General features: G+C 43.0%; 43 protein-coding genes, 3 tRNA genes and 1 pseudogene (2 of these 47 running past the window's edge). 29 read left to right on the forward strand and 18 right to left on the reverse strand.

Annotated features, from left to right (window positions below; all coding sequences use genetic code 11):
• Positions 1 to 812, reverse strand: partial view of a thiazole synthase gene (locus U1P77_RS12835; RefSeq protein WP_321156704.1) — the 5' portion only. 13 nt of this gene lie to the left of the window's left edge; only the first 812 of its 825 coding nucleotides appear in the window; it begins with the start codon at positions 810 to 812; the stop codon falls past the left edge of the window.
• A gap of 302 nt (positions 813 to 1,114) precedes the next feature.
• Here U1P77_RS12835 and gspE point away from each other — a divergent pair, with 302 nt between their 5' ends.
• On the forward strand, positions 1,115 to 2,656 hold the full coding sequence (gene gspE / locus U1P77_RS12840; RefSeq protein ID WP_321155348.1) for a type II secretion system ATPase GspE: 1,542 nt from the start codon (positions 1,115 to 1,117) through the stop codon (positions 2,654 to 2,656).
• Between the two features lie 215 nt (positions 2,657 to 2,871).
• Here the strand turns inward: gspE and U1P77_RS12845 are convergent, their stop codons facing one another.
• Both U1P77_RS12845 and U1P77_RS12850 read right to left on the reverse strand, forming a co-directional pair.
• Positions 2,872 to 3,360: a RidA family protein gene (locus U1P77_RS12845; RefSeq protein ID WP_321155349.1), complete on the reverse strand. Its 489-nt coding sequence runs from the start codon at positions 3,358 to 3,360 to the stop codon at positions 2,872 to 2,874.
• Between the two features lie 87 nt (positions 3,361 to 3,447).
• On the reverse strand, positions 3,448 to 4,128 hold the full coding sequence (locus tag U1P77_RS12850) for a DUF4442 domain-containing protein (protein ID WP_321155350.1): 681 nt from the start codon (positions 4,126 to 4,128) through the stop codon (positions 3,448 to 3,450).
• Between the two features lie 207 nt (positions 4,129 to 4,335).
• Here U1P77_RS12850 and U1P77_RS12855 point away from each other — a divergent pair, with 207 nt between their 5' ends.
• From U1P77_RS12855 to U1P77_RS12905, 11 genes are all read left to right on the forward strand, one after another.
• Positions 4,336 to 5,772, forward strand: a complete 1,437-nt coding sequence (locus U1P77_RS12855; protein WP_321155351.1) for an McrB family protein — start codon at positions 4,336 to 4,338, stop codon at positions 5,770 to 5,772.
• 59 nt (positions 5,773 to 5,831) lie between these two features.
• The gene (locus U1P77_RS12860; protein WP_321155352.1) at positions 5,832 to 7,367 is read left to right on the forward strand and encodes an McrC family protein; all 1,536 of its coding nucleotides are present in this window, start codon (positions 5,832 to 5,834) and stop codon (positions 7,365 to 7,367) included.
• A gap of 409 nt (positions 7,368 to 7,776) precedes the next feature.
• A tRNA-Pro gene (locus U1P77_RS12865) sits at positions 7,777 to 7,853 on the forward strand.
• Between the two features lie 108 nt (positions 7,854 to 7,961).
• Positions 7,962 to 8,038, forward strand: a tRNA-Arg gene (locus tag U1P77_RS12870).
• Positions 8,039 to 8,078: 40 nt separating this feature from the next.
• Positions 8,079 to 8,154: transfer RNA gene (locus U1P77_RS12875), tRNA-His, on the forward strand.
• A gap of 557 nt (positions 8,155 to 8,711) precedes the next feature.
• Positions 8,712 to 9,839, forward strand: coding sequence for a hypothetical protein (locus tag U1P77_RS12880; RefSeq protein ID WP_321155353.1), 1,128 nt, complete (start codon positions 8,712 to 8,714; stop codon positions 9,837 to 9,839).
• A 96-nt stretch (positions 9,840 to 9,935) separates the two neighbouring features.
• Positions 9,936 to 11,138 (forward strand): type II secretion system inner membrane protein GspF, encoded by a 1,203-nt coding sequence (gene gspF, locus U1P77_RS12885; RefSeq protein WP_321155354.1) that lies wholly within the window; start codon positions 9,936 to 9,938, stop codon positions 11,136 to 11,138.
• Positions 11,139 to 11,858: 720 nt separating this feature from the next.
• Positions 11,859 to 12,341 carry a type II secretion system major pseudopilin GspG gene (gspG, locus tag U1P77_RS12890; RefSeq protein WP_321155355.1) on the forward strand — a complete coding sequence of 161 codons (483 nt, stop codon included), beginning with the start codon at positions 11,859 to 11,861 and terminating at the stop codon, positions 12,339 to 12,341.
• Between the two features lie 334 nt (positions 12,342 to 12,675).
• Positions 12,676 to 13,245: a protein-disulfide reductase DsbD domain-containing protein gene (locus U1P77_RS12895; RefSeq protein ID WP_321155356.1), complete on the forward strand. Its 570-nt coding sequence runs from the start codon at positions 12,676 to 12,678 to the stop codon at positions 13,243 to 13,245.
• 59 nt (positions 13,246 to 13,304) lie between these two features.
• The gene (locus tag U1P77_RS12900; RefSeq protein WP_321155357.1) at positions 13,305 to 15,527 is read left to right on the forward strand and encodes a cytochrome c biogenesis protein CcdA; all 2,223 of its coding nucleotides are present in this window, start codon (positions 13,305 to 13,307) and stop codon (positions 15,525 to 15,527) included.
• Between the two features lie 93 nt (positions 15,528 to 15,620).
• Positions 15,621 to 16,139: a DUF3465 domain-containing protein gene (locus tag U1P77_RS12905; protein ID WP_321155358.1), complete on the forward strand. Its 519-nt coding sequence runs from the start codon at positions 15,621 to 15,623 to the stop codon at positions 16,137 to 16,139.
• Between the two features lie 122 nt (positions 16,140 to 16,261).
• On the opposite strand, the gene U1P77_RS12910 is transcribed toward U1P77_RS12905, so the two are convergent.
• From U1P77_RS12910 to U1P77_RS12920, 3 genes are read right to left on the reverse strand one after another with little or no spacing between them, the layout of a single operon-like run.
• Positions 16,262 to 17,416, reverse strand: coding sequence for an RNA-guided endonuclease InsQ/TnpB family protein (locus U1P77_RS12910; protein WP_321154353.1), 1,155 nt, complete (start codon positions 17,414 to 17,416; stop codon positions 16,262 to 16,264).
• Positions 17,413 to 18,024, reverse strand: a complete 612-nt coding sequence (locus U1P77_RS12915; protein ID WP_321155359.1) for an IS607 family transposase — start codon at positions 18,022 to 18,024, stop codon at positions 17,413 to 17,415. The genes U1P77_RS12910 and U1P77_RS12915 overlap by 4 nt, the downstream gene beginning before the upstream one ends.
• Before the next feature lie 60 nt (positions 18,025 to 18,084).
• Positions 18,085 to 18,255, reverse strand: a complete 171-nt coding sequence (locus U1P77_RS12920) for a hypothetical protein (RefSeq protein ID WP_321155360.1) — start codon at positions 18,253 to 18,255, stop codon at positions 18,085 to 18,087.
• A 223-nt stretch (positions 18,256 to 18,478) separates the two neighbouring features.
• Between U1P77_RS12920 and U1P77_RS12925 the strand changes: the two genes are divergently transcribed.
• The 13 genes from U1P77_RS12925 to U1P77_RS12985 all read left to right on the forward strand — a co-directional run bounded on the left by U1P77_RS12925 (position 18,479) and on the right by U1P77_RS12985 (position 33,906).
• On the forward strand, positions 18,479 to 19,909 hold the full coding sequence (locus U1P77_RS12925; protein ID WP_321155361.1) for a phospholipase A: 1,431 nt from the start codon (positions 18,479 to 18,481) through the stop codon (positions 19,907 to 19,909).
• A 30-nt stretch (positions 19,910 to 19,939) separates the two neighbouring features.
• Positions 19,940 to 20,791 carry a ComF family protein gene (locus tag U1P77_RS12930; protein WP_321155362.1) on the forward strand — a complete coding sequence of 284 codons (852 nt, stop codon included), beginning with the start codon at positions 19,940 to 19,942 and terminating at the stop codon, positions 20,789 to 20,791.
• Between the two features lie 297 nt (positions 20,792 to 21,088).
• Positions 21,089 to 21,592 (forward strand): pilus assembly FimT family protein, encoded by a 504-nt coding sequence (locus U1P77_RS12935; protein WP_321155363.1) that lies wholly within the window; start codon positions 21,089 to 21,091, stop codon positions 21,590 to 21,592.
• Positions 21,589 to 22,152, forward strand: a complete 564-nt coding sequence (gene pilV, locus U1P77_RS12940) for a type IV pilus modification protein PilV (RefSeq protein ID WP_321155364.1) — start codon at positions 21,589 to 21,591, stop codon at positions 22,150 to 22,152. Before U1P77_RS12935 ends, pilV begins: the two co-directional genes overlap by 4 nt.
• On the forward strand, positions 22,152 to 23,288 hold the full coding sequence (locus U1P77_RS12945; RefSeq protein ID WP_321155365.1) for a prepilin-type N-terminal cleavage/methylation domain-containing protein: 1,137 nt from the start codon (positions 22,152 to 22,154) through the stop codon (positions 23,286 to 23,288). Before pilV ends, U1P77_RS12945 begins: the two co-directional genes overlap by 1 nt.
• Before the next feature lie 45 nt (positions 23,289 to 23,333).
• A complete protein-coding gene (locus U1P77_RS12950) occupies positions 23,334 to 24,257 on the forward strand; it encodes a pilus assembly PilX family protein (RefSeq protein ID WP_321155366.1) in 924 nt (307 codons plus the stop codon).
• Between the two features lie 80 nt (positions 24,258 to 24,337).
• Positions 24,338 to 28,336, forward strand: a complete 3,999-nt coding sequence (locus U1P77_RS12955) for a PilC/PilY family type IV pilus protein (protein WP_321155367.1) — start codon at positions 24,338 to 24,340, stop codon at positions 28,334 to 28,336.
• Positions 28,329 to 28,958, forward strand: coding sequence for a type IV pilin protein (locus tag U1P77_RS12960; protein ID WP_321155368.1), 630 nt, complete (start codon positions 28,329 to 28,331; stop codon positions 28,956 to 28,958). Before U1P77_RS12955 ends, U1P77_RS12960 begins: the two co-directional genes overlap by 8 nt.
• A gap of 2 nt (positions 28,959 to 28,960) precedes the next feature.
• Positions 28,961 to 29,404: a type IV pilin protein gene (locus U1P77_RS12965; protein WP_321155369.1), complete on the forward strand. Its 444-nt coding sequence runs from the start codon at positions 28,961 to 28,963 to the stop codon at positions 29,402 to 29,404.
• Between the two features lie 441 nt (positions 29,405 to 29,845).
• The gene (locus U1P77_RS12970; RefSeq protein ID WP_321155370.1) at positions 29,846 to 30,295 is read left to right on the forward strand and encodes a pilin; all 450 of its coding nucleotides are present in this window, start codon (positions 29,846 to 29,848) and stop codon (positions 30,293 to 30,295) included.
• 85 nt (positions 30,296 to 30,380) lie between these two features.
• On the forward strand, positions 30,381 to 31,709 hold the full coding sequence (locus U1P77_RS12975) for an O-linking oligosaccharyltransferase TfpM (protein ID WP_321155371.1): 1,329 nt from the start codon (positions 30,381 to 30,383) through the stop codon (positions 31,707 to 31,709).
• 345 nt (positions 31,710 to 32,054) lie between these two features.
• Positions 32,055 to 32,588, forward strand: coding sequence for a pilin (locus U1P77_RS12980; RefSeq protein WP_321155372.1), 534 nt, complete (start codon positions 32,055 to 32,057; stop codon positions 32,586 to 32,588).
• Between the two features lie 118 nt (positions 32,589 to 32,706).
• The gene (locus U1P77_RS12985) at positions 32,707 to 33,906 is read left to right on the forward strand and encodes a serine hydrolase domain-containing protein (RefSeq protein WP_321155373.1); all 1,200 of its coding nucleotides are present in this window, start codon (positions 32,707 to 32,709) and stop codon (positions 33,904 to 33,906) included.
• Between the two features lie 233 nt (positions 33,907 to 34,139).
• On the opposite strand, the gene U1P77_RS12990 is transcribed toward U1P77_RS12985, so the two are convergent.
• The 3 genes and pseudogenes from U1P77_RS12990 to U1P77_RS13000 form a co-directional block, all read right to left on the reverse strand.
• Positions 34,140 to 35,885 carry a hypothetical protein gene (locus tag U1P77_RS12990; RefSeq protein WP_321155374.1) on the reverse strand — a complete coding sequence of 582 codons (1,746 nt, stop codon included), beginning with the start codon at positions 35,883 to 35,885 and terminating at the stop codon, positions 34,140 to 34,142.
• Positions 35,886 to 36,003: 118 nt separating this feature from the next.
• Positions 36,004 to 36,435: pseudogene (locus U1P77_RS12995) on the reverse strand (transposase family protein); the annotation flags it as partial.
• Between the two features lie 229 nt (positions 36,436 to 36,664).
• A complete protein-coding gene (locus U1P77_RS13000) occupies positions 36,665 to 36,877 on the reverse strand; it encodes a hypothetical protein (protein WP_321155375.1) in 213 nt (70 codons plus the stop codon).
• A gap of 586 nt (positions 36,878 to 37,463) precedes the next feature.
• Here U1P77_RS13000 and U1P77_RS13005 point away from each other — a divergent pair.
• The gene (locus tag U1P77_RS13005) at positions 37,464 to 37,880 is read left to right on the forward strand and encodes a hypothetical protein (RefSeq protein ID WP_321155376.1); all 417 of its coding nucleotides are present in this window, start codon (positions 37,464 to 37,466) and stop codon (positions 37,878 to 37,880) included.
• A gap of 405 nt (positions 37,881 to 38,285) precedes the next feature.
• Here U1P77_RS13005 and U1P77_RS13010 read toward each other — a convergent pair whose 3' ends face one another.
• The 3 genes from U1P77_RS13010 to mutS form a co-directional block, all read right to left on the reverse strand.
• Positions 38,286 to 38,987, reverse strand: a complete 702-nt coding sequence (locus tag U1P77_RS13010) for a hypothetical protein (RefSeq protein WP_321155377.1) — start codon at positions 38,985 to 38,987, stop codon at positions 38,286 to 38,288.
• 337 nt (positions 38,988 to 39,324) lie between these two features.
• Positions 39,325 to 39,648, reverse strand: coding sequence for a ferredoxin FdxA (fdxA, locus tag U1P77_RS13015; RefSeq protein ID WP_321155378.1), 324 nt, complete (start codon positions 39,646 to 39,648; stop codon positions 39,325 to 39,327).
• A 94-nt stretch (positions 39,649 to 39,742) separates the two neighbouring features.
• A complete protein-coding gene (gene mutS / locus U1P77_RS13020; RefSeq protein ID WP_321155379.1) occupies positions 39,743 to 42,952 on the reverse strand; it encodes a DNA mismatch repair protein MutS in 3,210 nt (1,069 codons plus the stop codon).
• Positions 42,953 to 43,626: 674 nt separating this feature from the next.
• Between mutS and secA the strand changes: the two genes are divergently transcribed.
• A complete protein-coding gene (secA, locus tag U1P77_RS13025) occupies positions 43,627 to 46,428 on the forward strand; it encodes a preprotein translocase subunit SecA (protein WP_321155380.1) in 2,802 nt (933 codons plus the stop codon).
• 143 nt (positions 46,429 to 46,571) lie between these two features.
• The gene (locus U1P77_RS13030) at positions 46,572 to 47,102 is read left to right on the forward strand and encodes a hypothetical protein (RefSeq protein WP_321155381.1); all 531 of its coding nucleotides are present in this window, start codon (positions 46,572 to 46,574) and stop codon (positions 47,100 to 47,102) included.
• A 59-nt stretch (positions 47,103 to 47,161) separates the two neighbouring features.
• Here the strand turns inward: U1P77_RS13030 and U1P77_RS13035 are convergent, their stop codons facing one another.
• The 5 genes from U1P77_RS13035 to U1P77_RS13055 all read right to left on the reverse strand — a co-directional run bounded on the left by U1P77_RS13035 (position 47,162) and on the right by U1P77_RS13055 (position 53,361).
• Complete coding sequence (locus U1P77_RS13035; RefSeq protein ID WP_321155382.1) at positions 47,162 to 47,809, reverse strand: YsnF/AvaK domain-containing protein; 648 nt, start codon at positions 47,807 to 47,809, stop codon at positions 47,162 to 47,164.
• Between the two features lie 254 nt (positions 47,810 to 48,063).
• Positions 48,064 to 48,912, reverse strand: coding sequence for a DUF2382 domain-containing protein (locus U1P77_RS13040; RefSeq protein WP_321155383.1), 849 nt, complete (start codon positions 48,910 to 48,912; stop codon positions 48,064 to 48,066).
• A gap of 717 nt (positions 48,913 to 49,629) precedes the next feature.
• Positions 49,630 to 50,811: a thiolase family protein gene (locus tag U1P77_RS13045; RefSeq protein WP_321155384.1), complete on the reverse strand. Its 1,182-nt coding sequence runs from the start codon at positions 50,809 to 50,811 to the stop codon at positions 49,630 to 49,632.
• Between the two features lie 135 nt (positions 50,812 to 50,946).
• The gene (locus tag U1P77_RS13050; protein WP_321155385.1) at positions 50,947 to 52,293 is read right to left on the reverse strand and encodes a homoserine dehydrogenase; all 1,347 of its coding nucleotides are present in this window, start codon (positions 52,291 to 52,293) and stop codon (positions 50,947 to 50,949) included.
• 177 nt (positions 52,294 to 52,470) lie between these two features.
• On the reverse strand, positions 52,471 to 53,361 hold the full coding sequence (locus U1P77_RS13055) for a DsbC family protein (protein WP_414479018.1): 891 nt from the start codon (positions 53,359 to 53,361) through the stop codon (positions 52,471 to 52,473).
• 430 nt (positions 53,362 to 53,791) lie between these two features.
• On the opposite strand from U1P77_RS13055, the gene U1P77_RS13060 reads away from it, so the two are divergent.
• Positions 53,792 to 54,733 (forward strand): DUF808 domain-containing protein, encoded by a 942-nt coding sequence (locus tag U1P77_RS13060; protein WP_321155386.1) that lies wholly within the window; start codon positions 53,792 to 53,794, stop codon positions 54,731 to 54,733.
• Positions 54,734 to 54,847: 114 nt separating this feature from the next.
• Here the strand turns inward: U1P77_RS13060 and U1P77_RS13065 are convergent, their stop codons facing one another.
• Positions 54,848 to 57,671, reverse strand: partial view of an Rne/Rng family ribonuclease gene (locus U1P77_RS13065; protein ID WP_321155387.1) — the 3' portion only. The gene runs 1,703 nt beyond the window's last position; only the last 2,824 of its 4,527 coding nucleotides appear in the window; the start codon falls outside the window, past its right edge; the stop codon is at positions 54,848 to 54,850.

Here is a 57,671-nt window from a genome sequence, read left to right on the forward strand (position 1 = left end):
TATCCAGTTTGCGGTGAGCTAGCCTGCGCTATCTGACGCATCGGCATACGTCCGGCTAAGAAGGCTTCACGTCCGGCCCAAATCGCGTGTTTCATCGCCTGCGCCATCAGTACTGGATTTTGAGCATTGGCAATCGCTGAGTTCATTAGCACACCATCACAACCAAGCTCCATAGCAATCGAGGCATCTGATGCGGTACCGACACCGGCATCGACCAGCACGGGTACTTTAGCGTTTTCGACAATCAAACTTAACGTATGGCGATTCAGCAAACCAAGACCAGAACCAATCAAGCTACCTAGCGGCATAATCGCCACGCAGCCCATACTCTCTAATTCTTGCGCGACAATAGGGTCGTCTGAGGTATAAACCATCACTTCAAAGCCATCATCAACCAGCACTTTTGCCGCTTTGAGGGTTTCTATGATATTGGGATAAAGGCTTTTTTCATCGCCTAATACTTCAAGCTTGACCAAATTATGCCCGCCAAGTAGCTCACGAGCAAGCTTACAAGTACGCACTGCGCTTTCAGCATCGTAGCAGCCAGCAGTATTGGGCAAAATCGTATATTTATCCGGCGAAATCACATCAAGTAAATTAGGCTCATCCTTATTCTGACCAATATTAGTACGACGAATGGCAACGGTCACGATTTCAGCTGCTGATGCCGCGATAGCTGTGCCAGTTTCGGTCATGTCTTTATATTTGCCCGTACCTACGAGCAGTCGCGACGAAAACGTACGACTACCAACGGTAAAAGTATCTTGGGCAAGAGAGGTTTGGTCGGTAGCAGTGGTGGTAGCTTGGTTCATGGCTTGTGACATATACGGAATCCTAATAACTAATAGTTATAAAATCAGTTATAAAATATAAAAAAATGAATAAAATATCAAATTAAAAGTTAATGTAAGATACCAACGATATCATGCAAATGACAATTCTATTTAACAAATAAATAAGCGTTGTGAATGCCTTGCTAATCGAACAAAACAAAATGTTATTATAACAAACTCATGCATGCTTACTTTAATATTTACCCCGCTCAACCATTTAAGCACGCAACGCTTTTTATGTCTTTAATTCTTTAGTTATCTTTATTTATCAGGTCGTCTTTATGATGCAATTGCCGTACAGTTTTGCGAAACGCCATCAGCTTTTGGCTATTCTTGCGATTGATCCTGAGCTGCCACCGACATTGGTACTCACTACCGTCACGCCATTATCTGCTATCAATGAAGCGGTGCGGTTTTTACAGCAACAAGGCGTGCGCGGCGTGCCAACCTATGACAGTGTTAGTGTGGACGATTTTGAAAAACGTATGAATGCTGCCTATGCGGGTAACACTGGCGAGTCTCAGCATATTGCCGCTGGCCTTGAAGACCATCCTGATCTTGATAGTTTAGCGGATAGCGTTCCTGAGACTGAAGATTTGATGGATCAGCAGGATGACGCGCCCATTATTCGCCTGATCAATGCGCTATTGTCCGAAGCCATTCGTCTTAATGCTTCAGATATTCATATTGAGACTTTTGAGAAGCGGCTGGTAGTGCGTTTCCGAGTTGATGGCGAACTTAAAGAAATCATCACCCCTAAACGTCAGTTGGCGCCGCTACTGGTTTCGCGTATCAAGGTTATGGCCAAGCTCGATATCGCTGAGAAGCGGGTACCGCAAGATGGTCGTATCAGCTTACGGCTGGCAGGGCGCGAAGTCGATGTGCGGGTGTCAACCTTGCCGTCGAGCTTTGGTGAGCGAGTGGTAATGCGTTTATTAGACAAACAAGCCGGTCATCTTAATATGACTTATTTGGGATTGTCCGATAACGACTATAGTGAGCTTAAGCGCTTAATTCATCGTCCGCATGGCATCATTTTAGTCACTGGTCCTACGGGCTCAGGGAAAACCACCACTTTATATGCTGCCTTGACTGATCTGAATGACCAAACGCGCAATATATTGACCGCTGAAGATCCGATTGAGTTTCAGCTCGACGGTATTGGCCAGACGCAAGTCAATAATAAGGTCGATATGACCTTTGCTAAGAGTCTGCGGGCGATGTTACGGCAAGATCCTGACGTGGTGATGGTTGGTGAAATTCGTGATATTGAGACCGCTGAGATTGCGGTGCAAGCGTCGCTAACAGGACATTTGGTATTATCAACCTTGCATACTAATAGTGCAATTGGTGCCGTGACTCGCCTACAAGATATGGGCGTCGAGCCGTTCTTATTGTCGTCGTCACTGATTGGGGTAATCGCGCAGCGGCTAGTTCGCACACTCTGTACACATTGTCATACTTGGCAATCCGCCGATCCTGAACAGGCAAAGTTATTTACTGAAATTGGTATTGATATAGAATCTACGCATTCAGTAGAGACAGTCATTAATTTACCCAGGCCGGTCGGCTGCGATAAGTGTAATCAGTCTGGCTTTAAGGGCAGGACAGCCATATATGAAGTGGTTCCCGTTGATGATGCTCTGCGGCGTATGATTCATAGTAATACTGCAGAATATGAGCTGGAAACCTATGCTCGGCAACAGACACCCTCGATTCGTGCCGATGGTCTACGTAAAGTTATAGCGGGACGGACGACGTTAGAGGAAGTGTTACGGGTAACTAAAGAAAGCGCCCTGACGGATGACGCTTTGATTGACTAGAAAGGGTTGATAAAGTGATTGACTAGAAAGGGTCGATAAAATGATTGGCTATATTATAAATACAATATACAAACTCGCGTAACTGGTAAAATTTTTCTTGCTTGCTGTGCGGCTGTGCCACTCCAGAGGCTGCAAAAATTTCTCCCAGTCACGCTGTATCCATTTCCAAGTAGATTAACTATATTATGCTTTTGCATAAAGGTTAGAGTGGTTAATTATTTCGCCGCCATACATTCAATCTCAACGCTAGCACCGGCCGCTAATTCTGTTACCCCAAAGGCTGAGCGGACAGGGTAGGGCTTAGCGAGTTCGCTTTGATAGACTTTATTAAAGTCACTAAAGTCGTCCATATTGGTGAGCATGGCGCTACATTTGATGATGTTTGACTTTTGATAACCATATTGTAATAAGACCGCCTGAATATTATCCAATGTTTGCTTGGTTTCGGCTTTAATACCGCCTTTAACTAATTTGCCGTCTTTAAAGCCAATTTGGCCAGACATATATAAAGTATCACCCACCCGAACGGCTGATGAAAACGGATATTCACCGCCATCACCAAGAAATATCGGTGAAGATTTACTAATAGTTGTGTTTGTCGCAACCGGAGCCGCTGTAGCGCTTATAGCAAGCCCCAATGAGCAAACACCCATGAGTAAAGCTTTTGATAAATTTATGGTCAGTTTATTGGTAACATTAGACATTGCTGTCTCCTTATTATTGATGTGTTTTATATAGTGTTTGAGATTGCGCTTTATTAATTCTTATCAACCGTTGATGTTCAACACGCCCTAATTACTTTGCTCAGTTTCAGTTTCAGTTTCAGTTTTTTTACGACTTTTACCTTGACGACGTGCTTCTAATTCAGATTTGGGTATCCAAGCCCAGGTCATTTCAACGACAATAGGATCACGCTCACTATCAGACTCGCGGTCATTGATGACGCATGGGATGACCATCTCACCTTTGGGCGTATTCAAAATATTTAAGCGCTGCTCATCCGATAAAGTAGCAACCGCGGCCACTTGACCTTTTTTAAGCGGTCGATAAAAATTGACTGAGTAGGATTTAATCAGCAGTACACGATCGGCAGGTAAGTTTAATCCTAAGATAAATCCAGTGGCGGTCTCAGCAAGCAAAGTCACCGCCACCGCATGAATAGAGCCGATATGGTTCTGTACACTTTTGCTATTATTTAAGCTAACCACCACTTGATTGGGATCGACTGTTTCATAACAAATACCGGTGGTGCCTACATACGGCACGACTTTGCCAAAAGCTTTGGATAAAATCGTTGAACGTGCACTGGCAGGTAAATATTTAGTAATAGACAACAGTTTGGTAAATTGGTTGCTAATAGGCTTAAGAGTAATGCTGCTTGGTTTCTCCGTTTGCGGACTGAGGGCGTCAGAGATTTTGGCTGGCAATTTCGTAGACAGTTTAGTAGGTAGTTTTTTTAATAATCCTGACATATAAAATTCCTCAATTTAGGGTAGTGGGATAATGGTACATTAACCTGCACATACCTGCCATTATTAGCATAAACTGCCACGCTCATAAAAGACTCATAAAGTATGAGTAAGGTAACGAAAACTCGACTTCACTGTTTGTTAGCGCGCAGTCCGCTCATTTATTTTACTGCTTTATTCTTACCTGTTTTCTAGACGCTGAGTTCAACTATGCATGATATGTCCACTACTGAGCCTACCAATATTATTTATACTGGCGTCGCTGGTACCGGTAAAACCTACCACTTGCTACAAATTGCTAAGCAATACACAGACCATCTGCCTAGAGCAGACGATGACCAGTTGCTCATACAGTTGCTACACGGCTTAAGCTGGCGTGAAGTGACTTGCTTGATATTTTTAGATTTCCAAGCCCAACGGCAAGATTTGTTGAAAGTTCCTGAAATTGTTGCGCATGAGTTTTATATTGCCAAAGCGTCACACAATGAACGCGATAAAAACTTAAGCAGCACTGCATGGTCAGTGTTACAAATGCACAGCCCGGCAGCGTCTCAAACGGTCAGTTGTGAACACCGGGCTAGCCAAGCTTACTTCGATAAAGATAAGAGCGGAGCGTGGTATTTATTGCCTGAGAGCATAGAATTGTTAGCAGAACTATCGCAGCAGCTAACAGAGTTTAAGCAGGCGCAACTTGATAATACCACGCAGCAGCAGGGTTTTAACAAGCAGCGCTTTAGCATGGTTAGCTTTCACCAAGCCTATGGTTATGAAGAGTTTGTAGAAGGTATTCGACCGGTTATGGGCAGCAATAAACACGCACAAATGAGCTACGATATCCAAGATGGCGCGTTTCTGACGCTATGCCGTCGTGCGGCGGCTGATCCTGAGCAGCGCTATGCCATGCTAATCGATGAAATCAACCGGGCCAACGTTTCACGGGTATTCGGTGAGCTGCTCAGTTTGATTGAGCCCGACAAGCGCGCTGGGCTACCAAATGCTATGCAAGTCAATCTAGCCTATTCTGGTCGCACGTTTAGCGTCCCTGCCAATATTGACATCTACGCCACCATGAATACTCAAGATCATTCACTAGCGCCGCTTGATATGGCATTGCGTCGACGTTTTCGCTTTATTGGTTGCCCACCGCAGCCGGAGCTATTACCAGTTATCAATGCTGCCAAAAACTCAGAAGAGCATAAGCCATTAGAAACGATAGATTTGGCACAGCTGTTAAAAGGTCTCAATTCTCGTATCCTGCAAACCTTAGGGCAAGAAGCGCAATTGGGTCACGCGTTTTTGTTCTCAGTACAGAATTTAACCCAGCTACAAACAGCGTTGATTGAACAAATTATTCCCCAATTAGCGCAAGCGGCTGGCGGGCAAGTTGCTGTCTTGCAATATCTGTTTAAAGACGAGCAGCAACCCTATAGCGCGCAGTTTATTCATGATAGCCAAGCCATGATAAATAATACTCTAAACAAGGCTCTAAATGACCAGCCCAATATTATGGCTCAAGATCAAATATTTGCCGATCAAAACGCCTTTTTGGGGCAATCGATGAGCGCTGGCGGTTATCTGATTAATCCAGACCTTATCGCCAAGACAGGCGAGTTTGTGCTGCCATCTGTGTATCAGCGTTTATATTAATGCAAATGATGATGAGCAATCAAAACCATACCGCAAGTAATCCTAGGTTAGGTGCAGCTATGTCAGCAAAGCCTGATAGTTCAATCATCACCGTATTTGAGCATCAGCGTTTAACGGCTCATGACTTTGTGCCAGCATCTGATTTTACTTGGTTGCTGGCGCAAGAGTTCGCGCTATTTACTATTAAACGTCGGCGCGGGCAGTGGCAACTCAAAGTTGGCCATTATATTGGCATTATTTTACTGCCTAGTGGTATGACCCTAGAGATATTACCAAAGCCTATCGCAGAAGAGCAGTCAAGTCGTACACAGCAACCACGCCAGCATAGCGATGTTATACAAACGCGTCAGTGGGTACAGCGCATGCTGTCTGATTTGACGAATGCCAGTAATAACACCAACAGCAAGCTGCCCAGCGCTAAAAACTTAGGTCAATTGAGTGATGATTTAGCGCCCTTACCGATACCAGCACCGCCATTGTCAGAGTGGTTAGTCACGCAGTTTTTACAGCGTCTGTCCGGTTATCAGCCTACTAAGCATTATCAAGAGCAAATTCATAACCAATCATCGCTACAAGGTAAGCTACTCATTAAAGAGCAATTGCGGCGTAATAGCACGCAACCGCATAAGTTTGTGTGTGAGACCAGTCAGTTGAGCCAAGACATGCTAAGCAATCGATTGATTAGAAGCGCCTTGCTGCTAGTCGAATCAATGGTGAATAGTCAGCTAAAGTATGGACAAGTCAGTCGTGCTGATCGAGCCAACAATAAAAATGGCTATGATAGCCATCATATACAAGCAGCTACCTTATTCTCTATAGCCTTATCACCGTGGCGACAGATTGCAGCTCTAAGTCATCATGAACGGCGTAAATTAGAGTTGCTATATGGTCAAGCAAAGCGTCAGCTCAATGTCCAGCCGTTAAGTCAGCAGCAATTACAGGCAGCACAGCGATTATTAGACTTGGCTTATTGGTTATTGCGGCAATCAAGCGCAGACACAGGTAGCGCTCTCAGACCTCAAACGTTACCTATACAGACCACAACTCAGCCGCGTTTGTGCTTATTGATTGATATGAATCAAGCTTTTGAACAGTGGGCAAGCCAGTGTATAGCAAGGATGTTTAATCAAATTGATCCTAGTTATCAGCCATTATACCAACCGCAAAAAGTGTGGCTAAGCGATAACGCCGGGCAAGCTTGCTTGTCTGTTCGGCCCGATTTATTAATTTATCGGCCTGCTGCTCACAATGCTACAGCCGATAGCGCGCGTATTCATGATCGCGTTTATAGCCATGTTATTGATATTAAATGGAAGCATTTGTCTCATTCAGGTGCTATTAGCGCCAGTGATGCTTATCAGTTGACCAGCTATGCGCAGGCTTATCAGGCAGAACACAGCTGGCTGGTCTATCCAGTAATAGATGATACTCGGCAACCGCTAGCGCTAAGCCAACAAGTTCTTTTCGATAACGATGCTGCTGCTGGTGACGATGACAGCGATGGTCCAAGTCACGCTAAGCTATGGCTCATGCCGTTTAATGTCTTGACCGGAATGCTCAACGGTTGGCCGCCACAAGGTTTAGATAGTGAATAACGATTATCGCTAAATAAAATTTTTCGTTGAATGAAAGCTATAGTTGAGCCACTTTAAACCGAACACAGTATGGCTGGGAGAAATTTTCGAAGCCTCGAAAAGTGACGCAGTCACACAGCAAGCTAGAAAAATTTCTGCCAGTTATACGAAACCATGTGTGTCTCTACTTTATTTAGTACTGACTATATCATTAAATGAAACTAGTTTTGAATGAGAACTCTCCTGCTAAAACAGCCATTCACGAGGTTAGATAAAAATTAGGCAAGTTCATTAAATTAATTGAAAATAGGTGTTGACACAAGAGGCGTTACCCTTTAATATATGCACCTCGATAGCGAGGAACATTAACCAGTTAGCGGCATTGCCAACAACCAGTTAATCAACACCTTATCGTGATAATAGAGTACATCGGAGTGTGGCGCAGTTTGGTAGCGCATCTGGTTTGGGACCAGAGGGTCGTAGGTTCGAATCCTATCACTCCGACCATCTATTTTAAGAGCCTTACAGGCTTTTTTTTATGTATAATGGTTTAGTTTGTGATACTTTAGACTTTGTATTATAAATACTGCTTGAATATGTAAAAAGCCCTTAAGAGCGCCTGTAGCTCAGCTGGATAGAGCATCTCCCTTCTAAGGAGGTGGCCGCAGGTTCGAATCCTGCCAGGCGCACCATTTAGCCTGCAAATCTTGCCTGTTCTTGGCAATAGTTATGGCGGTTGTAGCTCAGTTGGTAGAGCCCCGGGTTGTGATCTCGGTGGTCGTGGGTTCGAGTCCCATCAGTCGCCCCATATTTTATTCCGCATTATCCTTTATCTGTAATATCTCCTAATACCTACTAATCGCTGCCTTTTAATTAAAAAATTATTATAAACAATAGCGCTTGCCATTTTTGGCATTTTTTTGTGTCTGCGTTTTAGTAACTGCCTAATAAAAAAATGAAGCTTCCTTTGAGTAACAATCTGTTAGGATGTGTCCAGCGTATCTTTAATCTTGATTTCTTCATCACTCTTGTTAATAACCACTTTCTAATACAGTTAATCCAATCTGTAAACGGCACAACGTTACTGGGCTACTGGTATGAATTTTTTGCAGCATCGAAACACGCTGGCGAACCGCACGCCAGAAAAATTTATACCAGTAGTACGTTGCTATAAATGACTCTCTTTTATTTTGCATCGACTATAGTATTTTGTTGCCAACCAACTTTTGACTCTTGCAAAGCTGACAATGTGCTTGGGTTCAGGTACTATATAACAGTGAGTTACCTAGGCATGGTAGTTGTTTGTTTTTACCGCAATACCGTGTCATTTGAGTGACGTTTATTTTTTGCTGGTGATGGTACGTTATGACTCAACCAACCTTTGAACCAACCAATCCAACTGCAAAGCCGAGTGGCCAACAAGGCCATTCTGCGTCTGCCGTAGATAAAAGCGATTTTGAAAAAAATCAGCTCAGTCCAAAAAATAAGCATGATGACCAGCAACTGAACCGTTTACCTATGATGCCTGACAAAGCGGCGTTGTTAGCGCTATTCACTTTGCCGTCTTTAGAGAAGCGGTCTTCTGAAATGGCGTTGATTGAGCAGCCATCTACGAATAATCCTTCTGCTCAAACATCTGCTAACCCTCAATTACCTGCCAATCCTCCATTATCTGCTAATAAAAGTCTGGATACTGATACCAGCGAGACTAATGTCGCAACCCAGCGGGTGGCACTTTACCGCGCTCAGCATCAGCGTACTCGGCTATTATATCTAGCGTCTGCCAATACACGCCCGACTTATTTGGTGCAAACGCTTAAAACCCAGTTCGTGGAATATCAGCACTATCTGCTAGCGCAGCAGCTCGATAAGCGTGGACTGCTCGATACCGAACCGTTAGAGCGGCTATGGCAACAGCTGCATGTGGTTGATGATATTATCGCTGACATTGTGAGTCATATGCCCGCCCAGCAGCCAGCAGGTTGGCAGCTAACCACTCAAGATGGCCATAATCCGCTACGCTTTCCTACTATTGGCAAGCTTAAACATCCTAAACCTATCCAAGATCAAGCCAGTCTCAATAGCTATGTGCTCGGTCATTTTGGCGTCAGTAGCTTTACTTATGACCGTGGTTATTATATCGGTCATGTGGTCGGCTATTTATTCAGCTGTTATTTTTGTGCGCATCTGTCTATCAGCTATGGCGTCACCGCGCTTGGTGAGCAAGTAGTTGGCGATTATGATTATGCCAGTCTTGAGACTCCGCATATGGTCAGGCTGCTACAGGGTCTTGACGGTTATTGTAAAAAACGTATCTATCAGCTGGCCGTCATTTGTGCCCGTCTCAGTGTCTATGCGAGTGATAAGCGTATCGAAAAAATGTTGATCGCTGAGGTCAATGACTTCGATAAAAAATTGCAACAACAGCATTTAGATGTGTTGTTATTACAAGGCATGATGCCCGATAGTAGCGATTCTACCCCGCTTTTCTAAGCGCACCATTCTATTTATTCTTACTACACTTAGTACCACTATACTTAATAATACCCATACTCTTTACTGTTTGACCGCCTTAGGAAATCTGCTGCTATGCCCGCTTATCATTATAAAGCGCTCGATGACCATGGCAGTGTCCAAAAAGGCCTACTTGAAGGGGATTCTGCGCGGCAAGTGCGCCAGCAGTTGCGTGATAAGGACTGGACGCCAGTCGAGGTCAACCCGGTCAGTGATAAGAACGGCCGACAGCGTAGCCGCTATAAAAAACCTTCTGCTTATGAGCTAGCACTATTAACCCGTCAGCTTTCAGTATTGCTGGCTGCCGGTATTCCTCTTGAGGAAACCCTAGCGGCAGTGGCCAAACAATCGCCAAAAACCCATATCAAGTCCCTCATGCTTGCCGTGCGCTCGCATGTCCTAGAAGGCCTAAGCTTGGCGCGCGCCTTACAGCAAGCCACCAGTTTTCCGCCGTTATATATCGCCACTATTGCGGCTGGCGAAAAGTCTGGTCATCTCGATCTGATTTTAAATCAGCTGGCCGATTACACCGAAAATCGCTTTGCCTTACAAAAGAAAATCCAAGGTGCGATGGTTTATCCTATCGTGTTGATGGTAATGGCGATAAGCGTCATTATGGGACTGATGAGCTTTGTGGTGCCCAAAATCGTCAAAGTATTTGAGCAATCTGAACAAGCGCTACCGCTGATTACTCAAATAGTACTGTCGTTATCAAATATAATTACCCAGTGGTGGTGGCTAATGCTATTGGTATTAGCAGGCACAGCACTTTTATTTTACCGCTTTGCGCAAACGCAGGCGGGCAAGCTGACCATAGACAGTATCGTGCTTAAGTTGCCGATATTGGCACGGTTATCGAAAGGTCTCAATGCTGCGCGCTTTGCCAGTACCCTTGCGATATTGGTACGCTCAGGCGTGCCGCTGATTGAGGCGCTACATATCGGCGCTGCGGTCACCACTAACTTGCATATCCAAAAAACCATCATTCATGCTGCTGATAGGGTCACTGAAGGGGGAAGTCTATCGAGCCAGTTAGAGAAGTCACCATACTTTCCACCAATGATGGTACAAATGATCAAAAGTGGGGAAAACTCAGGCGAGCTTGAAAATATGCTAAGCCGCGCGGCCAACATGCAAGAAGCAGAAGCGACCAACTTTATCAGCACTTTGCTATCGTTACTGGAACCTTTGATGTTGGTTTTGATGGGCGTGGTAGTTATGATTATCGTGATGGCGGTTATGCTGCCGATTGTTAATATGAACGATTTGGCAGGCTAGCGCTGTTTTACCAACGCATGCTTTTTCACCAAGGTATGCTTTGAATTTTTGCTAGTATAGTCAGTTCAAAATAAAACGGATACACACATGGTTTTGGGTAACTGGCAAAAATTTTTCTAGCTTGCTGTGTGACTACGTCACTCCAGAGGCTTCGAAAATTTCTTCCAGCTATCCTGTGTCTGTTTTAAAGCGGCTTAGCTATAGTCTCTTATCTTGTTATGTAGGCCGTTCGCTTGCGTTCCCACAAAAGCCCACTCATCTTTCCTTGTTTTACCTGCTGTTGTATATTGTTGTCAAACCGCTAATTTTACTACGGGTCACTTAACAGTTGGGTTATAGTAGCCGTCGTTGGAAGTACCTGTTATTAAAAGCAATAGGTATTAAAAGCAGTCAGTATCGGGAATAGTGTTTGCTTAACGTCCTTGCTCTTTAATAATCAATTATCGCAAGTTAATAACCAATGAGTAATACAGTAACAACAATAGGGTAGCGCGCGGCTATTAAACTATAGCGCTAGGATTTTGTTTGAGATTATTTAAAGACAGTTTAGACGGTAATAATTAGATAGCAATAATCTGTTTGCAATGGTAGATAAATGCAAAATCATGGTCTATAGTGATAATCATTTAAGCGCTAGTATTTGCCTTTGAGCGCTAGCATCTAACAGTGACGACAGCCCTTATGACTATGAACATTCAAACTAAATTAAATGTTATAAAAATGTGCAATGTAAACAGGACGACGCTAAACGCTTCTACCAGCAGTCGCCAAACGCCAATATATGGACGTCAAAATCAATCCGGATTTACCCTTATTGAAATTATGGTAGTGATTGTGATTTTAGCTATCCTTGCCGGTTTAGTAGTGCCAAAAGTGGTCGGACAAAGTGACAAAGCACGGGTAAAAACCACGGAGACCGCGCTGGCTACGGTATCCAATACGCTTGATATGTATAAAATAGATAACTCGCGTTATCCCACGACCGCGCAAGGTTTAGAGGCGCTTACTACACCTCCCGCCGATGCCAGAAATTATCCTGAAGGCGGTTATATTAAAGGCGGCTATCCGACCGATGGTTGGGAAAACGAGATGCAATATGTGGCACCTGGTAGTGAAAGTCGTCCTTATGATTTATTTTCTCTCGGGGCTGATAATCAGCAAGGCGGCGAAGGTCAAGATGCCGATATTTATGCTCAGTTGTAACGATGACAACTGATAGCCAGAACATATAGTAAGAACTTATAGCAAGGTAATGGTATCACCATAAAAATGGATGACATGCCTCGGTAACGGACCACTATCAACCAATAAGATTTTATTGGTTGATATTTTTTTATCAGTATCTCGCCGGCATAAGCCTATATGTTGAGTCAATTTTTTAGACAGTATACTTGTGTGGTAAATATAAAACCTTACCCAGACAAATTCGCGATATCAGTAGTAACAGGGTCATTTATAGCAATAAGCCTGCTCGTAACAATTAGATTATCAGTAGCAAGGCTTGGTTTTAAATATTAGCAATTAAAGGTAGTTATCTATGTCAGTTAAGACGCCAACATCGAAATCAGTCGCAATAACAAAACGCGCCTCTAAAAAATCTTATGCGCTGGCGTTTGTTATCGGCAGTACCTCGTTGATGATGGGATTAGCAGTAACTTCTGTGACTGCTCAGGCAGCCAGTCTAGGTGATTTGTTTGGTAACAATAATGCGGCGAAATCTAAATTCTTGCCCGTCGATGAAGCCTTTCAAGTTAGCAGCAGTACTAAAGCTACGGCTAAGGGCACGCGTTTATCGATCGCTTTCGATATCACGCCCGGTCATTACGTCTATAAAGATCAGCTTACTTTAAGTTTCCCTAAGGGAGTGAGCGCAACCCCGTTTACTTTTAATCAGTCGCCGGTCTCAATTAATGATCCAACTTTTGGTCAGGTACCTGTATTTACGCAAAAAAGCATAGTAGCAACCACGACTTTGACTACCAATAATGGTAAAGGAGCGAAGAATGCACCGATTGTTATTGATTGGCAAGGCTGTGCAAAAGCAGGATTATGCTATCCACCAGAGAAGAGCAAAACCACAGTTGATATTTCTGTGAAACGCAAATAAATATTGAATAGATCGATTTCGAATATCAGTAATAAGTAGTAATAAATAGGTAGCCCTTCATGTCCATTCAGACAGCAGAAAGCATCCCATCACTAAAAACGCCATCGTCAACCGCAAATAGTCCTGCAAAAAAGTCTTATTTATTGGCTTTTGCTATTGCTGGTAGCTCGTTGCTTACAGGACTGACAGCTACGTCAATGACGGCGCAAGCGGCAGGATTGGGCGATCTATTTAGTAATGATCAAAGCGCTGCGCAGTCGAAGTTTTTGCCAGTGGATAAAGCTTTTCAAGTCAGTAGTAGCAGCAAACCTGTTACTGCCGGTACGCGCTTATCAATTAACTTCGACATCACGCCTGAGCACTATGTCTATAGAGATCAAATTAAGCTGACCTTGCCTACTGGCGTGACCGCTGGGCCTTTTAGCTTTAGTCAGTCGCCTAAGTCAATTGATGATCCAACATATGGAAAGGTAGCCGTCTTTGATCAAGTCAATATGGTAGCGACCACCACGCTGACCAATAGTCGCGGCAAAGGTGTAGATAATGCGGCTATTGTTATTGGTTGGCAAGGTTGTGCGTATGCAGGCCTATGCTATCCACCTGAAAAGATTAAAACCACCGTCAATATTGCTGCGGCATCGCAACAGTCTACGGTAAGTAGCGCCAGTACTGCTGCCAAAGAGTCCGCAACTAAAGATAATCTTGCGAATAATGCCCAAGAAAATCTCGATACTATGAATGGAGCTGTAGCTGCAAGTGCTACAACGATATCAGAAAATTTAAATGCAACTGATGCTAATAGCCTTACGCCTGAAGTAGGGGAGGCGTTGATAGATGACGATGTTATTGATTATGCCTTAATAGAGGACAGTTCTTTAGAGGGTAGTGCCACCAATACGATTTCTGGGGCAGATGGAAGGGTATTAGGCGACTCTACAAACAGTGCCAGTGCCAATACCAATGACAGTGCTATTGCTAATAACTTAGTAGAAAGTGACCCATTTGGCTTGGCCTCTCATCCTTGGTTGGCGTTAGGCTTGTTGTTTTTAGCCGGTCTGGGCTTAGCGCTGACCCCGTGCGTACTACCGATGTTGCCTATTGTTGCTAACATTGTCGCTCGTGAAAAAAACCCAACCGTCAAAAGAGGGGTTATCTTAACCACTAGTTATGCGATAGGTGTCGCTACTGCTTATGGTATTTTGGGGGCATTGATTGCGGTATTTGGTGAATCGCTAGGTATCATCGGCTGGCTACAAAATCCGATTATTTTAATCAGCTTTGCCATCGTGTTTGTGCTGTTGGCGCTCTATATGCTGGGTGTGTTTAGTATCCGCTTGCCGCGAGCGATCAGTAGTAAAATGCAAGGTTTGAGTCAAGCAGGCGACAGCAAGCTTGGTAGTACGGGCGGCAGCTTAGTGGCTGGGTTTTTATCTGCGCTAGTGGTGTCACCTTGTGTGTCCGCGCCATTATTTGGCGCCTTGCTTGCGGTCTCGACTATCGGTAGTCCGCTGCTGGGCTTTGTCGCTTTATTTATGCTCGGCTTTGGCTTATCCGCGCCGCTTATTTTAATTGGTGCGACCCAAGGCAAGATTATTCCGAAAGCGGGCGAGTGGATGAACTGGGTCAAGCAAGGTTTTGCCTTACTATTATTTGCAGTCGCTTTATTACTCATTGAGCGTGTGTTTATCTCACCGGTGATACTGCTAGTATGGGCGCTATGGTTTATGGTCGTTGCGACATGGGCGTGGAGCTGGCTAGGCAAAGGCCGGATGCTGACTCAAGCGCTTGGTCTGGTGGCTGGTATTTGGGCGGCTTGTTTGATCATTGGCGCGGCATTGGGTAATGATGACAGTCTACACCCGCTAGCGTCATTAAGCGCGACACCGATGTCTATCCAATCTATAGGTGGTCAATCTATGGGTGGTCAGCTGGCAGGTAATAATAATGCAACAGAGAAGACCGTCACGACGTTAGCAGAGTTGGATGCTATTACTGCCGCCAACCCTAAAGTCATCGTTGATGTCACCGCCGAGTGGTGTATTGAGTGCCGTATTATGGATAAAAACTTATTCCACAGTCGTCCGGCGCAAATGCAAGGGTGGCAGTTGGTCAAGCTTGATATCACAGAAACCACGGCGGACTCTAAAGCGATCTTATCGCGCTATAAACTATTTGGCCCGCCAGCGCTACTATATTATCAAGACGGTCAACTGGTCAGTCAACAGGTTGGTGAAATCGGTCGCCAAGAGTTTGAGCAAACGTTGACTGCACTTAATAAATAACCCAAAATCAATCGTTGTTAATTTTAAATACCAGTCAGCGCTGCTAAGCAACAGTCGCTGGCTTGTTTGCTTTTACCACCCTGACTCTATGATATGTATAGAAAAACCGACTCTATTGCTATGAACATTCCTAAACTCTCCAATACGGTTATAAATCAAACTCAGCACTTAGCCATAAGCTTACTTGCGGGTATAGTCTTACTCAGCGGCTGCCAACCTAGCGATTCTTTATATATTGACGAGCAGAATAACAGTCAATTCAATAGTGATACTAATGCATGCCAGAATGATACGATAATAAGCGCTTTTAAAGCCAAACAATCGGACCGTCAGGTCAAAGGCTGCGCGACTGTCATTAAAGTCTTGCCTGACGATGATAAAGGCAGCCGCCACCAAAAAATACTGGTCGAGCTTGATGGTGTCAGCCCCAAGCAGACCTTACTATTGGTACACAATATTGACTTAGCGCCGCGCGTGGCTGACGTGTCGAGAGGCACAGCACTGAGTTTTTATGGGGAGTACGTTTATAATGATAAAGGAGGACTGGTCCACTGGACACATCATGACCGTTCCAAAAATATTACTCAAATCTCACTAACTATATCTAACTAGCTAGATTTAAAATTTTCTTTCTGCTTCAATGCCATGCGCTACCTCTCGTTTGAGACTTAGACTGACTACGACTCCACAGACTTTTTTAATTGGCGATGGAACTCACCGACCAATGAGCGGGGTTATGCGACTGTTAAAATAACAGTCGCGTTATTTAAAATATTGATACTGGCGTTGAGATCGCGGTCATGTTTGGACTGACACTCAGGACACGTCCATTCGCGCATCTTTAGTGTTAATTCATCTTTGCCAAGGATGTGATTGCAGTTTGAGCAAGTCTTTGAGCTTGGGTAAAAACGACCGACTGACTTCACAACCTTGCCTTGCTCATTGGCTTTATAGATAAGCTGACGCTTAAATTCAAAGAAACCCAAATCACTAATGGCGCGTGACAGCTTTCTATTTTTAACCATGCCTTTGACATTAAGACTTTCAATCGCAATCACATCAAACTCTCTGACCAAGCTAGAGGTTATTTTGTGCAACGAATCCTGCCTGATACCTCTGATCTTATAATGCAAACGAGAGAGCTTGGTTTTCGCCTTTTCTCTGTTTTTACTGCCTTTTTTAGTGCGACTCAGGTTTTTATTGAGTGTTCTTAATTTGCTTAAATATTTAGCTAAGGGCTTAGGTGCTTTAATTTTGGTGCCGTCTGATAAAACTAATAAATCGGTAATACCAAGGTCGATACCAACGCTTTTACCTGTCTTGATAATCTTTTTAACCCTGTGGTCTAAATCAACTGCAACGCTGACAAACCATTTCCCGCCGCGCTTAGAGATGGTGGCCGCCATTATTTTACCGTCAAACCGTAAAGCCTCTTTCATGCGCACCCAGCCTAAATTAGGGATGCGAATGGATTTACCTTTAATGGCAAATTGGTCGTTAGAGAGACTGAATCTATCGTCTTTACCACGCTTGCGCGTGACGGGGTATTCAGCCAGCCCTTTAAAGAAGTTGTTATAAGCATCGCCCAGTTGCATGATTGCGGCTTGCGGGGCACATTTTGTCACTTCCGTCATCCACGGGAATAGCTCACGTTTAATGGCGTTCAATTCGCGTCTGAGCTTGGCTTGTGAGGGTCTGTTTAGATTTTTGGAATCAATCTCAATACCAGCCAATAAACAGGCGTCACGGTAGGCCTTGTCCTCTCTATATTGACGTTGCCACTCATGCAAGGCCCAGTTGTAAGCTTTCCGCGCCACACCGCAAGCACGGGCAAAATGGTTCGCCTGTACGTTGTTTGGTTTGAGTTCGATGATATGACCACGGATCATAATACTTGTTTAACCGCCTCTATTAGTTTTTGATTTTTCTTGCTGCGAGAACCGTAGAGCCTCGCTGAAAATACAGTGATAATCTCTAATACATCTTGGGCTAATTCTTGCTCAAAACTAAGTTCCTCGCCTTGATTGATAATGACCACCTTAACATCACGCGCCTCACATAGCATAAACACCAATTCAGCACCAAAGCGTAAAAGTCTGTCTTTGTGGGTGATTACCAGTCGCTCGACTTTGTTGTCAAGAATGTCGTCAAGCAGGGTTTTTAAGCCTTTCTTCTTATAGTTCATACCACTACCAAAATCGGTGATTGTCTCGAAACACCAACCTTGTTTGGCACAATAAAGTTCCAAAACCTGCGCTTGGCGCTGCAAGTCATCTTTTTGGTCACGACTTGAAACACGAGCATAAGCAATGGTTTTTCGGTCTAATTTTGGTGGTGTATTTAAAGGGTGTGGTCTTACTTCATTTAACTCATAACGTCTGTGACCATTTTCGGTTCTTTTGGCGACTAACGTACCATCTTCATCCCAACGTCTTAATGTCGATTGAGCAACCCCAAAATGCTTGGCCGCCTCCCCAATACTAACCAGTTTTCCCATAACCCTATCTCTTTATTGTTTTTTAATTTACTTATTATAGATATAAATGATTAGAATTGGTTATATTTTAGGTAACTGTTCGTAACCCTGCGGCGCGCCATCAAGGCGGCTGGATTGATAGCAATGGCGTGCGCTATCAATAGCGACCCTGATACTAATACTGATATAAACACCTACACTGATATAAACACCCACACCAAGCATTTGGTTTAACAGTACCTTTATGCTCATTTGTACTTGCATTAAGCACCGATAACGCTAGTATAATGCGTATGTTTTCATTACAATAAACTAACACTACTAGAGCGGCTATACTAACCAGTCATCGCCGCTTTCAATATCTTTATTTCTGTTATTTTGTAGCTTAGCGGTTATTTTAGCGGTTACGTCAATTATCAACTCAGTTACTTCAGATACTCTGCCGGCTACAATGCCAGTAAGATAAAGGACCTCTATGTTTGACCCCCTTATTTCTCAGCGTCAGGTACAGCGTAACAGCGAATCATATCAACGCCATAGCCCTAAACAAACCTGTCGCCAAACCATGCCGACTCACTTGAGTATTGCTGTGGGTATCGCCTTGAGTTGTACGGCGCTACAAGTACAAGCTGCCAACGAAGGTCAGATTTACAATGAGCTGCCTGTGACAGATGCGGCAATTGAGTATAAAGGTGATGAATCTCCGCAGGTTGTTTATGAACGTTCAAGCAACCCTAGCGTAGACCTTGATCGTAGTAAGTTACCCAGTAAAGCCTTTATCGCCCAGGAAACGCGACTGTTTTTTGAATGTACACAGGTGCAAACCAGTGCGGCGCGTTTGGCCTGCTTTGATAAAGTGGCAGAACAAGGCGAAATACCAAGTTATACCACCACCAAGCAACCTTTAGATCTAGCAAAAACCTTTCAAAAAACCATCTCAGGTAACCCACAAGTGGTACTCGCAGAGAATGTGACCGCTTTTGATGCGAATACGGTTGAAAAAGAGGCTCTACTGGTAAACAACAATGACGCGCAGATATTAAACGAAGTAGGCGTCACTCAAAATGATATCGAAAAATACTCGTCGCTCAGTCTTGCCTACGATCTGGATCAAAACAGTGAGCGTGGTACATGGACCATCAGACCTCATAATCCAAACTACGTATTGCCATTATTCTATACCGCTGATCCCAATCTAAGTCCAAGTACACCGTCACAAGACCAAGACCAAGACCAAGTCAATTTTACGTCTAATGATATACGTCAAGCTGAACTAAAATTTCAGCTGTCGCTAAAGAGTAAAGTTGCTGAGGATCTCTTTGATACCAATGCTGATTTGTGGTTTGGCTATACTCAGCAATCGCACTGGCAGGTCTATAACGAAGACAATTCAAGACCATTTCGCGCCACTGACTATCAGCCGGAGGTCTTTTTGACCCAACCGGTTACCGCCAATCTGCCTTTTGGTGGACGTTTGCGGATGTTAGGGGTAGGGGCAGTGCATCATTCCAATGGCCGGTCTGAGTCGCTGTCACGCTCATGGAACCGTGTTTATTTGATGGGCGGTGCTGAATGGGGTAAGTTCTCGATTGTACCGCGCGTGTGGGCACGAGTAGATGGTGGCGGCAGTAACGACGATAACCCAGATATTGAAGATTTTATGGGTTATGGTGATATCAAGTTCTTGTATGACTTGCCTGATCAAAAAAGCATTAGCGGTACCTTGCGCTATAATGCCAAAACTAACAAAGGCGCAGCGCAAATTGACTACGTCTTTCCGTTAACAGAGAGCGTTAATGGCTATGTACAGCTGTTTCAAGGTTATGGCGAGTCTCTCATTGATTATAACTATGAGAACACAGCGGTTGGTGTTGGTATCGTGCTGAACGATTGGAAAGGGTTTTAGTTTGCGATTGGTCAATACTTATAACGCTTTATGCGTGCTTTAGCACCTTATCAAAGCGGACTATGGCTGGCAGAGTATCTTAGTGTACGCTGTCAGCTATGCCGCGTTTATCGTAGCGAGCCTTTACTAAAGCCGTTACCCCATTCGTCAAACCCTGATTCTTTACGTACCGATTCATCACGTCTTAATTCTTTGCGTACCAATCATTCAATTATTGCCAAATTGCGCCGTAGTTTTAGCAACCGTTTTAATAGCGGTCTGCTTTGTTCACGCTGTCATAACAGCATAATGTGGTTACCCGAACCTTTTCAGGTTCATATTGCTGCTGGTACCACGCTGCCTATGCAAGCGGCTAGCTATTATGACTATCCTATACGTCAAGCCATCCGTGCCTTTAAACAACATGAAGATATGACCAAGCTACCGGTATTGCTGCACGTCTTACGTCAACTGCCGCGCCCTTCTGGTTGTCATCACGATAACAGTGTGATTGTTGCCATGCCAACCACCAACCAGCGATTGATCAAACGCGGATTTGATCCTGTCAGCATCTTATCAGCGCAATTGTCTAAACATTGGCAAATACCGCTATGGCAAGGAGTACAGCGCATTGATAATACCAGCAGTCAGCAAGGCTTGAGCCGTGCCGAACGCTTGAGTAACTTAGATAATGCCTTTGCGCTCACCGAGCCACCGCCTGTTAAGCGGTTGTTGCTGTTTGATGACGTCGCCACGACAGGGGCAAGTCTGCAAGCACTGGCGCGCACGATACTCACGCAGCCTGTTATGGAAAGCCCTTCTATTAACCAAACAGCCGCCGCCACTCCTGCCAATCCTTATCATCTCAGCGCTTACGCGCTTGCCCATGGCAGTCACTCATAAATAGCCGTAACCCCATCCGTAATATTTCTATCTGACCACAAAACGTGTAATCTGACTTTACACGCTGTTTTTCTGTATACTAAACACTACCCTATTGTTTCTAACTTGCGCTTGTAAGTACCATAGAATAGGTATGCATAGCAATATAGTGAAATGAAAATTGCATAATGAAAATTGCATGTAGTATAGTTATAAAACCCTTAAATATAAACAACTTAACGCCCATATATGATTAATAATTTGATTAATCTCATCATATTTTAATTAATTGGCAGTAGTTAGCAGTAGGATATTGATTTGAACGTATCTGTTAATAGATTAATACACCAACGCACAACCAGCTCAGGGTTTACCCTGATTGAGCTGATGGTGACTATTGCCGTAATGGCTATTATTGTTAGTATTGCTGCGCCTAGTATTAGCAACCAGCTTGCCAATCAGCGGGTTAAGTCAACAACTGCTACGCTAAGTAATGCTCTAAAAGAGGCCAAAATCGAAAGTATCATTCGTCGGCAGCCTATTACCGTGACTTTCGCTAATAACAATAGTGATGGAGGTACAATCAGTCTTACAGATACAGCTAATATTGCCAGTCATGGCTATGATGCAAAAAGTAAGATAGGGGCGACAAATACGCTAACTGGCACTGTAGCTACCACAATAATTTTTAGATCCAGTAAACACGTTGACGCAGGATTGACCTATACTATTTGTGATAGCAATAGCGCCGCCAGCCCTCGGCAAGTGGTGGTCAGTACGGTCGCGATCATTACCAGTCGGCTTGGCGGGACGTGCCCATGAGCAGGTTATCTTATCAGCGCGGTGTTGGCTTGGTTGAAGTGCTGGTAGCTGTACTATTATTGGCCGTTGCGGTATTGGGTTTTAGTGCATTACAGATAAACGCCTTAAAGGCCACTAATGAAAGCTTGGACCGTAGTCGGGCAATGAGTATCTCGAAGCAGCTATTAGAAAATATGCGCTTGAATAGTTTGGCTGCGGGTGAGTTTACTGAAGAATTAAATGAGCTAAATGAAAGTACCAATAATATTACTGAATACTGTACTAAAGTGGATCAGGCAGGCGGTAGCTTTGATAAAGACAGCTGTAAATCGGCGTCTTGTACCCCATCAGAGACAGCAGCCTTAAATTCATGGAAAGCCGCGAGTTTGGCATGTGAACAAGACATCATGCTAAACATGACAGCATGTCCAGAGATGGCTAATATTAACGCGAGACAATGTATCATTACCTCTTGGGGTGACACTTTACCTATCCTCAGTAATGCTGATAAGAATGCTTGTGGTACTAGTACTGGCACATATAAGCGTGGATCAAGCTGCTTAATAATGGAGGCTTATTAGTGAAAATATCATATCACTATGATTATAATAAATCTCAGCATGGATTTACACTAATAGAGTTAATGGTGTCACTGGTATTAGGGTTACTAGTATCAGCTGCTGTGATGCAAGTCTATATTATCAATATAAAGACAGCAGGTATCCAAGCCGGTGCCTCTGAATTGGTTGAGGATGCCACTTTTAATGTACCAGTGCTTGAAAAGAAAGTCCGTCTCGCAAACTTAGGCTTAGCTAATAAAGTGAAAGATAATCAGCCTGGTGCTGGTATTGTATTAACCAGTGCTAATAATGCGCCAGAAGATAAAGAGGGCAACAAGCAACTTGATAATCTAAAAAACCGAGAAGATATTGATGCTTCAGGCTTACCTAAGAATATTACAATGGGCGGCCAGCCAGTAGCTGTAGCACTACTTACTCATACCGGCGATCAGGTCAGTAGTGGGACAAAAAATGAATGGACAGGCGCCAGTAATTTTGATTTAAAAAGTGGGCAGCTGACTATCCAGTATCGCGCCCCACAAAACATGTATGACTGTGAAGGAAAATTAGCTTTAGGGCCGCGGCGAGTCAAGGTAGGTGGCGTTTTAGAAGCCATTGACGGACAGATTGTTATAGAACGTTTTTACCTAAGAGCACCAAATTCTAAGAAGCCTACAGAGCTTTCTCTATATTGCGATGCCGGTAAATATATCACTGAAATAATGGATGATTATGCTGAACAAAGTATACCAGAAAAAGAATTACCTACCTCCGTTGAGTTTGCAGCTAACAATACAATTAAAGACTTTGGTGACGCCGGTGCAGAAATTATAACCAATGTAGACTACTTCGACATATTACTCACGACTATGAAGGATCAAGCATTACCAACGACTGTGGAGGGTGATAACACCCTAAGATATTATACTGTTAAGGATTATTTGGATTTAGACTTAGAAGTAAAACCCGTCATTGTAGGTATTAAATATGGTTTGATTTTACGGTCAGGAAATGCCGTTTTAACGTCTGCCAGCCCATCTGAGTTCACTGTATTAGGTCAGACGTTAACTTTGAAAGATGGCTCAAGTAGAAACTATATGAGAACAGTAGTAGAGTCCGATATTACGTTAAGAAATGCCAGTTATCAAAATAAATGATCCAGATCTGATTGATTGAGTTTGACGCAGCTAGGTAGTAATACTATGAATAAAACCCCAAAATATCACGTTAGCCAGTCTCAGACAGGGGCGACCTTGATTGTGGTCTTGCTGTTTTTAACGTTAATAATTTTAGTGGGTGTCATTGCCGTACGCAATAGTATGACCTCATTGCGTTTAGCAACTAGTGATCAGATTGATACTTTATTACTGACGGCTTCAGATAATACTAATAAGAATATTGAAAACATTATTAATGAGAAAAAATATAAAAATGAGAGTGCCAAGCTACTCGGGCCATTGGGGTTTTTTGGTTATTTTATGAGTGTTGGCGCAACCTCAAATCGAGGCGATCAGGTGATATTTTGTTATCGTCCACGCGAAAGTTATTTTTTTAAAATGTCCGAAGCCACTATCCTAACCGCATCTAGCAAAAGCAGATTGATCGGAGGTGCTGATGCCACAGGAGGCTTCTGTCAGGTCGACAGCGCCGATGACTTTGTGAATGCGCGCCAGAATGTCATGACTCAGGTATCAGTAACGAGGCCAAATACACTGTCTGTGCCTGTATCGCCTTTTGAACACGTTCCTTTAGGTAAGACAATAACCATAGAAGATACGACCAGCGTTTCTCCCAGTTTTCGTATACATTCAACCTCATTTTTACCCGCCCTGTCCAATGCGTCAACAGATGAAATTACTGAGTGTCTGAAAAAACCGAGCGAAAATGCCAATTCCTTTGTCTCAGGGGTAGAAGAAGATAATCCTGATGAAAACACCTATTATGGAGAGACCCGTAATGAGTGTCTGACCAAGATTGGCGTGCCGGCTAAAGTAGTGGTAGGAGAAGTACAACTGGAAAATATGAATGAAACCGAGAAATGTATCGAATATGGCAAAGGTGACAGCAAAGTAAGTGATGACTGTCAAGAGCTGTTAAACATATCAGCGAGTGGTACGCCAAAATAGGTTGCTTGATAGTCAACATAGTCTCCTTGATAAGTCCGCAGTCCAGTCAAATCCATATACTAAGTATAGCGAGAGCCTCTATGAAAAATATTCGAGTTAACCCGTCATTATTACGGCAGTTTCGTCCGACCGCTATTACTCTTGCTATTTGTGCTTTGATGGCATCTTCAGTCACTATCCACGCAGGGACTAGCTATGATGGCTTTGGTAATAAAAGCCATAACAAACTTGGCGACTTGACCATCTATCAGGCGAGTGTTGAGTCCAACAAACCTACTTTGACCTTAATGCTCGATAAGTCGGGAAGTATGAGAGGCGATTATAGTTTTTCTGAGGATATTCCGGGACTCCCAAGTTATTCAAAAAAATATTTATATAGAATATGTTCAACAAGTAGGAACAACAACCGTAAGTGTGAAGATTATGCTTCCTATGAATATTATCTTAGTGAACCTAACAGTAGGGATATTCCAAATGGCTATAGAAAAGAAGGGTGGGACGATAGCAAATATACGCTTGGTGATTTAATAGGTAGAAATAACCAACCTTGTGTAGTCAAGAACTTTAATAATCAAGTAGTAGGCTACTCACCGTATATAGAAACCGAAACAGAGACTGGGAAAGGAGTGACTTTTGATTCCTGTGTTTTTAATGGAGAAAAATATTATGACCGTATGTCTACGCTTAAGTTGGCTATCCTAGAGCTGCTTGCTTTTGAGAATGTAAATGAAGATATCATCATGGGTGTTGGGGCGTTTGGATATAACCGCTATCAAGGTCAAATCAGAGTAGCCGCTAAACCTTTGGATACCACCCAGAAAAATAAGATTCATACTTTTTTAAAGGGCTTAGACGGCTCTGGTGGCACACCTATGTCTACAGCATTTACTGAGGCTGGTGCCTACATGTTAGGTAATAGTTCAGCGGGTGGTTACTCATCTAATTATTTTAGCGGTATGTTATCGACATCTGACAGTGCCATCGTAAAGAATGATACATATATCGCGCCAGAGACCCAAGAATGTGGTGCTAGAGGCGTCTATCTACTAACGGATGGTTTTCCAAATGCCATGGATAGACAGGATGTGTTAAAAAACATGATGGGCACAGCATTAAACACCTCAAGTCTTTCCTGCCCCAGTTCAGGTGGGCTACTACAGGGCGATAGTTCAGAAGGCCAATGGCAGTGTATGGGCGAGTTTGCCAAACAATTACGGACGAAGCGTCAAGTACAAACGGCAATGGTAGGTTTCGGTGCCGCGTTTAATACTGTCGATCAGCCTGCCAACTATACTTCAGTAGAGCGCACAATTGATAAGTTTAAGGATAGTGCCGGTAATGCCTATAAATATAATAAAAAATATTATAATTGTTCACAAATTTCAGCTAGTGCTAATCCTGATGCTCGTAATGCCTGCAACTTAGGAATGGAATCCGGCAAATATGACAATGTTGGTGGCTATGGGCAAGGCGGGTTTTATTTTGCTAAGGATACCAAAGACATCGTCGGTAGTGTCTTGTCTGTCATACAGGACTTGGAAGCGGATCTACCCAGTACGCCTGCCGGTACCATTACCATTCCGCAAGACCCTTTAAGCAGCTTGAGCGTAAAGCCCTATGCTTATTTACCGATGTTAGAGCCCAAGGTCGGTAGTGACTTATCCATATGGGCGGGTAATCTAAAAAAGTATAATGTCAATCAAGGGACACTATACGGTCAAGATAACAATAGACTGTATGTCGATAATGATGAAGATGGATTCCCTGATGACTTAAACCCAGATGCTCAAGATATCTGGAGTAAAGAAAACGCGACTATAGTCAATACTGCTGGTGATAGTATCAATGTAAACGATAGAATCACGGCAGGTGGGTTCTATGCCCAGCTTAAAGCCCCTAACGAAACTGATAACAGCACACGTGATGTGTATCTTGAAAGTAATCTGACTGGTAAAAATGCCTTGGTAAAGGTAGAGGTAGTCGATGGTAAGTTAGTGGGCTTTGATAAGCTTGACGATTCATATACCACATTAACCAAATTATACCTACTCAGCTTCTTAGGCTACGATGCCAGTCCAACCCCAGCTGAAGCGGAGCGTATTGACGACGAAGAAAGTGGCGTCCAACAAGCATTGGAGACTATTATTGCCACGCCCCCAGGTGATATAAAAGTACTAGGCGGCGTGATACATTCACGACCAACCTTGGTAACTTACGGCGCAAATATTAATGCAACCGACAAAGACACTGATGACGATGGTGTTGTGGATGCCGATGCTGGTATGGTAGCCAACAATGACGCAGATCGTAAAGACTATGTCATGTTTGGTTCTATGGAGGGCGCGCTACATATTGCTTCTGCTGAAACCGGTCAAGAAAGCTTCGCCTTTATCCCAAAAACTATCTTACAAAACCAAATGGCAGCTCTACAGCCGGGCAGTACCATAGCGAATGCGCCAGTATTTGGTGTCGATGCACCATGGGCGACAAAAGGCACTTACAAGTACGACTTTAGCAACACGAACGCCAACTCATCCGGTGAAATTATCGCTGAAGAATTATATGTGTACGGTGGACTGCGTCAAGGGGGCAAAGGTTTATATGGTCTCGATGTTAGTGAATTAGATAAACCAAAAATGTTATTTAGCCTTGATGCAACCGGTGACTATCGCGCATTAGGACTGGCTTGGAGTGAACCGGTCACTGGCAAAATACAAATTGGTAGCGGCAGAAATAGTATTAAAGACGTGATTGTCTTTGGTGGTGGTTATGATGAATGTTATGAAGATCCTACATTCCGTCTCAATGCTAATGATAATGAGTTTGCAGACTGTGATAAAACAATGGCAGACGGCAATGCGGTCTACATCTCTGATGCCAAGACCGGTAATGTATTGTGGTCTATTTCAGGACGTACATCAGGGGCGTCTGGTAAACATATCCAAGTACCTGAGATGAAGCATAGCGTAGTGGGTAAAATCACAACTTTAGATCGTGATGATGATGGCATGATTGATCATCTTTATTTTGGGGACTTAGGCGGTCAGGTCTTTCGCGTGGACTTACGTAATGGGCAGGCAGTTAGTGGTAGTACCGGTATCAATAATTTTACCCGCCGCGTGGTACGGGTATTAAATGTCAGCGGTGACGATGATAGTGGCGATATAGCTCAGTCCCTATTAGATCGTGGCTTACAACCGCGTTTTTATGGTCAGCCTTCAGTCAGCTTTCATCAAGATTCAGGTGTACTGTTTGCAGTAGTCAATATCGCATCGGGTGATAGAAGTAATCCACTGTCACGGCTGCGTAATGATATCCCAAAAGAAGCAGATCGCCTGTTCGGTATTATAGACCGTGATATCGCCAAACAAGGCTTATATGGAAAAGATGCCGCCGTGTCATTAACGACTCAAGGATTGACTTTAAATAATCTGACTAAGCTGCCTTATAATAAAGCCTCTATGGGTAGCAAAAGTAGCGTAACAGCAGCAATGAGACCCAACGCCGCCACCAAACAAGGTTGGGTATATCCTTTGAACTTGTTTGATGGTTTTAATAACATTAAAAACGTCAAATCTATGGGAGATGGCTTAGCCATTGGTGGTGTGTATTACATGACCGCTTATAGCCCAGAGATGCAGTACGATGAGGTTAGTGGCTGTGCGGCTCAAGTTGTGGGCGGGTCAGAGCGTCAGATGTATTGTCTACCTTATGGTATTTGTGAAGAGGACAAATCTATAAATGGCACAGGCGGCTTTGTAAGGGCAGGTAAAGGTATTCAAGAGCTGGCATTTGGTGCTTTTGACCCGAAAGACCCAACGACCCGCATTCTGTTAGGCACTCAAACCCTTACTGAGCTTGTGAAGGCTGATGATCGTATCAACTATGATGCCGGTAGAGACTTGACAGCAAATGGTGCAAAACTCGATACGGTATGTCCTGGTGGTAGCTGCGCAGGCACAAGCAACCCAAACAAACTAGGCGGCAGCGGCTCCGGTGGTGGCGAAGTGACCAGTTTAAGCTATCGACTATTTAATACACGCTGGTATGAGCAAACTGCGGAGGTAGTCGATGAGTAGTCATCGTAATATATCGACTGCTCTATTAGGTGCAAATTTAAAACGGCGCAGTAAGTGCTTAACGCCTCAGTCTAATACTGTAAAAACACAGCAAGGCTTTACACTTATTGAGTTGATGGTTGTGGTAATGATTATCGGCATCCTTGTCGCTTTTGCCTTCCCCAGCTATCAGCGTTATACAGTCCTCAATGCCGAAAGTGAGACTCAAGCTAAGATGCTACAGCTACAGATAGAGCTTGAGCGTTGGCGTTCGAGTGCATTGACTTACAAAGGTTTTGTACCGCAGCAAATTGAACAAGACGGTAGTGCGACTTATAGCTATGCAGATACAGGCACAGATAACACCGTTATTAACGTGCCTTTAGATAGCGATGATGACTACACTTATCGTATTACCTTAGTCGATGGAGATACCACAACACCTACAAGTCTAGTATCAGCTGCAGACGTTGATAATGTCACCGGTAGAACGTGGAAGATGTTTGCAGTACCCAATCCTGATCGTTATATTAAGTATGGTAATAAGCTTATGCTCACCAGTTCTGGGGTCAAGTGTATGACGACTGAGACTAATATCACCATCAAATCAGTAGATTGTGGTAACAAGACCAAGGCATGGTAATAATGACAGCAAATATTTTAAATATGAGCAGTTTAAATATAAATAGTAGACGCGGCTTTACCCTTGTTGAAATGATAGTTGTGGTCGCTATTATCGGCATACTAGCCGCTTTTGCTTACCCAAATTATCAGCAATACGTTATCAAATCTAAGCGCATCGATATGATGAGCGAGATGCATAATATCGCTACCGAAATCCAAAGTCAAAAACTAACGCAAGGTAAATATAGCAATACCTTAGTCACAGGATTGGGCGGCGACTATCCAAAGCAGAATCCCCTTTATAATGTCAGTTTTACGCCTGACCCGCTGACTTCCGAATGGACCATCACTGCCACGCCCAAAACTGGCACACAGATGGTAGATGATGGTAATCTCACTTTGAGTTATCTAGGTGTTAAATGTCGAACAACCGTGACTCCTTGCACCGGCAATAACTGGAACTAATCTTCAGCTATCATACTTAAATAACGCCTGACAAAAAATGTCAGCCAAGCTTACAATAAGCGCGAGTAACTTACCTAAAGTGACAATTATCAGCAACGAACAAGCAACATTGATTAATAAACAGAAATTATTATCATGGACAATTACTAAAAAAAATAAATACTGTCTTAATAGGTACTCAAGTAGAGTGGTCCTGTACTAATCGCCGCTTTTAATGGTATAAAAATCTAATAGAACTCTTAAGTTAAAGGTTACAACGCTTATCTATTAAGAAATCACCCAATAATACTAAAAAGTTGGCACATTATCTGCAACAATAACAACAAACCAGTCAGAAGGTTAAATAATTAACCTCGACTGATATTCAAAACTGGCAGACAGTTGCCAATACGCCAATGAGCGTTTATGATACTGTCGTTATTTTATCCCCAAGGAGTTCTTATGAACGCTCAAAAAGGTTTTACCCTAATCGAACTAATGATCGTTGTTGCTATTATCGGTATTCTAGCAGCGATTGCTATTCCTGCTTATCAGAACTATATCGCTCGCTCGCAAGTTGCTGAAGCCTTTGCTTTAACTGCTGGACAGAAAACCGCTATCTCAGGATATGCACAAATTAATGGCATTTATCCCGGTGCAGAGACAGTCCCATCACTTACTGACTTAGAAGCAAATGGTACCTACGCTAATTCAACTGTTGGTGCAAATGGCGTTATTACTGTAACTATGGAAGCTGCAGGCATTGTAAACGCTAACATCGCTGGTGGACAAATTATTCTAACACCACCTGTTCTTACAACTGATCCTACTACTTTTGATTTTAAATGTACTTCAACTGGAGGCACCATAATCGATCAGAAATACTTACCTAAATCTTGTTCTTCTAGCTAATATACTTATTATCTACAAGTTAATGATTAAAAGCCAAACGTAAAGTTTGGCTTTTTTATACCTTAAATATTGGTTAAATATTATTATGAATAGAGAAGAGTCTTTAGAAAAACAGAGTAATCTACAAGTATCTATCAAAATTATAAAACTTTTACTTAACAAAGAGCTATTGATAGGTCTATATTTTTGGTTGTTTATATTTGGAATGACTATAGGTGTTAGTTTTCATTCTTATAACGAATTTAGAATCATTCAGATCACATTGCTATCATCACTAGTAATATGGGCATGGTTTTATCACCAATATTATGTCACAAGGTTAGAGCTACTCTTCTTTTCTTATATCATTATTTCCAGTTTATTTTGGCAACAGCCTTTGTTTGTGATTACAGATATGCTGTTGGTTTATCTATTGTACAAAAGTTTTCACATTTTGAATTATCAACTTTTACTGACTAAGCTGATTGTATTATCTAGTTTATCTTTATTTTTATTATTGCCCTTGTCCTTATATGACTATATCAATACTGGTATTTATCATTCTAACTGGTATCCAGAGTTCTGGAATATTCGCGTTTATAACAGCTATTTCCTTGTCATTTCTATTTTCGCAACGTGGTTCTATATAACAGAAAAAAAATATCGCTATTACTATCTATTATATTTACTTTTGGCATTTTTAGCTGTTTTGTTAGATGGCGGACGTTCCGCTACGCTATCATACACAGTGTTTATTGCCACAATAAGTATATTATACCCTCGTGTTCGATGGCAGCTTATTTTAGTCTATGCTACGTCATGGTTAGCCTATGTCATGATTAGTTATATCGCAAGTATCAACGTTGCTTCCACAAGCCTACGGATAATGAGAAGTACTAGAAATGATCGCTATGAATTATGGATAAATGCTTTTCAATGCTGGTCGCAACATCCACTATTTGGATGTGGATTTTACCAGTTAGATAAATATCAACATATAGCTGCCCATCCGCATAATTTATTTATCCAAGTATTGACAGAAACAGGGCTTATAGGCTTTGGTTTCTTGGCCTTTATAATGTTTAAGATAGCCAAAAATATTGGTTGGCACTTGAAAAAAAACTACTTCGTTGTCGCTGCTCTTTTAGCAGTGAGTATTGATCTATCGCTTTCAGGAATACATATTTATCCAGTCACACAAATGGCACTATTATGGCTATTCGTGTTTCTATTAAAAAATCCGGAATTTTCTCACTCTCAATATTTCAATCAAAGTACAGCTATAGTTTCTTATCCAAAATGTATGGTTGCCTTGACAATATACGTAATAATAGCAATTTGGTTTATTTACTTAAGTGTACAAGCTCATTTATTTACTACTGATATGATGATGACACCGCCACGATTTTGGGAATATGGTTATCGATTATTTTAATCTATTTGAGTAATTAGAATAGGCTGAAAGTTTCTTTTGGTACATTAACTAAAAAAGATCAAATATCATGTTTGGCGGTTCTATCAATTATAAAACAAAAGTATGGGCAATAGTGGCATAATATATGCATTACATATTATATACAGTACTAGACAACTATTGGTAACCTGATATCGCCTATATTATCACAACCTTTAAAACATTCTCATTTCGATAACTCATTAACTAATCAATGTTTTGATTAAAGCTTAAGATTTGAATAATATAATTGCATAAACTATAGTGTTATTAATGAGCTGTTATTATTACAGTACAAATTTATCAATTAATTATAAGAGAATATTTATGAATAATCAAAAAGGCTTTACCCTAATCGAGCTAATGATTATTGTTGCTATTATTGGTATCTTGGCAGCGATTGCGGTTCCTCAGTATCAGAACTATGTGTCTAAGGCGCAGTCGACTCGTCTAATGGCTGAACTTGGTAGTTTAAAAATTATGGTTGATATATGCCTATTTGATACTAACGAATGTGCATTTGCCGTCCCGGCTACTAGCTTGATGGGGGCGCAAATATATACGGGTAACGGTATAGCAGTTCCTGCTCTCACTAATAGTAGACCTTCTGTAATCATCTATGCTATCGATGGTAGCGCCACAGTTTCAGGTATGTTTGGTACTGGTTCTTCATCTGTATTAAGCGGTAAGACAATGCAGTGGCATCGTAACCCTGCTGCTGCTGCTGCTGCTACTGCCGCTGTTAAAACTGCCGCAAATGCTGGTGAATGGGCTTGTGAAACTACTATTTCAGAGTCTAAATTTATTCCTACAGGCTGCAAAACCGTTACCGCTTTGACTGCTATTAGTGTGAAACACTAAACACAAACAGTTAATGTAATTGCTTTTATTGAGTTGATGATAAGCCAAGCATTTGCTTGGTTTATTTTTTGCTATCATATTCTCAATACTCACTCTATATGCTGATAAGCAAACAGATATGTTTCAGAACCTTAAAGTCTTCGATCTGATCATTGTGCTGTTAATAATGACTGTCTTTGTCATAGCGGGCTATTATTATGTCAATCCGTTAGCACGCAATCTATTGTGGCTACAGACTTATCCCGTCCGTGCAGAACTAGCGGTGGCTACGATAAGCTGTAGTGAGGACAGTCCGTCATGGCTTACGGATGTTTTGACCATGCAAAGTCGCGATAATAATGCCCCAGCCAATCAAATTGCTTATATTAGTCCGCAAGGTCAGCTACATCACTGCGAAAATGGTTATATAGGCCAGTATCCGCTGCTGTCTGCTGCTATCACGGATACGACCCGCTTTCGCTATGCGAGCGTCACTAAGTTATGGACAGCGGATGCGATTTTAGCCCTTATCAAGGATGACAGGCTATCGCTAGATACCAAGCTGTCTGACATCATCACTGAAATTGATGCGCCCAAAGACCCTAATGTTAATAACATTACTATCCGGCAGTTATTACTGCACCGCGCAGGCTTTAATCGTTATAGTGTGTTTGGGCATGATATGTTCGGTATTGGGCAGGCTATTTGCCCCGATAATTTAAAAGGACTTAACGAGATTAAGCTTGGGTTTATCCCTGATACTAAGACCAGCTATTCCAATCTGGGCTATTGTCTATTGGGTGAAGTTATCAGTCAACTGCATGATGATATGCCTTATAAAGAGGTGATAGCGCAGCAGTATAACTTTGCTGATAGCAGCTTACGCTTTATCTCAAACGCTGCGATGCCTGATGAGGTATCTTATAATTATGTTGAGACCGGCATTACGGGTGTTGGTGATATTTATACCGCCTTTGATTATGAGGGGTTGGCCTCGGCTGCTGGACTGTCAGGTAATGCGATCGACCTTGCCTATCAGGTTAAGGCCATGGCCGCTAAACCTGAGCCCAATATTTTATCGTTGGATACGGATATGCCCTGTGATAAAAGCCAATTTAGAGCGTGCTATGGCTATGCGATGTTTCCTTATCAACCCACAGCGCAGTCTGCAACAGTATTTTATCGAGATGGCAATCTATTGGGGCTATCGTCCTTAGTGGCTATCGATGAGCAAGGGGGCGTTGTGGCATTATTAAGTAATGGCACACCAAATAATGCACAACAGGGCAGTGATGGCGTTAAGCTGCTGCTATATGAGCATCTTACTAAAGCACTTTAAGGGTTTTTGTTGAATGAAAGTTATTACTACATATATTATGATAAATAGACCTCTTGCAAAAGTCATCGTCATGATGTAGTCCATGACTTTTGCAAGAGGTCCAATACATGAGCCTGCAGATATATTGATTGACGATAAAGCTTAGATTATAACAACAGTCAGGTTTGGGACTTTCCCAAACCTGGAGCCCATCGAAAAAACAGCTTAAGAGAGAACTTAAATAGTTATCGAGGTTAGCTTTTATATTCTATATGCCATAGTTGATTCGCTTCAAAAATATTATGGTTTACCACCTGTCTTATGGATTCGATATCAAATTCTCTTTTGTCTTCAGATAGTCGTAATACCCTTGGTAGACGGCTGATGCCTAGTTGTCCATCTGCTAATGCATAATGCCTATAGTTTTTATTTATAATTTCATCACATTCGAATTCTATGTATACCATACCTTTGTTTTGAGATTTAGCCATGCGCACAATCGATCTAAAAACTTCTTTTTTAAGGAGTAACTTCTCTTTATTAAGATCCTCTACCGTATATCTAGGCCTTCTCCCCAATGCAATTTTTTTCCAAAATTTTCCTTTTTCTTTGACTGCAAAGTAATTGCTGAGTTCATCTTCTAGTCCTTCAGCTTCTTTTATAGATACTTTAGCATCATGTGATTCTTCTTGAATCATGAGGAGTGGGTTACCCATAACTTCTGAACGTTTCTCTATACTTAACTCTTGAGAAAAAATAAAGTCATGAGATTTAGTCAGTAACTTTCTTAGTGCCATTAATTTAATTAACAACATTTCACTACTGTTAGAATACATGACTAAAGGTTGTAATCTAAAATCCTGAACACTCTCTATCATTTGCTTAAATAATTTATCCAAATGATAGGATAGATAGTCTTGATCATCTTTGTTATGAAGTAGGGTTTGAATTCTGGGTATTTTTTGAAGTATTAATACCGAAACTTGCTTTTCGTAAGTTATCATTCGTTCTTTTATAATGGCTTCTGTAGAGCCACCAACTTGTTCTAGACGTTCTTTTAGTAAGGGTTTTAAATATCTCTTACGTAGATTTTGGATTTCATTAATGAAACTCAGAAGTGTATCGGGTGTCCTTCGATCAAGCGTGTAAAACCGACTCATAGCATGAGAAGCATGGGATAGATATTGTGAATCATGCATATCCTCTTTTTTGATAACAACATGTGTCAGATAGACGTACTTTTCAACACTATTGCCACTGCTATCTTCATGAAGAAACCGTCGAAAAGAATAAGGATTCTTACCAATTTCATCCGTACTTCCAATTAAAAACCAGTATTTTTGTCCTTCTACAACCAAAAAATCTCTATCTTTCCCCTCATTTCTGATGAAAGAGGGTAGATAAGTAAATTCTTGAAAACTTACGTCTGATGAATCCCACTTCCGGAAGTCTTGACCTTGTATTTTCTGCTTAATAAAGACCTCCTTTAGGTATGATTTAATCATATGGGAGTCCAGTTTGCGAAAACTAGGGGAGACTTTTAATTTAACAGTGTCTATCCATTGTGCTAAGTCATATAAAAAAGCTATTCGTATTCTTTTACGATTTTTATGCTCATATAGCATATTGCGCATGTCTAAGTTATCTAAGCAACCAAATATTGCTTCAATTTCATCAGCAAGTTGTATAGCATCATAATACTCAAAGCGTGAATCAATGATTTTGGACATGTCTGATGCTATGGCAATTAAATCATTATTATGAGTTTGAATATCTTCCCTAGTTTTTTTTAAAGTGGCAGGACGTTTGTGTATTAGTTCTTCATTGGCATTGAGATAGATACCTCGAGGTGCTAGTATGTTTTTGTGCACACTATCTTGACTCTCTTTATCTAACTCTGGAAGGATATTTTGTATTACTTCACGCCAATCTGGACTTAGGCTGGGATCCAGAGATTTTAATTTATAAAGCTGATATTCAGAAAGGTCATGAATATTCATTATGTTTATTCCTTCAGAAATCTTTTATCTCGTGGATGGTATACTAATACTAATAGTAGACAAAAGTAATATAATTAAAGAAGGGGGAAGGACATTGCTCTTAGACCTCTTGCAAAAGTCATGGATTAAGTTCGAAATTAACCACACCTGCAAATAGCTTCATTCTCAAATAATAACGCTGACGACGATTGCGGTATCGTTGGGCAACGATTTCAAAGAGCTTAATCAAACCTATTTTGTGCTCAACTAAAATACGGAGCTTAGCTAAATATTGATTCACTTGTTTGCAATAGTCTAATAACTTGCCCCCTTTTGGTTTTTTAAAAGGTGTGAATGTTTGGTCATGGCGCTTGGCTATACCTTGATATCCACTGTCTGCTAAGTAGCTGGTGTTGTTAGATAACCAATCAGGACAAGTCTGTTTGTAAAGGCTAAAATCATGTACCGAACCTTTAGAAGTTTGAACATCTAGTATTAAACCTGTTTGCCAATGCACAATAACTTGTGCTTTTAAGGTGTGTTGCTTTCTTTTTCCGCTGTAATAGTCACCTTGGTTTTTTTTGGACGCTCAATCGAGGTTTCAGTGGCACCTATAATGACCGCTGACCAGTTAATATCATCAACATCTACGGATGGTCTTTTTTATTGTCTTAAGTTATTGTTTTAGTTGATATTAATATATATTTAACTTCACTTGGTAGCCGTTTTGGTAGCCATTAGCTTTATTTTTTGACTACTGGTAGCCATGGGGTAGTGTAATTATTTAGCAAATTTAGTTACTACTTGTCAGCCTTGCGAGCGTTCTTAACATTAACTATTATTTGTACTGGCTGTGGTTCGTTATCATGCTCGCTGTCTGCTCTATCAAGTCCTAGTAATTTAGCCTTAGCTAGTATTGATGCCACCATAGCAGACGCTTGCCCGTTCTCTTTGGCTGTCTGCCTTGCATCATCTAATTCGTTTATTAAGTCATTAATCGTTATCTTACTCATAAGTTATAGCCCTTGTGTGCTCATCGTTTGACAGCTCGCTCATCGACTGCACAGCATCGGCATTAACGTCTCTAATCTGTGGCTTAAGGCTTACCACGATATTGGTAACTAAGATCTAAAAAAGGTTCGGCTGCTTGTTTCAGCTGATTGTTATAAGTTGAAATATTAATCTTTGAATAGTCGCTAAGGCTGCGAGTAATAGCAATGGCTGGCATGATGATCTCTAATTGTTATCTAAATCATTAGGTAGTTTATAACCTTAATTATATCATGGATTAAATTATACCTATGTAAAAAAATGCTTTAATTGCTGCAGACACAAAAAAGGCAGACGATAAACGCCTACCAATACACTTTTATCCCTCTAATAATCCGCTAAAGTTGGTTCTATCCCCTTGTTTCTATGGCGTGTAGGTTAGCTTAGCAAGTTTAGCGGCTTTTACTGGTCGCTAATCAATAATAAGCTTAGGATTAACATAAACTAGGCGTTTACGGCCCTCACTCTCTAACCTAATATGTCCCATGCTTTCTAAGTCATCAAGTAAGAAGTTTAGCTTTTTACCTCTTAGTGCATTAGGTGCATGCTGTGTCACAAAAGACTTATTTAATACCGCTGGGTTATAGGCCTTGGCTTTGTCTATTAACCATATGCTTAGCTTTTCAAGGTCGCTATGTCGCCAGTAATTTATACACCCTTGAAGCCCTCACTCAGTTTAAAAAAAACAGCAAATATATCATGGCAAATATAATAGGACAGCCAATCAAAGAGCATGGCTATACTCAAACACTCTTTAAAAACTGGCATGAGGTTTTTGGTGATAGCGCCTATGTACTTACGAGGAATGACAGTACAGATTTGCAAAATATTATGCTATGCAATTTTGCCTGTCCGGGCAGTCAAAATCTGGCTCAAGCGGAGTTTTTTAATAAAAGTCAAAAGGTACATACCGATGATCTACCAAGACTGGATAGATATTATTATCGATCTATTGAGAGTTTGTAGGCGTTGGCTAGGTAGCGAGTGTTGCACGCGTAGGCTGCGGCTTTAGCCCAGCTCAAAACTTTGCAATATCATAATGCTGGGCTAAAGCCACAGCCTACGAGCCATTTAACGGAATGGCATCAAATTGAAAAGGTTGGGTGTCTTTTGTAGGCTGGGCATCTTGCCCAGCCAAGTAATGTAAGTTTGACAAAATGCTGGATCAAAACTGTAGCCTACGAATTAACTAGCTAAAATTTATAGAGTTTAAAATGCTGGGCTAAAGCCGCAGCCTACGAACCGTTCAGCGCAATGATGAAAAACGAAAAAGGCTAGGTGATTGATGTAGGCTGGGCATTCTGCCCAGCAAAATTATGCAAAGTTAATAATGCTGGGCTAAAGCCACAGCCTACGAGGCATTTAGCGTTATCAAATATCTGCAAAAGCCAATTGTTCTACCACATGCGGCATATAAGCGGTTAGCACCGGCTGATCATCAAGTCCTAACAATTCATAGACTTGTCCACCGATACCGGGGATTACTTCACCGGCTTCGCTACGCTCATCATCTATCGCAAAACATATAAATCTAAATTTATCCGAGATAGCATTCGGAAATTCAGCTTTCAACTTTTTTTCCGACTGCGTGTGAGCCACAGGCGTCAAGATAAATATATTCTCAATATTTTTTATGTTTTCTAGCATCTCAATCAAATTGGTGCGAACCACACAACTGCCTGACATTACCGACTTAACTATGATGATATTGGTAGCGGTCTCATATCCTGACTGGATAAATTTATGAACAATAGGCGCAACACTCGTCCGATTGGGCAACTGATAATGGTGGTTCCAAAAGACAGCAAGCTTAGTAGGTATGTTTTGGTCATGTAAAACGTTTGCCACACCGCGCTGCAAAAAGTCGGCATCTTCAGCAGTTGAGATAATCAGCGTCTGCCTAGATGACTGATGAGGCAATAGGGTAGCGGTATAAGAGGCGAGCAGCTCACCAAGCGCTGTCATGTGCCTGCGATACTCGTCAGGCCTATTGACACTGTCCAATAAGCCTTGCAGATGGCGTTTGGCAGCTGTCGAAGCAATAGGCGTGTAAGTGCGAGTAGTCATAGTCATCTTATATCGCTCCATTATCAGAAGAGCTTAAGTCTTTTTCGAGCGTGGGTTGGACATTTTGCCCAGCAGAACCATATTAATAATACCATGCTGGGCTAAAGCCGCAGCCTACGAACCGTTCAGCGCAATGATGAAAAACGAAAAAGGCTAGGTGATTGATGTAGGCTGGGCATTCTGCCCAGCAAAATTATGCAAAGTTAATAATGCTGGGCTAAAGCCACAGCCTACGAGATACGCATTAAAGTTAGTATTTGGATAAACAAAAAGGCTGGGCTAAAAGCCACAGCCTATATAAGATCATTTTAAATAATATCAGTTAAAAAGTATCAGTTTTTGCTTACTTCTCCAAATACTGAATTTTACCCTCAACACCATCCCACTTTTCAGAATCCGGCAAGCTTTCTTTCACTTCAGTGATGTTCGGCCACTTTTGTGCCAGCTCTTCGTTGAGCTCAGTGTATATCTCTTGCCCTTTCGGCACTTCATCTTCAGAAAATATCGCATTGGCAGGGCATTCGGGCTCGCATAGCGCGCAGTCGATGCACTCATCAGGATCGATGACTAAGAAGTTGGGTCCTTCATAAAAGCAGTCCACAGGGCAGACTTCCACACAGTCAGTGTGTTTGCAAAGGATGCAGTTATCTGTAACGACAAAGGTCATGGCGATGGCTACCTGTTATTGGTTCGGCGTATGAATAAAATAGATTGAAAATAAGGCGTATTTTAGCGCTTTTGCGTTCATTTAACAAACCTCTTTAACGATTAATGAGTTGCCTAAGGTTATACAGCAAATCATGGGCTTGCTTGGGCGATAAGCTGTCAGGGTCAATGTCGTTAAGTTTATCATACAAGCTAAGCATTTGTTTTTGTTGCACATTATTAGCCCATTCCTTTGCTTGGGCGCTGACGTTAGTGGTCGTTTCGCGTGCATCGTTGGTATAAGCGTGCTGGTGTTCATCCGTTGTTGACTTAGCTAAGTCAATTTTGTCATCAGTTCTAGCATCTGCCTTAAGCGTATCGGCCAGATAGCGCTTGGCATCCTCTAACACCGCGCTAGGAATACCGGCCATTTTGGCCACATGCAGTCCAAAACTGGAGCTTGCGGCGCCATCTCGAATTTGATGCAGCAGCAGTAGCTGCCCATCAATATCACTAGCTGCCACGTGTACGTTACGGATACCGTTATCGTTGCTATCCTTACTACGTGCCAATTGTGTCAGCTCAAAATAATGAGTGGCAAATAAGGTCAGGCAACCAATCTCTAGTAGCCGATTGACACAAGCATGGGCAATGGCTAGCCCGTCAGTGGTAGAAGTGCCGCGTCCGACTTCATCCATCAGCACTAATGATTTGTCAGTGGCCTGATTAAGAATGTTGGCGGTCTCAATCATTTCCACCATAAAAGTCGATTTGCCACCGGCTAAATCATCAGCTGAGCCAATACGAGTAAAAATACGGTCAATATCACCGATATGTGCGCGCGCTGCTGGCACGAAGCTACCACAATGGGCGAGTAGCACAATTAGAGCGGTCTGGCGCATATAAGTAGACTTGCCACCCATATTAGGGCCGGTAATCATCAATAACCGTTCAGGATGGTCGCTGCTACCGATTTGACAGTCATTGGCAACAAACTGGCTGGCGTGTTCAGGATTGCTATGATTCGTTGGATTTAAAGCCGCTTCAACGACCACGTGGCGACCCGCGCTGATGTCGATACTGGTTTGACTATGAGACAGGCTTTGCAATGGGCTCTGCAATTGGTTTTGAAAATTAAATTGATTTTGCTGGGCGTTATGGTCTTTATTGGTGTCTGCATTATTTAAGATATTGTTATTGTTATTGTTATTGTTATTTTCATTTGATAAGTCACTGCCTATTAAGTCACTGGTCATTACCGGACGCTGCCAGTGATAAGTAATGGCGAGCTGGGCCCAGTTGCTAAGCACATCTATCTGCGCGATAGCAGCGCTCAGTTGTTGTAGCTCAGCCAAGTGGCTGCTCAGAGTGGTGAGCAATTCTTGATACAGCTGTTTTTCTCGAGCCAGCGCTAAGGTTTGTGCACTCAGATATTCGGTTTCGACGTCTTTTAATTCATCAGTGATAAAGCGTTCGCTACTCTTCAGCGTTTGCCGACGGATAAAATGGTTGGGCGCATTTTTGGCTTGCATTTTTGGCAGCTCAAAGTAAAAACCACTGACTTTGTTAAAGCCCACTTTTAGGCTTGGCAATTGATGCGCTTGCCGAGTACGTTCTACCATTTCATCCAGCGTTGCTTGGATATTGTCATGTAAATGGGTGAGGCGATCTAGATCATCGTCGAAACCGGCTGCCAGCATACCACCATCACGAATATGCGCGGGCGGCTCTATAATAATAGCGCTTTCAATCAAGTCAGCCACCGCTTGCACGCTCGGTAACTGTGCGGGCAATTGCTGCATCAGCATCGCTAATAAGCCAGTATGTTCAGACTGAATACCGGATTCGGTCAGTAAGGTAGTGAGATGCCCGCTACTGGCAATCCCATCGGCAAGCTTGCGTAGGTCACGTGGCTTGGCGCTCATCAGGCCGATACGGCTGCTAATACGCTCAACATCACCGATAGTATGCAGGGTCTCACGCAGATCTGTTACCAACGTAGATTTTGCATTGTTGGCTTTATTAGCCTGGTCAGCAGTATTGTCTGCTGCTAATAGACTCGATATCGCATCTAACCGCTGATTGATACGCGCATGTTGACGTAACGGACGCTTCATTTGCTGAACTAATAATCGCCGTCCCATGGGGGTTTTGCAGTGATTCAACACCGATATTAGCGAGGTACCGTTGGCACTGACTGGGGTAAATAGCTCAAGGTTCTGCTGACTGTTGGCATCAATGATCAGATAGTCGTCACTATTTTCGACAATAAGCTGATTCAATTGCGGTACATGACGCTGCTGGGTTTGGCGAGCGTAATGAATAAGTGCGGCACAGCTGGATTGAGCCAGTGGTGCATCCGCAATACCTAAGCCATCAAGGCGCTGCACCCCAAACTGTTGGCATAGCGTTGCGGTCGCATGGTCACGGTGAAAGTCGGTTGCTGCTACTTCGATAATGGGGCAGTCGAGACGACTGCGTAGCCATAGTAGCCATTCCTCACCGCTGTGGTCATTAAGGGCTTCGCTAACGATACATTCACTGGGCGCAAAGCGTGCCAATACGGTCAGCATTTGTGCTTGTAAGTCATCTATGTTGTCGGAACGGGTATTGCTATCAGCACTCAGTGTTTGGGTGATTAAGGTCCCTGCTGCCAAGTCCATTTGACTGACCGCCGCTTGTAACGGCTGATTGCTGTTGGCTTTAGGAATTGAAATATCAATAGCAACCACAGTGGGCGTATGATTGGGCGCGATAAGTGCATCATCGGTAATGGTGCCTGCGGTAAGGGTTTTGACCACTTCACGGCGCATGATAGTGGCCGGTTTGGCTTTGCTGCCTGTATTTTTATCGTTGTTATTAACGTTATTAACCTTGCTGTCTTTCTTACTTTTCTCGCCCATGATTGGCGTATTAGTAGTGCCATCAGCCGACTCATCAATTTGCTCACAAACCACCACGGTTTGCCCAGCGGCAATCAGTCGCGCCATATAGCTGTCCGCCGCATGAAACGGCACGCCTGCCATCGCAATAGTGTTGCCCGCTTTATCGGTACCACGGCGAGTAAGGGTAATGTCTAATAGTTGGGCGGCACGCTTAGCATCATCAAAAAATAACTCATAAAAGTCGCCCATCCGATACAGCAGTAACGCCTGTGGATAGTTGGCTTTCATAGTTAGGTATTGCACCATCATCGGGGTATGGTCAGCCAAATAATAGACAGCATCGCCTATAGTCAGTTTTTCAGATTCGGTATTGGCTGACGCATTGATTGACGAGCTATTATTGGATAAAGAGTTATTCTGAACAGAAGGCTTAGCAGTCATGCACGGTCTCTCATAAGTCGGGGCTTAATAGGTTTTTTTGATTAATTACGCTTAAATAAGAAGGTTATTTATAAAATGGCTACAGCGTGACTGGGAGAAATTTTCGAAGCCTCGAAAAGTGACGCAGTCACACAGTAAGCTAGGAAATTTTCACCAGTTACGCAAGTTTATGACTCACATTTATTATATTTATTCACTATGTAAGTAGTTAATCTAATTTAAAAACGACACAGTGCTACTGGTATGAATTTTTTGCAGCCTCTGTCACGCTTGCGCACAGCAAGCTAGAAAAATTTATACCAGTAGCACGTTGCTACAAGTGACTCTTTCTTATTTTTGAACTGACTATGATTATTTGGCGTAGGCTGTGGCTTTAGCCCAGCGTTTTTGGCAAATTGTTACGATTGGCTGGGCTAAAAGCGCCAGCCTACGATAGCCCCTATTAAGTTGAGAGTCGCGTAAAGTAATGGCAAGATAAGCTCTATTTTAACATGACTAACCACGTTTTGACGTGGGCAAATATCTGCCATTTACCCTTGTATCCATCAGCGTCATAACCATATATAATGACGACACACTTAATTGGGTGATACTTAGTCGAGTGATAAAAAGGCGGCAGGCTGGCCTTTAATGACTTTGTGCTGATTATCGAATATTTCCATAGGTTAAAAATTATGTTATCAAAGATTGTAGGCAGTGTGGTTGGTACCAAAAATGATCGAGAACTCAAGCGCATGCGCAAGGCGGTCACTAAGATCAACGCACAAGAGGCTGGCGTGCAAGCCCTGTCTGATGAGCAGTTGCAACAAAAAACGGTAGAGTTTAAAGAGCGTTTCCTAAAAGGCGATAGCTTAGATGCGCTGTTGCCTGAAGCGTTTGCCGTCTGCCGCGAGGCATCGCTACGTATCACGGGCATGCGTCATTATGACGTGCAGCTAATCGGTGGTATCACTTTGCACGAAGGCAAAATCGCTGAAATGAAGACTGGTGAGGGTAAAACCTTAATGGCGACCTTGGCTATTTATCTGAATGGTATTAGCGGTAAAGGCGTTCATCTGGTGACCGTCAACGATTATTTGGCCGCCCGTGATGCGGATTTGAACCGTCCGCTGTTTAACTTTTTAGGCCTGACTGTGGGGGTTATTTACTCGCAGCAGCCGCCGCAAGATAAAGTGGATGCTTATCAGGCCGATATTACCTATGGTACCAATAACGAATATGGCTTTGATTATCTACGCGATAATATGGTCTTTAGCTTAGCTGAAAAAAAGCAGCGTCCGCTGAATTTTTGTATTATTGATGAGGTTGACTCCATCCTTATTGATGAAGCACGAACGCCATTGATTATCTCAGGGCAAGCCGAAGATTCGTCACGGATGTATGCGCTGATTAATACTATCATTCCGGTGCTGATTCGCTCAAAAGATGAAGAAGCCAATAAGAATAACGAAGAAGAAGACTTCTGGATCGATGAAAAGAACCGCCAGATTGAGATTAGTGAAAAAGGCTATGAGAAAATCGAGCGCTTCTTAATCGAAGTCGGTGAGCTGGGTGAAAATGAAAGTTTATATAGCCCAAGTCGTCTGCCACTATTAGCACACGTACAAGCGGCCATTCGTGCTCATCATGTGTTTGTTAAAAACGTCCATTACATTGTTGATGAAGGCGAAGTGGTCATCGTTGATGAAAACACCGGACGTACGATGCCTGGTCGCCGCTGGTCAGAAGGGCTGCATCAAGCAGTAGAGGCCAAAGAAAACGCTGAGATTCAAGCAGAGAACCAAACCTTAGCGACCACGACTTTTCAGAACTTCTTCCGGCTTTATAACAAGCTATCAGGCATGACGGGTACGGCCGATACTGAAGCAGCAGAATTTAAATCCACTTATGATCTAGATGTGATTGTGATTCCGACTCATGAGCCGATTGCTCGGGTCGATATGGATGATCAGATCTTTTTAACCAAGCTGGGTAAATATAAAGGTATCATCCGCGAGATTAAAGAGATTCAGGCCAAAGGCGCGCCAGTACTGGTCGGTACGGCAACCATTGAAGCCAGCGAAGAGTTGTCGTACTTGCTGGATCAAGAAGGCGTTAAGCATAACGTTCTAAATGCTAAGCAGCATGAACGCGAAGCAGAAATCATCGCCCAGGCCGGTAGCCCAAAATCGGTTACTATCGCGACTAACATGGCAGGCCGTGGTACGGATATTATCCTTGGTGGTAACTGGCAGTCGTTTATTGAAGAGCCGGAATCGGTCGGTCCGGAAGAAATGCAGCGTTTAAGAGTCCAATGGAAAGTGAAGCATGACCAAGTGGTTGATGCGGGTGGACTACATATTGTGGGCTCTGAGCGTCACGAATCTCGCCGTATTGATAACCAGTTACGCGGTCGTGCTGGACGTCAAGGCGATCCAGGCATGTCACGCTTCTTCTTATCGCTAGAAGATGACTTGATGCGTATCTTTGCCGGTGATCGCGTGGTCAATATGATGCGCTCTATGGGTCTCACAGAAGATGAAGCCATTGAGCATAAAATGGTGTCAAAATCGATTGAAAACGCTCAAGGTAAAGTTGAGAGCCGCGACTTTGATGCCCGTAAAAACCTGTTGAAATATGATGACGTGGCCAATGATCAACGTAAAGTTATCTATGGTCAGCGTGATGACTTGCTGGCTGACATGGATTTGCTAGAAGCTATTAAAATCATGCATCATGAAGTCTATAACGCCATGATTAGTCAGTTTATCCCGCCAGGGTCTGTCGATGATCAGTGGAATGTCGATGGACTGGAAGATGAACTTGAAAGTGAGTTTAAAATAACCATGCCGATCAATGATTGGCTGGATGGAGATCGTCGCCTTGATGAAGAAGGACTGCGCGCCAAAGTTATTGAGACCGCGCTTGAACATTATCATGGACGACGTGAGCAAATGGGGGAGCAAAATGCTGCTCAGCTTGAACGTCACTTTATGCTACAAAGTCTCGATAAGCACTGGAAAGATCACTTAACGCAAATGGATCAACTGCGTAAAGGCATTCACTTGCGCGGCTATGCTCAAAAGAACCCTGAGCAAGAATATAAGCGCGAGTCGTTTGAGCTGTTCCAAATGATGCTCGGGGCGATTAAATCGGAGACTGTCCAAGACTTATCACGTGTCCATATTCCGACCAAAGAAGAGTTAGAAGCGTTGGAAGCGCAGCAACGTTCGGATGCTGCACAGATGCAAATGCAGTTTGAGCACAATGACGTTGACAACCTAGCTGGTGAATCGCAACCAGAACCGCGCAATCAAAATCAAGGCGAACGCGCCAATGGTCAGATGCGGGTCAATGTTGCTGGCGGCGTGGCAGCAGCGGGCTTGAATGGGGCTGATGCTGAACCCAACCCTTATGCCAGTATGAATATTAGCCGTAACGCCCTTTGTCCTTGTGGTTCTGCGCTTAAATATAAGCAGTGTCACGGCAAAATCTAACGGTTGGCCCTTCGTAAAATATAAAAAAGTCCTTTTCTATTCGTAGAGAGGGACTTTTTTTGTAGTCCTCGCTTACAAATTCAACATAGGCGTAAATATGTGGACACGCTATAGTATTTAGCATCTTAATATAGGAGAAGAATATGAAACTAGGACCATTAAAACAACTACGAGCTTCTGTCTTAGTCACCGGTCTACTGGCCAGCGCCATTAGTCTTAGCGCTTGCCAACAGCAGCAAGAACCGGAGCCAAGTCTAGGGGACAGCATTAGTGCTGAACAGTCCGCTCCTATGTCAGCTGAGCCTGCTGAGCCTAATGATATGGCAGTGACTACCGAAGATGCCTCGTTGAATGAAGTGCAAGACGATACGGTTGCCACGGTAAATACTGGCGTGACCCAGATGACATATTTGTGCGCACTTGAGCTCAAAATTGAAGCGACTTATAAAGACGAAGCCAACCAAGTTTTTTTGGCAACAGACCAAGGGATTTTGACTTTAACTAAAACCAATGAAGGCAGTAATCCTGAAGTGTTTGAAGTGGCAACCGCGCTTGATGGCGGTGAAGGCTTTACCCAGTGGCGTGTCGCCCATGAAGACCGTGCAACTGGCGTAATGCGTATGGCGGGTGCAGATGAAACTAACGTCAACACTTATGAGTGTAATAAGACCTAATAAAGCGAATTATATATTTTATAGTCGGTACAATTTTAATATCGTTGTTTTAAACCCCTTTATTTTTTATCAGTGCGTCCGGCTTCATGGTCTAAAAAACCTTCCTCTGTGACCTCAAGCTCTTCGTGTTTGAGCTCGACTGCAATACTGTCCGTATGAGTATGTGTGGTCTTGTTGACTTCGACTTCTTGGACCGCATAAGTATCTTTGGTAATGGTAGCCACTTGCCGCGACAATATAATCTCAACCGGCTCATCGCCAATCTCAACTTGCTTACCATTAATCGTAACGACTGCCTTACTGTCTAGTGATGGCTCAACGTGGCGCAATATGTCCTTATCATCATAATTACCCGATAATAAATCCTGACTCTCAGTGTCATGATAGTCAGTTCGAACGGTGATATATTCTTCTACCAGCTCAATAGGGACCTCAATCGTCTTGGTACGAGAGTGCTTAGTAACAGTCACTTTACCGACATCCAAGCGCTCTTTATTAACAACAGGGCGTTCTTCTAATAGCTCTAGGTGGCCGATATTACCGACGTTACCTTGTTTATCGAGTGATGTATCTCTGGCTGCCACATCCTCAGGTGCGGGTAGTTTATTCTCACTACTAAGGTCAGAAATTTTGGCAGCTTTGGTGTTAGCAATATCAGTAGGAGACAGGGAAGGGTTGGCGTCATTGTTATTATCATCAGTAGTCATGATTTTATTCCTTATTATTAAGAGTGAAGATTATTAAGATTGAAGAAGCTAAAAAAGGCTATTTAAAAAAGGGTATTTAAAAAAGTAGGTTAGAGTAAAGATTCAATAGCATATATTGCATTCATGTCCATGCTGACATAAAAAAAGACCAGAGACGGGCTCTGGCCTTAATTTACTGAGCCAAAAGACTCAGCAGCTTGTTACTATCACCTTCATACTTAGCTATTTTCATAAGTTAGTGACAGATTGGCTTATTACATACCACGAGCGCGGCGTACATCATCGGCAGTGATATCATCACGGTCTACAAGTTCGCCTTCCCTGTCAACAACGTTGCCATCACGGTCAACATCTAACTCTTCACGCTGGATAGTTTCAACGATAGTTTCGGTATGACGTTCAGTAGTCTTACCAACGTTTACCTCTTCCTTGACATAGGTCTCTTTAGCAACACGCGCACGTTCAGCTTCTAGCTCAACTTCGATAGTCTCATTACCATCAACGTCACCGATATGGTGATCTGTTGGACGGTCTACATTGGTACGTTCAATATGAGCATGCTCTTCTTCTAAATCTACATCTACGTTCCGCTCTTCTGTTACTGCATGCTTACCGACTTTTACTAAACCAGCTACGATACGGTCTTTATTAACGGTTAGACGTTCTTCTAACAGCTCAAGCTTATTCGGTGCATCATAGTGAGTGTCTGTGATTTCCGTACGTTCTTCAGCAGGTACAGAATCAGCAACGAACGCTTTACGATCATTTTCGTGCTGCTCTTTATAGCTGTACTGATAGTCATGGTCGTATACTTCCATGGCATCTGCTTGTGCTTCGGTTAAGCTATCGAAGAACACGTCATCACCAACGATACGAGCCAAACCTGCGGGTACTAGCACTTCTTTCGAGCTGAACCAACCGCCTGCATCTACGATTAAATAACGGATACGGCCAGTAGTGTCTTCTACCAAAGCACCATCAATCTTACCGATTTTTTCTTCATTAACGCCGTAAGCAGTTTTACCTGTTGGGTCATAATAATCGTCACCGATTAGGTCACGATGGGTAGCTTGGATGTCTTGTAAACGAATCAGTTGGCTCATTATTGTCTTCCTTTTATATGAGTAAATGTGTAAGTGGTTAAAAGTAAAACTCAAAACAATAGCGCTAAACACTAACGCTAATTGTAAATATGTCGTTGATTGCCTGGTTTCAAAAGCTCGATGTTGAAAGCTTGTTCAACACTTAGCAGTAGTTTGGTATTCTGATATTTCTTACCATTACAGTTAGGAAAAATATAATTGTTAGGATATTTAATAACTATAATTAGCCGCTGCTGCATCAACTTATAATTATCGTAACACCTGATTTTTAAATGAGATATATAAGGGAGGTAGCAAAGTGTGCATCTGACGTAAATGCGTGTAATGGACTGTAAGTAGCCCAACATCGTCTGGGTATAAGTTAACGCTTTCTTATGTTTATAAATGTTTCTTACACATTTTTAATTTATAAACACAAAAAAACCGCATTGTATGCTGACAATGCGGTTATGTTTACTTTTGAAGGGTAAAGACTTATAATTTTAGACCTGTAGTCAGTACCAAATAAAATGGATACACATATGATTTCGTATAGCGGGAAAATTTTTCTAGCTTGCTGTGCGACTGCGTCACTCCAGAGGCTTCGAAAATTTCTCCCAGCCATACTGTATTCGTTTTAAAGTAACTCAACTATATTAAATTATCTCAAACCAATAAGTCTTGATAGAACGCGTTATGTATTAAGTCTTATATTAAGGCTTACATTAAGTCAAAGCACTAAGCCAGTTCAATAGCAACCGCAACCGCTTCACCGCCGCCGATACATAAGGTAGCGACGCCCTTTTTGCTACCTGTACGCTGTAGTGAGTTAATTAATGTCACTAAGATACGCGCGCCAGAGCAGCCAATCGGATGACCAAGGGCACAAGCACCACCTTCGATATTGACCTTAGCGTGATCAATATTTAGCTCATCCATCGTAACCATAGTGACCATAGCAAAAGCTTCATTAATCTCCCACAGATCCACATCTTCAACTGACCAGCCAGCATTGGCTAAGACTTTTTCAATGGCACCAATCGGAGCGATGGTAAACTCGCTTGGATGACGTGAGTTTGAGGCAGTAGCAATGATGCGCGCTTGGTACTCTAAGCCTTCAGATTTGGCTTGTGATTCTTTCATCACGACCACAGCCGCTGCGCCATCTGAGATGGAGCTGGCATTGGCCGCTGTGATAGTGCCGTCTTTTGCAAAGGCTGGACGTAGGGTGGGGATACGCTCAGCATTAGCAAGACCGGGCTCTTCATCGGTATCAACCGTTTTTTCGCCTTTACGGGTGCTAAAAGTAACCGGCTCAATCTCAGTTTCGAAATGGCCGTCTTTGATGGCTGTTAGAGTGCGATTGAGTGATTCAATAGCGAAGTCATCCATCTGTTCGCGCGTGTAGCCTCTCTCATTTGCCAAATCTTGCGCAAACTGTCCCATTAATTTGCCGGTTTCGGCATCTTCTAAACCATCTAGGAACATATGGTCTTTGGCTTCTTTATGACCCATACGATATCCAGTACGCGCGCCTGGCATAAGATACGGCGCATTGGTCATAGATTCCATACCACCAGCAACCGCCACATTAAAGCTACCGGCTTTGATGCCATCGTGTGCTTGCATGACGGCTTTGAGACCTGAACCACATAACTTATTAATGGTTACCGCACCTGTTGCATCAAGCAAACCGGCTTTACGCATGGCTTGACGGGCAGGACCTTGACCAAGACCAGCGGTTAAGACACAGCCCATAATGACTTCATCAACGCTATCGGCACTGACACCAGAGCGTGCAACGGCTGCTTTAATGGCTGCTGCGCCTAAATCAGAAGCGCTCATGTCTTTTAGTACGCCTTGAAAACCACCCATCGGCGTACGCGCGCCATTAATAATTACAATTGCATCATTTGACATCGTTATTCATCCTTGTTTGTTTATTTTAAATGAAAGCTAAGTATTATAATACGTACGGGTTAGTCAAAAATCAAGTCGCTAGCTTAGTAGTTAACAAAGCAATCATCAATTAAGTGCGCTGGTTAAGTCAACTTGTTACGCCAGTTCATCCAAACGAATACGAACCACTTTATCAGTAATAGTCTCTAGCTTTTCAATTTTTTCAATCGCTAGGTTCATTTGGCTTTCAACTACCGGTAACGTTAGAATAATTACGGGTACTTGTCCCAGTTTATGGGCAGGCTTTTGTAAAATCGCATCAATATTGATGCCCGCATCACTTAAAATACGAGTGATGTCTGCTAGTACACCAGGATTGTCATAAGCATGAACGCGCAGATAATAGCCCGTTATCATCTGCTCTGCGCGTAGTATCGGCGTGTCAGAGAGCTGTTCAGGAATAAAAGCCAAATGCGGCACATGGTGACCATTATTGCCTGGATTATTAGGGTCGTTGGTATTCAAAACCCGTACCAAATCCATGACATCAGCCATTACCGCAGAAGCCGTTGCGCCTGCACCGGCGCCATCACCATAATAGAGTGTTTGTCCAAGCGGATGCGAATTCACCAATACCGCATTTTTTACGCCATTAACATTCGCCAGCAAGGCATCTTGCGGAATCAAGGTAGGGTGTACGCGTAGCTCAATACCATCGTTTTCATTGTCACCTTCATGAGCACCGCGACGCACCGCAAAGCCAACGTGCTTGATACGGTAGCCAAGCTCTTCAGCATAACTAACATCTTGCAAGGTGATGTTCCTGATACCTTCGCAGTAGACTTTATCAAACTGTAAAGGAATACCAAAAGCAATAGAAGCGAGGAGTGCCAGCTTGTGCGCTGCATCAATCCCTTCAACATCAAAGGTAGGGTCCGCTTCTGCGTAACCAAGCTCCTGAGCCTCTGCGAGCACATCTGCAAACGGACGACCTTTATCACGCATTTCAGTCATGATAAAGTTGCCCGTACCATTAATAATCCCCGCTAACCAGTCAACTCTATTAGCGGCCAGCGCTTCACGCATGACTTTAATAATCGGAATACCGCCAGCAACGGCTGCTTCATAAGCGACGTGAACGTTGTTTGCTTCGGCTAAGGCAAAAATCTCATTGCCATGTTCAGCCAGTAGCGCTTTGTTAGCCGTGACCACATGTTTGCCATGTTTGATGGCATGCATGATGACATCTTTGGCGAGGGTGGTGCCACCAATCAATTCGATGACAATATCCGCGTTATCGCTGGCAGCGGTGGCCATTAAATCACTGTTTTGGATAATATTGGGATCAATATCGTCGCGTTGACGGCGCGTGCCAACTTGGGTGATGACAATATCGCGTCCGCTGCGCCGTTTGAGTTCGTCTAAGTTATCGTTTATTAGATTGACCACGCCAGTACCGACGGTACCTAGGCCAAGTATCGCTAGTTTGATGGATTTACTCACAGTATCCTCAAGAGATTAAATGGGTGGATAAAAAGATGGATAAAAATGTGCTGCTGATCTTGCATAGCGCTTTATCGTATCATACCGACATGCGCTTGTTGCGTCTACTCAATGTCGCCAACGTCGGTAATGTAACCCATGCCGCATGCAGGTGATAAGTTCGCGTTACGGCTACTGTTAGTTAGCGCCTACGGCTTGTGCCAATTGCGCTGCTGGCAGATAACCACCCACTTGCTGTCCGGACTCAGTAAAGATAGCAGGCGTACCGCGCACCCCTAGGCTTGCACCCAATGCCATTTGTTCTTGAACAGGGTTACTGCAGCTAGGCGCTTGCACGTTAGCGCCTATTTTGGCTTGATCCATCGCGGCGTTACGATCTTCACTACACCAAATAGCTTCCATCTTAGGAATGGTCTCTTGGCTACGTGGCCATGCCAAATAACGCACTTCAATACCGCGCGCATTGATATCATCCATCTCTGCATGCAGTTTACGACAGTAGCCGCAATCGGCATCCGTAAAGGCATAAACCACTGATTTGGTCACGCCTTTTGCAGGATAAATAACCATGTCTTTTTTGTCGACTGATTTTAAAGCTTCTTGTGCGGTATTGGCGACCAATGCGCCACTGATATCGACTGGTTCACCTTGTCCAACAGCAATGATTTGCCCTTGAATAATATGCTTGCCTGACTTATCGGTAAAAAATGCCGGTAAATCTTCAGCAGTCACCCAATAAATACCGTCCATGTCCGTTGGTACAGCAGAAATAATGCTTTCTTCAATACCCGATATTTTCAAATTGGCTTGCAGTGCTTTAACTACCGCGGCATCGCTACCCGCTGAGGCAGTATTTGTAGCCGTACTAGGGCTGGTTTTAGCTTGGGCGCTATTAACGATGCTGGTAGCATCAGCGGCATTGTTAGAACAGCCAGCGGCAACCACCACTAGCAATGCACTCATCATGACATGAGACAGCTTATTACGAGCAAACTTGTTCTTAGCAGGCTTATTCTTAGAAAGCTTAGCGGTAGACTTTCTAAGGCTAAAAAATGGAGATAAGGGCATATGTCGTTTCCTATAGGCAGGCGCGCCTAATCATGAGTTCGTTATAAAAAAGTGCGTTATGAAGCGTTTGACATAGTACTTAACATAGTAAGTGTGAATATATGGCGTAATAAAAGTGGTGACCTTTTATACTTTATTGATAACAAAAGATAAATGCTAATAGGCACTATATTAACATATTTTTGTAAATAGCAGCCAAAGGCTATTTCCTAACTATTTTAGATATATGAACGGCTAATAAACGTTAAGCCATGGCAAGTAAGATACATTTGTACTATTTCATATCGTCCTTGGTCTAGGTAATCTACTGCTGATAACACCATTACTATGACACTTTATACAAAGTATTCTGTCGACCCTTTTTTATCGACCCTTTATAGAAATTATTTTAGATTTATTCATTTAAGCGAATTGTCGCTAAGGAGACCCCATGGCAGGTGCCAGTTTATTACTATTGCTTGATGACATTAGCCTATTGATGGATGATGTATCTGTCATGACTAAGGTGGCGGCTAAAAAAACAGCTGGTTTGGTAGGCGATGACTTAGCACTCAACGCCGAGCAAGTGACTGGTGTCAAGCCAAGCCGTGAGCTACCTGTCATTTGGGCAGTCGCCAAAGGCTCTTTTATTAATAAACTGATTTTAGTGCCAGCTGCTTTATTAGTAAGTACCGTCTATCCACCGTTAGTCACGTTATTGTTAATGTGCGGCGGGCTGTTTTTGGCCTATGAAGGGGCGGAGAAGGTCATTCATAAGTTTTGGCCTACCTTATTGCCGCATGATGAAGAGCAAAATGCGCACCGGCAAGCCAACGCCGATGAAACGGTCGATTTGGTCGCCTTTGAAAAGCAAAAAATAAAAGGGGCGATTCGTACCGATTTTATCTTATCAGCTGAAATATTAGTCATCTCTTTAGGCGCAATAACAGCAGTCGGGGCCGGTATCTTAGAAAAAGCGGTGGTACTATCGATTGTTGCTATTGTTGTGACCGTCGGTATTTATGGCCTAGTTGCAGGCATTGTAAAAATTGATGATGCAGGACTACATTTGATCGAGAAGCCAAACGCTAGTGCTGGTACGCGTAAGCTTGGTGAATTCATGCTGGCTGCTGCCCCAAAACTAATGAAGTTTTTATCGATTGCCGGTACGTTGGCCATGTTTTTGGTAGGTGGTGGCATCTTAGTGCACGGAATTGGCTTTTTAGAGCATGGCGTAGAGGATTTAGCACATTTAACAGGGATTTTTGAGAGTGCGACCACTATGTTATTAAATGGCTTGGTTGGTCTAATTGTCGGTGTAATAGTGGTCGCTATTATTACTGTCATTGGTAAAATACGAAATAAAGACCAAGATGCTTCTTCTGCGCATTAATCAGAGGCCATTAATCAGCAGGCCGTTAAAAAATTTCAATCAAGCATAAAAAAGCCCCAAAGTTGCTGACAACTTTGGGGCTTTTGCTTGTACGTTGCTTTTAGTTTTTAGCCATTAGCTTTCGCTATCTGAATTACCAGGCTCTATTTTTTCAGCTTGCGTGGGTTTTTTATGGTCAGTCTTAGGCTTACGACTGCGCGCCTTGGGTACTTTAGGCGTGGTCAAGTTAAACATGCTGGTTTGTGGCAATAGTTGCTCGGCCACATTTTCGATCATGTTCTTATAACTGGCGATGGTCGTTTTTGACTTACCCGCTTGATTGTCCTCTTTTGCAGAGTCCTCTACCATAGACTCATCATCTTGAGAGAAATCAGCTTGCTCAACGTCCGTCTGTTCGTTAGTTTGTTCAGCCGTCACTTCCTGATCTTGATCAGCCTGTAGCAGGTGCTCGCTATCAGCACTGATATCATCTGCTTGTACTTCACTGGCTAATGCGGTTGCTTCAACATCATGGGCATCGACTTCATTAACCGTTTCAGTAGATACAGTGTCAGTAGCATCTTGAGGCTGAACATGGTCTTGACTGTGTGGCTCAACCTGCTCACTAGGTACATTATTACTAGGTACATTATCACTAGGAATATTGTCACTAGGAATATTGTCACTAGGAATATTGTCACTAGGGACGCTTAATGTTGCCTGCTCCTGCTCCTGCTCTTGTTCTGATTCATTATAGTCAGGATGCTGACCTCGTGGATCATTGCTAGCACGTTTGTTAACCGCCCGTGGTTCAACCGCTGTTTTACCTTGCGCCGCTGCAAACTGGCTGACGGCTTGAGTCATGGTCTCAAAGCGTGCCAAATAATCCGCCGCTAGAGGTTGATAACCGTAGTTACTAAAAGTGAAGGTGCTGACATCAAAGCGGTTTGCATTAACGTCGTCACTATTCTCTTCACTATCTGTAGTACCGGCAACTCCCGCATTTAATGCTTGCTGAGTATGGATAGCAATGGCGTCAATAAAGCTGTGAATCACACCGTCATCTGCCAAGCGAGCTTTAGCCTCTGGTAGGATAGTATGAATAAACTCACCAACCGTACCACGTATAGTCGGTACGTTCGTCACTGCTTGCTCACTTGCTGGTACCACTGGTGTCGCTATTGATTGAGCCTGCTGAAGACGGACAATGCGCGGGTCATTACTGGCTTGACCAAACTTACTGGCAGTCACGTAGTGTTTAGCAAACAACGCATCATGAGTAAGCTCGAGCGCAATATTACTACTACTAGAGTTACTATCAGCGCTATTGTTCAAGGCGCTGTCGTTAGCAACCGCAGCCGCATTCTCATTACCCGTTTGCTGAGTTTCAGGAGCCGTTTGTACGGTATCTGACTCAGCCTCAGCTGCTACTGGCGTTTGGCTGTCAGTACTAGGCTTAGATGTTGGCTGCTCATCTACAGACGGTTTACGGTCATTAGTCTGGCGGTCGTTGTTCTGATTGCCGTTGACTTTATCGTCTTTAGGAGCATCAGACTGTGCCTGGTCCTCAGTAGTATTGGCCTGATTAGCACTAACTTCAGTAGTATGAGTCTCAGTAGTAACCGCCTCATCAACAGTAGGCCTAGTGGTATCCGCTTGCGTGCTGCTTACAGAGTTACTATCCGTATCCTCTGTTTGTTTATCAGCATGCTGTCCACTAGTGTTTTGTTTGTCACTACTCTGTTTATCAGTACTTTGCTGAGCAGCGTTATCGTTTTTACTATTTTTAGAGGTATCTTCTTTAGTAACGTCACGTTCAGCACTTGGTTGATCAGTAGACTGGCGTGTCGCTTGCTCAGGCTTACTATCATCTAAAGATAGATGCACCACTTCTGGTGACTTCGCCTTAGTTGTGGTTTCGTTGACTTTTAACACCACTTCATTGGGGTCTTGATTGCGGCGAGCGCTTGGTTGGCTATTTTGCTTAGCGTCCGCAGTTAATGTCTCGCCACGTTCAAGCTTGCCGCGTGAGCCACGTTGACTGTGCGGCTTACGTTTAGAACGAGTTTGCTCATCGCCCGAACTGCTGTCTTGCTGATCTGCGTCATTGCGACTACTATTATTACGTTCAGTGGTACTACGTTCAGTAGCATTACGCTCGCTATCGTTACGTTCGTTATTATTGCGTCCATTATCTTGACGATTGTTACGGTTACGATCGCTACTGCGTCTATTGTCATGCTGACGTTTGTCTTGGCTATCAGACTGTTTGTCTTCATTACTATTAGTGTCATTACTGTTAGCAGCACGGCTATCTACACCACTGTCTGTATTGCTGCTATCACTATCGACCGTCTCATTACGCTGGTCTTTTCTTTGATGCGGTTTTGAAGATCTTGACTTACGGGGCTTGCGTCTTCTTCTATCGTCCGCATTGTTATTGTCATCATCATCGCTATTCGTACTGGCATTGGTACTGCTGTCAGTATTGTTATCAGTATTGCGACGGGGTTGCTGACGATTGGTATTACTATCTAATTGTTGACCTGACGGTTGACTGTCATTTGGCTGGCTGGTTTGTGGCGCTGATGAACTCTGGGCGCCATTCAAGGCATTGTTATCGACTTGTCCAAACGAGCCTAAGCTTTGCCCGCCATTGTTTACTAGCGCTTCGATGGCCTCAGCCGCATCGCGACTACTGACGCTGTTCGACGTTTGTGCTTGCGGAGCTTGAGCGAACAAATTGGACAACCAAGCGACTGCTTGCGGTTGAGCCGCAGTGACTTCGCCCGTAGACTGAGCAGCTACAGGAGCAGGGGTAGAAGGGGCGTTTTTAGCATGGCTGCTTGAAGCATTGCTATTTTGCGCTGCATGAGTAGTAGAGGCTGGTTCGTTACCACTATTATTACTGCTATTACTACGTTGGTCGTTGCTATTATTGACGGTGGTGCTTCGTTGA

It is taken from the genome of Psychrobacter sp. LV10R520-6, assembly GCF_900182925.1.
Classification (GTDB): Bacteria; Pseudomonadota; Gammaproteobacteria; order Pseudomonadales; family Moraxellaceae; genus Psychrobacter.

Excerpts from the sequence above, each read along its gene's own strand:
- gspE (WP_321155348.1), top strand. The coding sequence starts at position 1,115 with ATGATGCAATTGCCGTACAGTTTTGCGAAACGCCATCAGCTTTTGGCT.
- U1P77_RS12845 (WP_321155349.1), bottom strand. The coding sequence starts at position 3,360 with ATGTCTAATGTTACCAATAAACTGACCATAAATTTATCAAAAGCTTTA.
- U1P77_RS12850 (WP_321155350.1), bottom strand. The coding sequence starts at position 4,128 with ATGTCAGGATTATTAAAAAAACTACCTACTAAACTGTCTACGAAATTG.
- U1P77_RS12855 (WP_321155351.1), top strand. The coding sequence starts at position 4,336 with ATGCATGATATGTCCACTACTGAGCCTACCAATATTATTTATACTGGC.
- U1P77_RS12860 (WP_321155352.1), top strand. The coding sequence starts at position 5,832 with ATGTCAGCAAAGCCTGATAGTTCAATCATCACCGTATTTGAGCATCAG.
- U1P77_RS12880 (WP_321155353.1), top strand. The coding sequence starts at position 8,712 with ATGACTCAACCAACCTTTGAACCAACCAATCCAACTGCAAAGCCGAGT.
- gspF (WP_321155354.1), top strand. The coding sequence starts at position 9,936 with ATGCCCGCTTATCATTATAAAGCGCTCGATGACCATGGCAGTGTCCAA.
- gspG (WP_321155355.1), top strand. The coding sequence starts at position 11,859 with ATGTGCAATGTAAACAGGACGACGCTAAACGCTTCTACCAGCAGTCGC.
- U1P77_RS12895 (WP_321155356.1), top strand. The coding sequence starts at position 12,676 with ATGTCAGTTAAGACGCCAACATCGAAATCAGTCGCAATAACAAAACGC.
- U1P77_RS12900 (WP_321155357.1), top strand. The coding sequence starts at position 13,305 with ATGTCCATTCAGACAGCAGAAAGCATCCCATCACTAAAAACGCCATCG.
- U1P77_RS12905 (WP_321155358.1), top strand. The coding sequence starts at position 15,621 with ATGTATAGAAAAACCGACTCTATTGCTATGAACATTCCTAAACTCTCC.
- U1P77_RS12910 (WP_321154353.1), bottom strand. The coding sequence starts at position 17,416 with ATGATCCGTGGTCATATCATCGAACTCAAACCAAACAACGTACAGGCG.
- U1P77_RS12915 (WP_321155359.1), bottom strand. The coding sequence starts at position 18,024 with ATGGGAAAACTGGTTAGTATTGGGGAGGCGGCCAAGCATTTTGGGGTT.
- U1P77_RS12920 (WP_321155360.1), bottom strand. The coding sequence starts at position 18,255 with ATGAGCATAAAGGTACTGTTAAACCAAATGCTTGGTGTGGGTGTTTAT.
- U1P77_RS12925 (WP_321155361.1), top strand. The coding sequence starts at position 18,479 with ATGTTTGACCCCCTTATTTCTCAGCGTCAGGTACAGCGTAACAGCGAA.
- U1P77_RS12930 (WP_321155362.1), top strand. The coding sequence starts at position 19,940 with ATGCGTGCTTTAGCACCTTATCAAAGCGGACTATGGCTGGCAGAGTAT.
- pilV (WP_321155364.1), top strand. The coding sequence starts at position 21,589 with ATGAGCAGGTTATCTTATCAGCGCGGTGTTGGCTTGGTTGAAGTGCTG.
- U1P77_RS12950 (WP_321155366.1), top strand. The coding sequence starts at position 23,334 with ATGAATAAAACCCCAAAATATCACGTTAGCCAGTCTCAGACAGGGGCG.
- U1P77_RS12955 (WP_321155367.1), top strand. The coding sequence starts at position 24,338 with ATGAAAAATATTCGAGTTAACCCGTCATTATTACGGCAGTTTCGTCCG.
- U1P77_RS12960 (WP_321155368.1), top strand. The coding sequence starts at position 28,329 with ATGAGTAGTCATCGTAATATATCGACTGCTCTATTAGGTGCAAATTTA.
- U1P77_RS12965 (WP_321155369.1), top strand. The coding sequence starts at position 28,961 with ATGACAGCAAATATTTTAAATATGAGCAGTTTAAATATAAATAGTAGA.
- U1P77_RS12970 (WP_321155370.1), top strand. The coding sequence starts at position 29,846 with ATGAACGCTCAAAAAGGTTTTACCCTAATCGAACTAATGATCGTTGTT.
- U1P77_RS12975 (WP_321155371.1), top strand. The coding sequence starts at position 30,381 with ATGAATAGAGAAGAGTCTTTAGAAAAACAGAGTAATCTACAAGTATCT.
- U1P77_RS12980 (WP_321155372.1), top strand. The coding sequence starts at position 32,055 with ATGAATAATCAAAAAGGCTTTACCCTAATCGAGCTAATGATTATTGTT.
- U1P77_RS12985 (WP_321155373.1), top strand. The coding sequence starts at position 32,707 with ATGTTTCAGAACCTTAAAGTCTTCGATCTGATCATTGTGCTGTTAATA.
- U1P77_RS12990 (WP_321155374.1), bottom strand. The coding sequence starts at position 35,885 with ATGAATATTCATGACCTTTCTGAATATCAGCTTTATAAATTAAAATCT.
- U1P77_RS13000 (WP_321155375.1), bottom strand. The coding sequence starts at position 36,877 with ATGAGTAAGATAACGATTAATGACTTAATAAACGAATTAGATGATGCA.
- U1P77_RS13010 (WP_321155377.1), bottom strand. The coding sequence starts at position 38,987 with ATGACTATGACTACTCGCACTTACACGCCTATTGCTTCGACAGCTGCC.
- fdxA (WP_321155378.1), bottom strand. The coding sequence starts at position 39,648 with ATGACCTTTGTCGTTACAGATAACTGCATCCTTTGCAAACACACTGAC.
- mutS (WP_321155379.1), bottom strand. The coding sequence starts at position 42,952 with ATGACTGCTAAGCCTTCTGTTCAGAATAACTCTTTATCCAATAATAGC.
- secA (WP_321155380.1), top strand. The coding sequence starts at position 43,627 with ATGTTATCAAAGATTGTAGGCAGTGTGGTTGGTACCAAAAATGATCGA.
- U1P77_RS13030 (WP_321155381.1), top strand. The coding sequence starts at position 46,572 with ATGAAACTAGGACCATTAAAACAACTACGAGCTTCTGTCTTAGTCACC.
- U1P77_RS13035 (WP_321155382.1), bottom strand. The coding sequence starts at position 47,809 with ATGACTACTGATGATAATAACAATGACGCCAACCCTTCCCTGTCTCCT.
- U1P77_RS13040 (WP_321155383.1), bottom strand. The coding sequence starts at position 48,912 with ATGAGCCAACTGATTCGTTTACAAGACATCCAAGCTACCCATCGTGAC.
- U1P77_RS13045 (WP_321155384.1), bottom strand. The coding sequence starts at position 50,811 with ATGTCAAATGATGCAATTGTAATTATTAATGGCGCGCGTACGCCGATG.
- U1P77_RS13055 (WP_414479018.1), bottom strand. The coding sequence starts at position 53,361 with ATGCCCTTATCTCCATTTTTTAGCCTTAGAAAGTCTACCGCTAAGCTT.
- U1P77_RS13060 (WP_321155386.1), top strand. The coding sequence starts at position 53,792 with ATGGCAGGTGCCAGTTTATTACTATTGCTTGATGACATTAGCCTATTG.